Origin of the sequence: Oerskovia turbata, from assembly GCF_000718325.1 — a bacterium.
In the GTDB taxonomy this organism is placed as follows: Bacteria; Actinomycetota; Actinomycetes; order Actinomycetales; family Cellulomonadaceae; genus Oerskovia; species Oerskovia turbata.
The window spans coordinates 1-57,671 of sequence record NZ_JOFV01000016.1 but is presented as its reverse complement, the minus strand read 5'-3'; the positions used below and the strand labels follow the sequence as shown (position 1 = coordinate 57,671).

The window sequence follows — 57,671 nt, the reverse complement described above, 5'->3', positions numbered from 1 at the left end:
CGCGGCGAAGGCCTCGTCCGTGAGGTGCGAGATGAGCTGCTCGACCGCGGCCACAGCCCCCGTCTCGACCAGCAGGCCTCGCAAGGACTCGACCGTGTCCTGGTCCAGGTCGGGGTTCCCGAGGGACTCCAGGAGGAACGCGCTCTGCGACGGGGTCGCGGTGCGCAGCGCCCGTGAGACGAGGACCGTGCGCTTGCCCTCGCGCAGGTCGTCACCCGCAGGCTTGCCCGTGACGGACGGGTCGCCGTAGACCCCCAGCACGTCGTCCCGGAGCTGGAACGCCTCACCGAGCGGCAGCCCGTACGAGGAGACCGCATCGAGCGCTTCCGTGGGGGCCCCGGCGAGCGCCGCACCGAGCGCAAGGGGGTGCTCGACGCTGTACCGGGCGGACTTCGAACGGATCACGGCACGTGCCCTGGCCTCGTCGGCGTCGAGGTCCGTGCCCCACGGGACGGCCTGGGCCAGCACGTCGAGGTACTGGCCGACGGTCACCTCGGTCTGCATGTCGTCGAACAGCGCGCGGGTGCGCAGCGCGACGTCCTCAGGAAGGCCCGTGAGCCCCGCCCGGATCTCGGCCTGGCTCGCGATGAGGCACAGGTCGCCGAGCAGGATCGCGCTCGACGACCCGTACTGAGCGGCGCTGCCCGACCAGCCGGATGCGCGGTGGCGGCCGGCGAACGCCCGGTGCGCCGCCGGGCGGCCGCGCCGCATGTCCGAGTTGTCCATGACGTCGTCGTGGAAGAGCGCCGCGGCCTGGAACAGCTCGAGCGCCGCGCCGGTGCGCACGGCCGCTTCCCGCCGACCGTCGTCGACGCGACCGCCGTGGGCGCGCCAGGACCAGTAGCAGAACGCGGCACGCAGGCGCTTGCCTCCCGTGAGGAGTGCAGCGGTCGCCTCGGACAGCGGCGCTGCGTCCTCGCTGATGGCGGCGAGACGGACGCGTTGGTCCTCGAGGAAGGTGCTGAGCCTGGCGTCGACGTCGGAGCGGAGGTTCTCACGGTCGACCGGCAGGGACGGAGCGGGCGCAGAGGCGTCGGCAGGCATGAGGGCAGCCTAGGTCACGCAGGCGGGATGACCTGGCCACTGACCGTGACCAGGCGGGCGTCGGTCGTGTCGAGGACCCCGACGGACAGCGTCTCGGTCGCCCCGTCGGGCGTCGCCCGGTTGAACGCCACCTGGCCGCTGAGACCTCCGGGGACGCTCCCGGGCAGGGCGGCGAACCCTGCGGCCGTCATCGACGCGGTGTAGAAGTCGAGAACCTCCTGGACGGTCGCGGGGGAGGAGAGGTTGAGCGTCACCTGACGCAAGGGCACCCCCTCGACGTCGGTCGCAGAGCTCGCCAGGACGTCCGCGTCCGGCGGGACGGGGACGACGTCGACCGGGAAGCCCACGACGAGGGACCCGGCGACCGAGGAGTCGTCGAACGTCGGCAGGGACGCCTCGGGGGCGGACGCCCCGTCGACGGGGAGGTCCAACCTGTCCGACGACGGCGCCTCGGCCCCGGGGCCAGGTCCTGCCCCGTCGACAGGGTCCGTGCAGCCCGCGAGCACACCCGCGAGGAGGCAGGCCGAGGCGACGAGGACCGGTACCGGACGGCGGCGACCGGACGGTGTCTCGAAGGAAGGCGAAGAGCGACGCACCCCCACACCGTAGTCAGTGCGCGGCACGGAGCCCGACCACAGTCCATCCGGCCGTCCACAGGCCCGTCGTCCCGACCCGCGCGCGCTGCGACAGCGCTGAGATGACCGCATGACAACGACGATCCGGGCCCGCGGGCCACGAGAGCTCCTCGCCTACATCCCCTTCCGCCTCGGCTACCGCCCGCAGGACAGCGGCGTCCTGGTCAGCCTGCGCACGTCCCGCGGGCGGGTCGGGCTCGTCGCGAGGGTGGACCTCGACGACCTGGCCGACCTCGAGCACGGACCCCAGGTGGCCCGCACGCTCGTGTCGCACCTCTGCTCGGACGGTGCCGCCCGCGCGGTCCTCGTGCTCTACGCCGACGTCGACCTGCGCGCCGGCGGGGCGACGGCCGCCCGCGAGCGAGCCGCCGTCGAGCACTGGACCGATGCCGCCGAGGAGTACCTCGGCGAGCCCGAGGTCTGGGTCGTCTCGGCGACCGGCTACCACGGCGCCGACTGCCAGGACGAGACCTGCTGCCCTCCCGGCGGACGCCCGCTCGCCGACCTCGAGGCGACCGAGGTCGGCGCGCACATGGTCCTCGCCGGTGCCACCGTCGCACCGAGCCGATCCCACGCCACGTCGATCCCCGTGCTCGACACCGTGCTCCGCCGCAAGGCGTCGCGGGCCGCGAACCGTTGGCGGGCCCGGCGGGACGCCGCGATCGCCACGCACGACCACGAGGGGCTCGCAGCGTGGCGACAGGACGGGCTCGCCGCGTGGCGCGCTGCGACCGGGCTGGTCGAGCGGGCGCACCGCGGCCTCGAGCACGGCGCCCGTGAGGCGCTCCCTGCCGCTGTACCGGCCACCGTCCTGGGGCGACTCGAGGTCGCGCTCGAGAGCGTCCCCGTGCGGGACGCGGTGCTGCTCTCGTTCGTCGCCGGCAACGACGAGCTCGCCACGCTCGCCGCCGCGGACGTCGCAGGAGAGCAGGTCGAGACAGGGACCGCGGTGGCGCTCGCGGCCGTCGTCGACCCCGTCGCGGGCCTGCCCCCGGACCCCCTGCGGGCACGGTGCGCCCGCGAGGTCCTCGAGGCCGTCGCAGGGGCCGGGCGGCGCGGGGCGCAGGCGCCCGCACTGACGCTCCTGGCGCTGCTCGCGTGGTGGGACGGTGACGGCGTGCTCGCATCCGACCGGCTCGCGGCAGCACTCGACGCGGACCCGTCCTACCGCCTGGCGCTCCTCGTCGAGAGGGCGCTCGACGCGGGGCTCGCTCCGGGATGGGCTCGGCAGCAGGGACGCCCGTGGCAGGCGACGTGAGGAACAGGGGCCCTTCCGGTACCGTCGCACGTGCCGGGGTGGTCCCGGATCGCGGCCCGAGCGCCACCCGCTCCACGCGCGCCAGCAGGCATGCCCAGGCATGACGGAGGAATCCCATGACAGTCGTTGTCGGTTACCTGTCCACCCCCGAGGGGCGCGAGGCGCTCGCGACCGCGGTCGACGAGTCCCTCGCCCGTCGCAGCGAGCTCCTGGTGGTCGTGAGCGACAAGGGCGGGCACGCGACGCCTGAGCAGGTCGGCGAACGCAGCGAGGACATCGCCCGGATCATCGCCCCTCTCGCCGCCGCGGGGCTCGAGCACCGGGTCGTCGAGGGCACGGGCGAGGTCGCCGAGGATCTCGTCGGCACGGCAGAGACGAACCAGGCCGAGCTCATCGTGATCGGCCTGCGGCGACGCAGCCCCGTCGGCAAGCTCATCCTCGGCTCCAACGCGCAGCGCATCCTGCTCGACGCGCCCTGCCCCGTCCTGGCGGTCAAGCCCGACCGGTCCTGAGGCGAGCGGTCGGCGACGCTGCGGAGCCCGGGGCGCGCCGACGGTGTGACGTGATCCTGGTGGGAGGGAATCTTCGGGGCGGACGAGGCGTTGACCAGGGGACGACATCCAGCGGAGTGGACGTGCGCAGGCCCGTCGGCGGCGACTCACCCGTGTCGGAACTTCTTCCCCGGCGACCGTTGACGGATCGGCCGGTACAATATAGGTGTCCGCTCATGATCCGAGAGTCCTCCGATCTCCCGGGCACGCCCCTCCAGTGATTGCCGAAAGGTCGGTTTGTGGCGCCCTCTTCACAGAACCCCGCTCTCCCGCACGAGTTCGAACACCCCGCCCTGCAGGAGCTCCTGCGCTCGGGGAGCGAGAACGGTCGGGTCGACGCCGAGAGCTTCCGCAACGCCTGCGAGAGCGCGACGATCGGCGACCCCAAGCGACTGAAGGCCGTGCTCCGCGCGCTGGCCGGTGCCGGTGTCGAGGTCGAGATCCCCGTCGCGACGAAGGTCGCCGCGGCCACCTCGTCGCGTTCCACGACGACGTCGCGAGCCGTGAAGCCCGCGACCAAGAAGGCGACGACCCCGCGGGCGAGCGCTGTCACGACGACGCGCACCTCCGCGGCGGCCGAGACGCCCGACGCTCCCGAGCCGGCGTCCGCCGAGGACGCCGCACCTGCCGCCAAGGCTCCCGCGACGCGCAAGCGTGCTGCGACCGCCAAGACCGCTGCGCCCAAGGCCGCCGCCACGCGCAAGAAGCGTGGTGCCAAGGACGACGAGGACACCGACGAGGTCGTGGTCGAGGACCTGGTCGAGGCCGACGAGGAGACCGAGGCTGCGGCCCCCGCGGCCAAGCCGGGCGAGGAGCCCGACGAGTCGCGCGGCTTCGTGTACTCCGACGCCGACGACGACGACGCCCCGGCCCAGCAGGTCGTGACCGCGGGCGCCACCGCGGACCCGGTCAAGGACTACCTCAAGCAGATCGGCAAGGTCGCGCTGCTGAACGCCGAGCAGGAGGTCGAGCTCGCCAAGCGCATCGAGGCCGGCCTGTTCGCCGAGGAGCGCTTGAGCTCGGGCGACACGTTCGAGCCCAAGCTGCGCCGCGAGCTCGAGTGGATCTCCTCGGACGGGCGCAGGGCGAAGAACCACCTGCTCGAGGCCAACCTGCGTCTGGTCGTCTCGCTCGCCAAGCGCTACACGGGCCGCGGCATGCTGTTCCTGGACCTGATCCAGGAGGGCAACCTCGGTCTGATCCGTGCGGTCGAGAAGTTCGACTACACCAAGGGCTACAAGTTCTCGACGTACGCGACGTGGTGGATCCGTCAGGCCATCACGCGCGCCATGGCCGACCAGGCCCGCACCATCCGCATCCCGGTGCACATGGTCGAGGTCATCAACAAGCTGGCCCGCGTGCAGCGCCAGATGCTCCAGGACCTGGGCCGCGAGCCCACCCCGGAGGAGCTCGCCAAGGAGCTCGACATGACGCCCGAGAAGGTCGTCGAGGTCCAGAAGTACGGCCGCGAGCCCATCTCGCTGCACACGCCGCTCGGCGAGGACGGTGACAGCGAGTTCGGTGACCTCATCGAGGACTCCGAGGCCGTCGTCCCGGCCGACGCGGTGAGCTTCACGCTGCTCCAGGAGCAGCTGCACCAGGTCCTCGACACGCTCTCCGAGCGTGAGGCCGGTGTGGTCTCGATGCGCTTCGGCCTGAGCGACGGGCAGCCCAAGACGCTCGACGAGATCGGCAAGGTCTACGGGGTGACGCGTGAGCGCATCCGTCAGATCGAGTCCAAGACCATGTCGAAGCTGCGTCACCCGAGCCGCTCGCAGGTCCTGCGCGACTACCTGGACTGACCGGTCGCCACAGCAGTGCCGAGAGGCCCGCACCCCGTCCGGGGTGCGGGCCTCTTGCGTCGTCGCCCGGGGGGGCTCGGCGCCGGTGCGCCGGGTGCGGGGGGAGTGCGGCGCCGTCGGGCAGGCCTCGCGGGCCCGACGGCGGCGCTCCGGTTCGATGGGCGTCTCGCCGTGTGGCGGGGCCGGGGACGAAAGAACCCCGGCCGGTGGGGTCACCGGTCGGGGTTCAGGAGGGTGGCGCGCTACGAGTGCGCGCCGGTCGTGTCAGCGGGCGCCGTGCTCGGCGAGCAGGCGGTCGGTTTCGTCCTGGACGTGCGTCGCGATGTCGGCGAACGCAGCGGCGTGCGCGCGGGCGTGGTGGGCGCAGAAGAGCAGCTCCCCACTGGGCATGGTCACGCGCACGTAGGCCTGAGCGCCGCAGCGGTCGCAACGGTCGGCCACGGTCAGCGATGGAGTCGTCGTAGCAGTCACGTGACCATGTAATCACCTCGGGGCACGTTCCTCGTACCGAAACGGCCCGGGTTCGCTACCCGCGTAGCCGCGTGGTTCCGGGGAGACGTCGGGATCGTGTGGAGGTCCTGTCCGGTGCGGCCAGGCTGACCGATCCTGTGGGTGGCAGCGTCTAGGCTTTCCCTTCGTGACGACCACTTCTGAGTCCAGCTACACCGCGCGGCACCTCTCCGTCCTCGAAGGGCTGGAGGCCGTCCGCAAGCGACCCGGCATGTACATCGGGTCGACCGACTCGCGCGGACTCATGCACTGCCTGTGGGAGATCATCGACAACTCGGTCGACGAGGCCCTCGCGGGCAACTGCGACGCGATCGAGGTCGTGCTGCACGCCGACACCTCGGTGACCGTCAAGGACAACGGGCGCGGCATCCCCGTGGACATCGAGCCCAAGACGGGGCTCAGCGGCGTCGAGGTCGTCTTCACCAAGCTGCACGCGGGCGGCAAGTTCGGCGGCGGCTCGTACACGGCCTCGGGCGGCCTGCACGGGGTGGGTGCGTCGGTCGTCAACGCCCTGTCCTCGCGCCTGGACGTCGAGGTGGACCGCGGCTCCAAGACCTACCGCATGACGTTCCACCGGGGCGAGCCCGGCATCTTCGCCGACCCGAAGGGCGGGCCGGACCCCGACGCGGCGTTCACGCCGTTCGTCGAGCGCTCCGAGCTGGCCGTGGTCGGCAAGGCGCCCCGTGGAAAGACCGGGACACGCGTGCGCTACTGGGCCGACCGCCAGGTCTTCCCCAAGACCGCGGTGTTCTCGTACGACGAGCTCGTGACGCGGGCCCGCCAGACGACGTTCCTCGTGCCAGGGCTCAAGATCACGCTGCGCGACGAGCGCGGCCTGCCCGGCACGCCCGGCGCGGACGGGCCGGTCGAGGAGAGCTTCCAGCACTCGGGCGGCACGGTCGACTTCGTCGAGTTCCTCGCCCCCGACCCGGCTGTCACCGCGACCTGGCACCTGACGGGCTCGGGCACGTTCAAGGAGACCGTGCCGGTCCTCGACGACCGCGGGCACCTGACGTCGCAGGAGGTCACGCGCGACTGCGAGGTCGACGTGGCGCTGCGCTGGGGCACGGGCTACGACACCGAGCTGCGGACCTTCGTCAACATCATCGCCACGCCCAAGGGCGGCTCGCACCTCGCGGGCTTCGAGGCGGGGCTGCTCAAGATCCTGCGCAAGGGCGTCGAGACCAACGCCCGCCGCCTCAAGGTGTCCACCAAGGACGCGTCGGAGCGCATCGAGAAGGACGACGTGCTCGCGGGCCTCACGGCAGTGCTGACGGTGCGCCTGGCCGAGCCGCAGTTCGAGGGCCAGACCAAGGAGGTCCTCGGCACGGCTCCCGTGCGCGCGATCGTGGCCCGCGTCATCGAGCAGCAGCTCGGCGCCATGCTGACCTCGACCAAGCGCGACGAGAAGACGCAGGCCTCCCTGCTGCTCGACAAGGTCGTCGCCGAGATGCGCGCCCGCATCACCGCGCGCAAGCAGAAGGAGATCTCGCGGCGCAAGAACGCGCTCGAGACCTCGTCGCTGCCGTCCAAGCTCGCGGACTGCCGCAGCGACGACGTCGAGCGCAGCGAGCTCTTCATCGTCGAGGGCGACTCGGCGCTCGGCACCGCGAAGCTCGCGCGCAGCTCCGACTTCCAGGCCCTCCTGCCCATCCGCGGGAAGATCCTCAACGTCCAGAAGGCCTCGGTCACGGACATGCTCCGCAACGCCGAGTGCGCCGCGATCATCCAGGTCATCGGCGCGGGCTCGGGCCGGTCCTTCGACCTCGAGGGTGCGCGCTACGGCAAGGTCGTGCTCATGACGGACGCCGACGTCGACGGCGCGCACATCCGCACGCTCCTGCTCACGCTCTTCTTCCGCTACATGCGCCCCCTCGTGGACGCGGGCCGGGTCTACGCGGCCGTGCCACCGCTGCACCGCGTCGAGGTCATCGGCGCTGGCTCACGCAAGAACGAGTACATCTACACGTACTCCGAGGCCGAGCTCGCAGCGACGCTCAAGAAGCTCGACAAGTCGGGCAAGCGCTACAAGGAGGACATCCAGCGTTACAAGGGCCTCGGGGAGATGGACGCCGATCAGCTCGCGGAGACCACCATGGACCCTCGCCACCGCACGCTGCGCCGCGTCACCGCCGAGCACGCCGAGGCCGCCGAGCGCGTGTTCGAGCTCCTCATGGGCTCGGACGTCGCGCCGCGCAAGGACTTCATCATCGCGGGGGCTGCGGGCCTGGACCGCGCGCGGATCGACGCGTGACGTCCCGGCTGGTGGGCGGCTGCGTCGCTTCGGGCTGCCGGTTCGTAGACTCTGCGGCGTGAACCCCCAGACTCTCCGTGCCACACCGGCACGCTCGCTGACCGCCCTCACGTCGCTCCTGCTCGCCGTCGGCCTCCTGGCCGGTTGCGGTGCGGCCGACGACGCGCCGGCGGACGACACCTCGGCGTCATCGACGGTCGCTGCCGACGACGACGCGTCCGGCGCCTCCGACGACTCGACCGACGGCGCTGACGACGCTGCTGACGACTCCGAGCTCTCGTACGAGGGCGTCACCGGGAAGACGGCGCTCGAGCTGCTGCTCGCGGCCGACCCGAGCGCGACCGTCCAGGGCGAGGGCGACATGGCTTTCGTGACGGGCATCGGCGGCGTCGCCGCGGACCCGGCCGGTGAGTTCTGGGCGCTGTACGTCAACGGCGAGATGGCTCCGGTCGGTGCCGGGTCGTTCGTGACCGAGACGGGAGACGAGATCACGTGGAAGCTCGAGAAGTTCACCTCCTGACGCGATGGTGGCGCCCCGCGATCGCGGTCGCGGTCGTGGCGCTCGCCGTGGTGTTCCGCCTCGTGCGCGAGGAGATCGGTGCCCCGCCGAACCTCGAGCTCGTGACGTCCGCGGCGTTCGCGGCCGCGGTGCTCGTGCGGCACCGCCTGGCGTTCCTGGCCCCGTTGCTCGTCGCCGTCGTGTCCGACCTGCTGCTGGGCAACACGTCGATCGCGCTGTTCACGTGGAGCGCGTGGCTCGTGATCGGGCTCGCGGCGCTGCTCACCCGGGGCACGTCCGGGTGGGGGCGTATCGGAGCTGCGGCCGGGCTGGGCGTGGGCGGGTCGCTGTGGTTCTTCCTCTGGACCAACTTCGGTGTCTGGTTCCAGGGGCGCGGGGTCTGGTACCCGGCAGGCGTCGACGGGCTCGTGGCGAGCTACGTCGCCGGCCTGCCGTTCCTGCGCACCATGCTGATCGGGAACCTCGTGCTGCTGCCGCTCGTGGCGGCGGGCACGCTCCTGGTCGACCGGCTGGAGCGCTCGCACGGACTCGTGGTGGCGCCGCAGACGGTGTGAGGCGTCTCGCGCGAGGGGGCACCCCCGCGGGGCCGTGAGGCAGAGCTCCGGGGTGTCCCCAGCTGCGCCGCCGAGGGTGACGTACCCCGATGCCGAGGGTGACGGAACCGCGCGCCGAGGGTGACGTCGTCGGACAGCGAGGGCGACGAGTGAAGGCTCTGCGGTCACCCGAGCTGCTCGGCCAGTGCGACGATGATCCCTTCCGGTCCGCGGAGGTAGCAGAGCCGGTAGGCGTCCTCGTACCGCACGATCTCTCCGACGAGTGCGGCCCCGTGCCCACGCAGGCGTTCGACCGTGTCGTCGATGTCGTCGACCGCGAACATCACGCGGTGCAGGCCCAGGGTGTTCGACGGTGCACTGCCCAGGCCGACGTCCACGGCCGCAGGGGAGTGGTACGTGCTGAGCTCGAGCCGGCCAGGACCGTCGGGCACGCGCATCATCGCGATCTCCGACCGCATCCCGTCGAGCCCGACGACGTCCCCCGCCCAGGCACCCTCGATCGGTGCCCTGCCGTCGAGCTCCATCCCGAGCTCGACGAAGAACGCCACTGCCGCGTCGAGGTCGTCGACGACGATGCCGACGTTGTCGAGTCGCTGGATCGCCATGTGTGGTCCCGTCTCAGGTGTTCTCGGCCTGCCGGTCGACGCCGCGGTCTGCGGCCGCCATGTCGCCCGTCGAGGGCGTGCCGTCGGCTAGACCGTAACGCAGCAGCACGGTGCCCGCAGGGCTGGCGACGGGCGGTTCGAGGAGGGTGAGGTTGGTGGGCACGGCGCCGCCGTCGAACACCGACTTCCCGACACCGAGGACGATGGGGTGCACCCACAGGTCGAGGCGGTCGAAGAGCTTCTCGCGCAGGAGCGTCTGCACCAGGCCCAGGCTGCCGACGACCTTGACGTGCTCGTGCCGGTCGCGAACCTCGCGGACTGCGCTCGGGAGGTCGGGGCCGAGCTGTGTCGACCCGGCCCACGAGAGATCAGGTGTGCCCCGCGAGGCGACGTACTTGGGGATGCGGTTGAAGAGGGCGGCGAAGTCGTCGTCCTGGCCGCCCTCCTGGTGAGGCCAGTAGGCGGCGAAGATGTCGTAGGTGCGGCGGCCGAGCAGGAGGGCGTCGGTGCCCTCGTAGGCGGCGGCGACCTGCTCCCCGGCGACGTCGTCCAGCAGAGGAGCCTGCCAGCCGCCGAACGGGAACCCGTTCGCCGTGTCCTCCTCGGGACCGCCGGGCGCCTGCCCGACGAGGTCCAGGGTCGTGAACAGCTCGATCTCGATCGATCCCATGATGCGCTCCGGTGGGTCGGTGGCAGGGTCATGGGGTAGACCGGGAGGCGGGGGAGAACTCATCGGAGCGAGACTCTCGACACCAGGGTGCCGCGTACGGCACCGCCCCCCTCTCGCAGGGCGCGAACGAGCCTGTGGAAAACTCCGTGCCGTGGTCGTTGCAAGGCCTAGCATTCGGGGCCAGAAGCCCAAGGCCAGGAGGATCCTCTTGCACGACTTGCCCTGCTCGCAGCCCAATCCCGACACGGCACGCCCCCGCGCCGGCCAGCACCCGATGCGTCGTCGGGCTGTCGGTCACGGGATCGCCGGCCTTGCCGCCGCCGGCATCCTCGCGGTGCTGAGCGGCTGCGCCGTGGCATTCGACAACGCGACCAGCGACGGGTCTGGCCGTGCCGCCACGTCCCGGAGCGAGGGGACCCCGGCGCCGCTCGCACCCTCCGCGGCCGAGGAGATCTCGATCGTCTCGGGTCAGCTGATCGACACACCGTGCTGGTCCTACGAGGGTCCGCAGACCTTTGTGAACAACATCTCGGTCGACGAGGAGCGCCTGTGCGCGGGCGCCCTCGAGCTCTGGGGCGAGGTCAGGGAAGGCACGGTGGTGCCGACGGGCGTCGGTGCGATCTACGGACAGGTGAGCGTCGAACCGGTGCGCGTCTCGACGTCCGACTCCTGGATGGTCGGGACGGACGTCGACGGAGCCGTCGACGCGGTCGCGGATTCGTACTTCGCCCAGAACGGAAAGGTCATCAGCTTGCACGAAGCGGCCACCCTCGACGGTGTCCCGGCGAACATCACCCGGGTCGAAGGGAGCAGTAGCGCGACGCAGACGAAGGCGTTCGTCTCTGCGTTCGCGCCCGCGCCGTTCACACCGGGCACGGAGACGGTCCAGTTCTTCGTGATAGCGATCGTCACCCCCTACGACAACGGCGACGAGCTCATCGCTCAGGTCATCGAGACGTGGCAGTGGCACTGAGCGGCAGATCGCCTGCCACGCCAGCGTTCACCCCTGCGCACCTGTGCCGTTGTCACACGCTGAAGTACTTCGCCTCCGGGTGATGCGTGATAAATGCATCGGTCGACTGCTCCGGGTGCAGCTGCAGCTCGTCGGACAGCACCACCCCGGCCCGCTCCGGCCGCAGCAGTTCGACGACCTTGCGCCGGTCCTCCATGTCGGGGCACGCGGGATAGCCGAGCGAGAACCGGGCCCCGCGGTACTTCAGGTCGAACATCCCTTGGACGTCGTCGGGCTCCTCGCTCGCGAACCCCAGCTCGGAGCGCACGCGGGAGTGCCACATCTCGGCGAGCGCCTCGGTGAGCTGCACGGACAGCCCGTGCAGCTCCATGTACTCCCGGTACCTGTTCGCGGCGAAGAGCCTGGCCGTGTGCACGTCGACGGTGTCGCCCATGGTGACGAGCTGGACGGGCAGGACGTCGAAGCGCCCGGTCTCCTCGACCCACGAGCGGGGCTTGACGAAGTCCGCGAGGCACAGGTGACGGTCGCGGCGTTGCCGGGGGAACGTGAAGCGCAACCGCTCGGTCCCCACCGGGCCGCCCGAGCCGCCGTCGGGCGCCCCGATGCCGGCGAGCCCGGGGCCGTGGTGCCCGACGACCACGTCGTCGCCCTCGGACCAGACGGGGAAGTACCCGTAGATCACGGACGGGTCGACGATGCCGTCGGTCCGGACCTGTTCGAGCCACGCGTTGAGGCGCGGGCGGCCCTCGGTCTCGACGAGCTCCTCGTACGACGCGCCGGCCGTGCCTTCCGCACCGGACGACCGCCCCGGCTTGAGCCCCCACTGCCCCATGAACGTCGCGCGCTCGTCGAGGAACGCGGCGTAGTCGGCGAGCTGGATGCCCTTGACGATGCGCGTGCCCCAGAAGGGCGGGGTGGGCACGGGGTTGTCCGTGGCGACGTCGGAGCGGGCGGGCAGGTCCTCCACGGGGGTCTGCGTCACGGTCACAGTCGCGTGGCGGCGCTTCTTGAGGGGCGGCAGCCCGACGGCGTCGCGCGCCTCTCCCCGCGCGACGCGGACGAGCGGTTCCATGAGTCGCAGGCCTTCGAACGCGTCGCGGGCGTAGCGGACCTCGCCCGGGAAGATGCCGGCGAGGTCGTCCTCGACGTAGGTGCGGGTCAGGGCCGCGCCGCCGAGCAGGATCGGCCAGCGCGAGGCGAGGCCGCGGGTGGTGAGCTCTTCGAGGTTCTCGCGCATGACGACGGTCGATTTCACGAGGAGCCCCGACATGCCGATCACGTCGGCGTCGTGCTCCTCGGCGGCGTCGATCATGGCGCCGATGGACTGCTTGATGCCGATGTTGACGACCGTGTACCCGTTGTTGGTGAGGATGATGTCGACGAGGTTCTTGCCGATGTCGTGGACGTCTCCGCGCACCGTCGCCAGGACGATGGTGCCCTTCGAGGAGTCCTGGCCCTCGACGCGTTCCATGTGCGGTTCGAGCAGCGCGACCGCGGTCTTCATGACCTCGGCGGACTGCAGCACGAACGGGAGCTGCATCTCGCCCTTGCCGAACAGCTCGCCGACGACCTTCATGCCCTCCAGGAGGTGGTCGTTGACGATGTCGAGCGCCTTGATGCCGGAGGCGAGCGCCTCGTCGACGTCGGCCTCGAGGCCCTTGCGCTCGCCGTCGACGATGCGCCGCTCGAGGCGCGGGCCCACGGGCAGCGCGGCCATCTCGGCGGCGCGCGCGTCCTTGAGCGCCGCGGAGTCGACGCCGGAGAAGAGGTCGAGCAGGTGGGCCAGGGGGTCGTGCGTGAGGTTGCCCTCGGCGTCGTACTCGCGCTTGTCCCACACGAGGTCGAGCGCGGCCTGGCGCTGGTCGTCGGGGATCGAGGCGAGCGGCAGGATCTTCGCGGCGTGCACGATCGCGGAGTCGAGCCCGGCCCGCGTGGCCTCGTGCAGGAACACCGAGTTGAGCACGGTGCGTGCGGCCGGGTTGAGGCCGAACGACACGTTGGAGACGCCGAGCGTGGTGTGTACGCCCGGGTAGCGGGCGACGAGCTCGCGGATCGCCTCGATGGTCTCGATCGCGTCGCGCCGTGTCTCCTCCTGGCCCGTCGCGATGGGGAACGTGAGGGTGTCGACGACGATGTCGTCGAGGCGCACAGCCCAGTCGCCCACGAGCGTGTCGATGAGCCGCGACGCGATCTCGACCTTCTTCGACGCCGTGCGCGCCTGCCCCTCCTCGTCGATCGTGAGGGCGATCACGGCGGCGCCGTGCTCCTTGACGAGCGGCATGATGCGCGCGAAGCGGGACGTGGGCCCGTCGCCGTCCTCGAAGTTGACCGAGTTCACGACGGCGCGCCCGCCCACGAGCTCGAGGCCCGCCTGGATGACGGCCGGCTCGGTCGAGTCGATCACGAGGGGGAGCGTGGACGCGCTCGCGAGACGCGAGACGACTTCGCGGGCGTCCGCGACGCCGTCGCGCCCCACGTAGTCGATGCAGACGTCGAGCAGGTGGGCGCCGTCGCGCGTCTGCGCGCGCGCGATCTGGACGCACTCCTCCCAGTTCTCGGCGAGCATCGCGTCGCGGAACGCCTTGGAGCCGTTGGCGTTGGTGCGCTCGCCGATCGCGAGGAACGCCGAGTCCTGGTGGAAGTCGACGTGCGAGTACAGGCTCGCGACGCCGTTCTCACGCTCGGGGCTGCGCGCGGCGACTGGCCGTGCGCGCACTGCCTCGACGACCTGGCGCAGGTGCTCGGGCGTCGTGCCGCAGCACCCACCCACGAGACCCAGGCCGAACTCGGTGACGAACTGGGTGTGTGCCGCCGCGAGCTCGGCGGGCGACAGCGGGTACGAGGCTCCGTTCGCCCCGAGCACGGGCAGTCCGGCGTTGGGCATGCACGTCACGGGGATCTCGGCGTGCTTGGCCAGGTGGCGCAGGTGCTCGCTCATCTCTGCCGGGCCCGTCGCGCAGTTCAGCCCGATCGCGTCGACGCCCAACGACTGGAGCGTCGTGAGGGCCGCACCGATCTCGGAGCCCATGAGCATGGTGCCCGTGGTCTCGACCGTGACCTGCACGATGACCGGCACCGAGCGCCCGACGTCGCGCATCGCGGCGCGCGAGCCGTTGACCGCGGCCTTGGCCTGGAGCAGGTCCTGGCTCGTCTCGACGAGGATCGCGTCGACGCCGCCGTCGAGCAGTCCCGCGGCCTGCTCGGCGAACGTGTCGCGCAGGTTCGCGTACGTCGTGTGCCCCAGGCTGGGGAGCTTGGTCCCCGGGCCCATCGAGCCCAGGACCCACCGCGGCTGCTCGGGGGTCGACCACGCGTCGGCCCGCTCGCGGGCGATGCGTGCACCGGCCGCGGCGAGCTCGCGGATGCGGTCCTCGATGTCGTAGTCCGACAGATTGGACCAGTTGGCGCCGAACGTGTTGGTCTCGACGCAGTCGACGCCGACCGCGAGGTACGCGTCGTGCACGGCCGCGATGATGTCGGGCCGCGAGACGTTGAGGATCTCGTTGCAGCCCTCGAGCTGCTGGTAGTCGTCCAGGCTCGGGTCCTGCTCCTGGATCATGGTGCCCATCGCGCCGTCGGCCACGACGACGCGGGTGCGCAGGGCCTCGGCGAAGGCGGCGGAACGGGCGTCGGCGGCGTCGTGGGACATGGGGGGAACTGTAACGCCGGGGGCTTCCACGCCGTCGGGCTGTCCGGAAAAAACAGGGTGCCGCGTCCGGCGTCCGACCCTAGCGTGGTGCCCATGAGCTCAGCACCCTCCGTCCGTCAGACCCTCGCCCCGATCGTCGAGCGCGTCGCCGCGCCCGACGTCGTGCCCGTCCCGCACGTCGAGGGGCTGACGTGGCGGCCCCTGGTGGTCGAGGACACCCCGGCGCTCTTCGGCCTGATCGCGGCCGTCGAGGAGCACGACAAGCACCCGTACCGCACCTCGCTCGAGGAGACCGGGGAGATCTTCGAGGGAGACTGGCGCGACCTGCCCCGCGACACCCTGGTCGGGATCGACGCCGACGGCGAGCCGCGTGCGTACGCGTCGGTCGACACGCGACCCGGGGACACGACGGTCGTGCGCGCGTTCGTCCAGGGCGCCGTGCACCCGCAGTGGCGGGGGCGGGGCGTCGGCCGTCAGGTCATCGCCTGGTCCACGGGGCGCGCCCGCCAGCTCCTCGCGGCCTCGGGCAAGGAGCTGCCCGCGCGCATCGCGGGCTACGCCCAGGACGACGACGAACTCGAGTGCCGCCTCTTCGAGGCCGCGGGCTTCACCGCGAACCGCTTCTACTCGAACCTGCGGCGCGACCTGTCGCTCCCGGTACCGGAGGTCACGCTGGGCGACGGGCTGCGCGTCGTGCCGTGGTCGCCCGAGCTCGACGAGGCCACACGCCTCGCGCACAACGACGCGTTCCGCGACCACTGGGGCAGCGAGCCCGCGACGCCCGAGTCCTGGGTGCACGGGCGCAGCATGTTCGCCCCCGAGTGGAGCGTCCTCGTCGTGGACGACTCACCCGCAGCCGTGGACGTCTCACCCGCAGCCGCGGACGGGTCGCCGGTCGAGGGCAGCCTGCCCGACGGCGTCGCTCCCGCCGGGAGCAGGGGCGACGGCCCGGTCGTGGCCGGGTACCTGCTGTCGGGACGCTACGAGCACGACTGGCCGGTCCAGGGCTACTCGAGCGGGTACACCGAGACCCTGGGCGTGCGCCGCGCCTACCGTGGGCGCAAGATCGCGGTCGCCCTGCTCAGCGCGGGCATGGCCGCCTACCGGGCGAGCGGCGTCGACTTCGCCGAGCTCGACGTCGACACCGAGAACCCGTCCGGCGCCCACGGGCTCTACGCGAGCCTCGGCTACGAGAAGACCGACGGCTCACGGATGTACTCGATCGAGCTCTGAGGCTCTACCGTGTTCCCAGCTCAGCGCGGCAACGGTGCCGCGCTGCTGGGACACCCGTGACCCGGTGTCCCTCGCCTCGAAAGGGAACACCGTGGTTGCCTCGATCTCGCGCGTCTCGCACGCCCCCGTCCCGTCCACCTTCCTGCGGCGGCGCCCAGCGGCGCTCGCGGCCGCGGCGTTCCTGGTGCTCTCGGCGGTGCACCTCGGGGCGCACCTGGCCGGGGCCGAGCAGCTCGCCGAGGTCACGCAGTGGTTCGTCATGCCGCTGCTCGCGCTGGTCGTGTGGGTGGCGACGTCCGGCGGCCGCCGGACGCTCCTCGTGCGCTGGACGCTCGTCGCGCTGGGCTTCTCGTGGCTCGGTGACAGCGCGCCGGACCTGTCGAGCGGTGACGTCTCCTTCCTGACCATGGTCGGGTTCTTCCTGCTCGCCCAGCTCGCGTACGCGGCCGCGTTCTGGCCCTGCCGGGGACAGAGCCTGCTGCGCCGCCCCCTGGTGCTCGTTCCGTACGGGCTCGCGCTGGGCGTCCTCGTCGCGGTGTGCGCCCCGCACGCCGGTCCGCTGCTCGTCCCGGTCATGGTCTACGGCGTGTGCCTGACGGTCATGGCGGTGCTGTCGACCGGGGTGAACCGGGTCGCGGGCGTCGGCGGTGCGATCTTCCTCGTCTCGGACGCGCTCATCGCGCTCGGGGCGTTCGTGCCGGGGTTCGCGGTGCCGGGCCCCCTGTCGTCCGGGTTCTGGGTCATGCTCACGTACCTCGCGGGGCAGGCGCTGCTCGTCGTGGGGATCCTGCGCCGGGACGTGCGCGACGGTGCGCAGGCTGACCTCTCCGGGACGTCGTCGGCCCCTTCGGACGGGGGCCGGGCCGCGCCGTCGGCCTGATCGTGGGCCCGGCACGGTCGTGCCCGGCACGGTCGCGCCCAGCCCGGCTGCAGGACGGCTGCACGGCTCGGAGGGGCAGGACGGCCGGTGGGTCGGCATGGTCGGGGGAGCGGGAGGGGGTGCGTCGAGTACCACCAACAATTGTTGGAGGTCCTCGAGACACCACTCGCCCGACCGCGGCCCGGCCGCCGACCCCGCCCCCGCTCGGGCCCGCCGACCCGCCCCGGCCGCCGAACGCGACCGCTGCAGACCTCGACGCGGGCTTGCTGCCCCAGGGCTCAGCCGACGCCGATCGCCGTGATCGGGACGTCGAGCGGCGCGCCCGAGCCGTCGCGGCGCTGATCGACGGGCGGCAGCTCGACGGGCTGGCCCGCGGACCCCACGGCCCGGCCGGGACCGCGGCCGACCCACGCGAAGATGAGCGTGTCCTCGCCCTTGAGGAACCGCTGGGCGCGGACGCCACCTGTCGCGCGGCCCTTGCCGGGGTAGAGCTCGTACGGGGTGACCTTGCCGGACCCGGCCTGCGTGCCCGGCAGGGCGTCGGAGGCCCCGGCGATGGTCACGACCGTCATGAGGTCGCGGCTCGCGGCGTCGATCACGCCGAAGAACGTGACCTGCTGGCCCGGGGCGAGCTTGATGCCCGCCATGCCGGCCGCGCTGCGTCCCTGCGGGCGCACGGCCGACGCGTCGAAGTGCAACAGGCTCGCGTCGGAGCTCACGAAGACGAGCTCGTCGGCGTCGGTCACGGGGGCCGCGCCGACGACGCTGTCGCCCTCCTTGAGGGAGATGACCTCCCAGGCGTCCCGGTTGGTCGGCATGTCGCCCGCGATGACGCGCTTGACGACGCCACCCGTGGTGCCGAGCGCGAGCGTGGGGGCGTCGGGGTCGAGGGACACGATCGTCAGCGGCTTCTCACCGGCCTCGAGGCTCACGATCTCGCTCAGGGGCACGCCGCCCGACAGGCTCGGGGCGCCGTCGGTCGGGGGGAGGGCGGGCAGGTCGAGCACCGAGAGCCGCAGGACGCGGCCCGCGCTCGTCACGAGCCCGACGTCGCCGCGCACGCTGGCCGCCACGGCGCCGCTCAGGGCGTCGTGCGAGTGGCGGCGCCCGCCGGTGCCCGGCTCGGTCGCGTCGCCCGTGCGGGCCAGGAGCCCCGTCGCGGACATCAGCGCCCAGCACGGGGTGTCCTCGACCTCGAGCGGGACGGCCGAGATGGTGCCCAGGACGCCTTGCGCGGACGTGGGGGACGCGCCTGCCGACTCGAGCAGGATGGTGCGGCGCGGCGTCCCGTAGACCTTCGCGACCTCCTTCATCTCGGCCGAGACGACCGCGCGGAGCTTGGCGTCGTCGCCGAGGATCTCCTCGAGCTGGGCGATCTCCAGGCGCAGCGCTTCCTGCTCCTTCTCGAGCTCGAGGCGGGAGAACTTGGTCAGGCGGCGCAGGCGCAGCTCGAGGATGTACTCGGCCTGGGGTTCGGACAGGTCGAAGACCTCGCGCAGACGGGTGCGCGCGGTCTCGGCGTCGTCGCTCGACCGGATGACCTGGATGACCTCGTCGATGTCGACGATCGCGAGCAGCAGGCCCTCGACGAGGTGCAGGCGTTCCTTGCGCTTGGCGAGGCGGTAGGAGCTGCGACGGCGGACGACGTCGATGCGGTGGTCGACCCACACCTGGAGGAGCTCGCGCAGACCGAGCGTGCGGGGCTGGCCCTCGACGAGCGCGACGTTGTTGATGCCGAACGAGTCCTCGAGGGGCGTGACCTTGTAGAGCTGCTCGAGCACGGCCTCGGGGTTGAAGCCCGTCTTGATCTCGACGACGAGCCGCAGCCCGTGCGCGCGGTCGGTCAGGTCGGTCGCGTTGGTGATGCCGACGAGCTTCTTCGACTTCACGCCCTCGGCGATCTTCTCGATGACCTTCTCCGGCCCCACGAGGTAGGGGAGCTCGGTGAAGACGATGCCCTTGCGCTTGGCCGTGATGTTCTCGATGCGCGCGGTGGCCCGGGTGCGGAACGAGCCGCGCCCCGTGCGGTAGGCGTCGCGGATGCCGTCGAGGCCGACGATCTTGCCGCCGCCCGGCAGATCAGGACCGGGGACGAAGCGCATGAGCGCGTCGAGGTCCGCGCTCGGGTGCTTGATGAGGTGCTGGGCTGCGGCGACGACCTCGACCAGGTTGTGCGGGGCCATGTTGGTCGCCATGCCGACCGCGATGCCCGCGGCGCCGTTGACGAGCAGGTTGGGGATCGCGGAGGGCAGGACCTCGGGCTGGGTCAGCTTGTTGTCGTAGTTCGGGATGAAGTCGACGACGTCCTCGTCGAGCCCGACCGTCATGGCCATCGCGGCGCTCGCGAGGCGGGCCTCGGTGTAGCGCGGTGCGGCGGGTCCGTCGTCGAGGGACCCGAAGTTCCCGTGGCCGTCGACGAGCGGCAGGCGCAGCGAGAACGGCTGGGCCAGGCGCACCAGGGCGTCGTAGATCGCGGTGTCGCCGTGGGGGTGGAGCTTGCCCATGACCTCGCCGACGACGCGCGCCGACTTCACGTGCCCGCGGTCCGGGCGCAGTCCCATGTCGGACATCTGGAACAGGATGCGGCGCTGCACGGGCTTGAGCCCGTCGCGCGCGTCCGGCAGGGCGCGCGCGTAGATGACCGAGTACGCGTACTCGAGGAAGGACCCCTCCATCTCCGTCGTGACGTCGATGTCGATGATCTTCTCGTGGACCTCGCTCGGGTCGAGCGGGGCTTTCGAGGCGGACGGTCTGCGCGCCATGGGTCGTCGGGCTCCTGCGGGTCGATGGGTCGGGGGCTTCGGTGCGGTCGGCAGTGCGGTCTGCGTTGCGGGCGGCGGGCCGGACGGCCGGGCACCAGTGCTCGTCGGCGAACGGTAGCGCGGCCCACCGACATCCGGGCCCTCATTCTCCCGCGTGCCGGGCGCGCCGCTGACCAGCGTCGCTCCGACCAGTAGCCTAGGGCGGGTGAACGGACACGACGTCCCGGCGGACCCTGACCCGGCGCCGCAGCCGGACCAGTACCCGGTCGAGTGGGAGGCAGACGTCGTGCTGCGCGACGGTACGACGACGCACGTGCGTCCGATCCGGCCCTCCGACGCCGCGGCGCTCCAGCGCTTCCACATGGGCCAGAGCGAGCGCTCGACGTACCTGCGCTTCTTCGCGAACATCGAGCGGCTCTCGGACCGGGACCTCGAGCGCTTCACGGTCGTCGACCACTCCGAGCGCGTGGCCCTGGTCGCGGTCAAGCGTGTGGGGGAGGGTCTGCGCGAGGACATCATCGGCGTCGCGCGCTTCGACAAGGTCGCGCCCCACGAGGCCGAGGTCGCGTTCAACATCGCCGACGCCGAGCAGGGCCGCGGCCTCGGGTCGGTGCTGCTGGAGCACCTGGCGGCCGCTGCCCGCGAGCGTGGCGTGCGCAGGTTCAGCGCCGAGGTGCTGCCGCAGAACGGCAAGATGCTCGCGGTCTTCCAGGAGGCCGGCTACGTCGTGAGCCAGCACGTCGACGACGGGATCGTCGCGGTGAGCGTCGACCTCGACCCGACGGACCGCTCGCGCGAGGTCATGGCGGACCGTGAGCACCGCGCCGAGGCGCGGTCCATGCACGGCCTGCTCACGGCGCGCCGGGTCCTGCTCGTGGGTCCCGGCCCGACGGCGGCGCCCGGCACCGCGGAGCGGCTCCTGGCCGAGCGCGTGCTCGCGGGCGCGCTCCGCGACCCGGGCGACGGGACGTTCGAGGTCGTCGGCCTCGCCGCGCCCGGTGGCCCCGGGCTCACCGCCCCGCCCGAGGAGCTGGTCGAGGAGCCCGACGACGGCGATGCCGCGCCCCCGGTCCGCTTCCGGGACCGCATCGCGGACGTCCCCGGGCCCGTGGACCTCGCGCTGCTGGCGCTGCCCCCGCGCGAGGCGATCGCCGCGACGGCCGAGCTCGAACGCCTCGGCGCGCGCGCCGTCGTCGTGCTCTCCGCGGGCTTCGCCGAGACGGGGCCCGCCGGGCTCGCGCTCCAGCGCGACCTCCTGCGCACCGCTCACACCGCGGGCATGCGCGTGGTCGGCCCCGCGACGTACGGGCTCCTGACGACGCACGCCGGGCACCGGCTCAACGCGAGCCTCGCCGAGGTCGAGCCGGTCGCGGGCAGCATCGGGATCTTCTGCCAGTCGGCACCCACGGCCGTGACCCTCCTGGCGACGGCCCTGCGCCGCGGGATCGGCATCTCCTCGTTCGTGTCGGCGGGGCACCGCGCCGACGTCTCGGGCAACGACCTCATGCAGTTCTGGCAGGACGACCCCGAGACGTCGGTCGTGTGCCTGTACCTCGAGTCGATCGGGAACCCGCGCAAGTTCTCCCGCATCGCCCGACGGCTGGCCTCGGTCAAGCCGGTCGTCGTCGTGACCGCGGGACGCTCGGGGCAGGTCGTGCCGCCGGGCCACGCGGTCCGCTCGACGCGCGCCCCGCGCCGCACGCTCGACGAGATGCTGCGCCAGTCCGGGGTGATCCACGCAGAGAACACCCACCACCTCGTCGACATCGCCCAGCTCCTCGCGCACCAGCCGCTGCCGCCCGGGCGGCGCATCGGGATCCTCACGTCGTCGGCCGCGCTGACCGCGCTCGTCGCGGAGGCCGTGGTCTCGGCGGGGCTCGTGGTCTCCGACTGCTCGACCTTCCTGCCCGAGGACGCCGACGACGAGCGGATCGAGAGCGCGGTCGCCGCGCTCTACGCCCCGGACGCGTGTGACGTCGTCGTCGCGGTGCACGTCCCCACCGTCCGACCCCGCGTCGGCACCGTCTCGCGGGCCGTCGCCCGGGCCGCCGCGGCGAGCGGACGCACCACGGTCGCGAGCGTCCTCGGGCTCCACGGCCTCGCCGCCGAGCTCAGCGCACCGAACCCCGCCGACCCCGACGGCCCCCGCCTGCACGTGCCCGCCTACTCGACGCCCGAGGACGCCGTCGCGGCGGTCGGCGCGGTCGTCGGGTACGCGCGCTGGCGCGACGCCGACCACGGCACGGTCGCCCGTCCAGAGGGCGTCGACTCCGACCGAGCCCGCGCGATCGTCGAAGGGGCCCTGGCGGGCGACTCGGTGGTGGACCTCGACGCGCAGACCACGGCCGGGCTCCTCGCGGCGTACGGTATCGAGCTGTGGCCCTCGCGCCGCGTCCGCACGGCCGACGAGGCCGTGGCCGCGGCGCACCAGATCGGCTGGCCCGTCGCGCTCAAGAGCACGGCGGAGTCGCTCCGCCACCGGGCGGACCTGGGTGGCGTGCGCCTCGACATCGGCGACGAGGACGAGCTGCGCGCCGACGTCGCGCAGATGCGCGCCTCGCTCGCGGCCGTGCTGCCCGCAGAGAGCCCGCGACGCGCCACGCCGGGGGCGCCCGACACCGCCGGCCCTGACCCTGCGGACGACCGCCCCTCGGGCCCCGCACCCTTCGAGGTCCAGCGCATGGCCGACGCGGGCGTCGCGTGCGTCGTGCGCTCGACCGAGGACCAGCTCTTCGGCCCGGTCGTCTCGTTCGGCCTCGCGGGCGACGCCGTCGACCTCCTGGGTGACGTGAGCTACGGCGTGCCCCCGCTCACCGACGTCGACGTCGCCACGATGGTGCGCTCGATCCGGGCAGCGCCGCGCCTGTTCGGCTACATGGGTGCGCCCGTGGCGGACACCGCGGCGCTCGAGGACCTGCTCGCTCGCATGTCGCTCATGGCCGACGAGGTGCCCGAGCTGCGCAGCGTCGAGCTCTACCCGGTCGTGGTCGCCGAGCACGGCGCGGCCGTGCTCGGGGCACGGGTCCAGGTGGCGGGCGCACAGCGGGCGGACACCCTGCGACGCGCGCTCCCGGGCTGAGCCGTCCACAGGCGCGCGGGCGGGGTGGCCTCGCCGCACCGTGCGGTGGGAGAATGCGCGGGTGCCATCTGCTGAATCCCCCTCCCGGACCGACCTGACCTCCCAGCTGCGCCGTGCGGGCTACTACCCGGAGCTCGTGCAGGACGTTCTCGACGTCGCCATCGCCGGGGAGGACCTCGTGTCCCACCTCGTGTACGTCGAGACGACGTTCGACGTCGAGGTGCGCCGCCACCTGACGGTCCTGGTGCTCACGCCGACCCGCCTGATCACCGCGCACGTCGACGACCACCCCGCGGACAGCGAGAACCCGTCCGCGTCGGCCGCGGCGACGACCGAGTCGGTGCCGATCTCCGAGCTGCGCTCGGTCTCGTTGTCGCACGTGGTCGTCGACCCGGAGAAGCACCGCCGCGGCACGCCGCCCATCGAGGTGACGCTCGCGATCGGCTGGGGGGCCGTGTCCCGCGTGGACCTCGAGCCGGCGCAGTGCCCGGACCCGGGGTGCGAGGCGGACCACGGCCTGACGGGACAGATCACGCCCGACGACATCGTGGTGCGCGTGAGCGCCGAGGCGGAAGGGCGCGACGCGGTGCGCAACGCCCTCGCGTTCGCCAAGGCCCTGTCGACCGCGACGGCCCACGGCGTGGGCCCGGCGAGCCGGTGACGGTCCTGCCCGAGGTCCTCCCCGACGGGCTGCTCGCCCCGCGCTACGACGGGCTCGCCCTGAGCTCGGTCCTGCCCGGGGCGGCGGGCGCCCTGGGGCTCGACCTCACGACCTCGACGGGCACGGGCTCCCTCCAGGCTCGCGCAGACCTCGGCCTGCCGGCCGCCGACCGGGTGTGCGTCGTGCTCGTCGACGGCCTGGGCCACGCGAACCTCACCGAGCGGGCAGGCCACGCGCCGTTCCTGCGGTCGCTGCTCGGCACCTCACGCGTCCTCACGTCGAGCTTCCCCAGCACGACCGCCGCAGCGATCGGCACGTTCGGGACGGGGACGTCTCCCGGTCGCACCGGCATGCTCGGGTACACCCAGCGCGACACCGTCTCCGGTCGGCTCGCGAACATGGTCTCGTGGGACGGCGCCGCCGACCCGCGCGACCTGCAGCAGGAACCACCCGTGCTCGAGCGCCTGGCCGAGGCCGGGGTCGAGGTCTCCTCGGTCGGTCCCGCCCGGTTCGCGGGCTCGGGCATGACCGTTGCTGCGCTGCGCGGCGCACGCTACCTCGCGGCCGAGTCCATCGCGGACCGTGTCGACACCGTGGCGTTCGAGCTCACCGCCCCCGGGCTCGTCTACCTCTACTGGGGTGACGTCGACAAGGCCGGTCACCACCACGGCTGGCGTTCGCGGCAGTGGGGCGACGCGCTGTCGGACCTCGACCGCGAGCTCGGGCGTCTCGCCCGGTCGCTGCCGAACGGCACGCTGCTGGTCGTGACGGCCGACCACGGCATGGTCGACGTCGACCGCTCGAAGCGTTGGGACGTCGCGCAGACCCCCGAGCTGGGGCGCGGTGTCGCCCTCGTGGGCGGCGAGCCCCGTGCGGTGCACGTCTACGCCCGCCCGGACCAGGCCCCGGCGGTCGCGGCACGCTGGTCGTCGGTCCTGGGGGACGACGCGATCGTGGCGCTGCGCGAGGACGCGGTCGCGGCGGGCTGGTTCGGCCCGGTCGCGGACCACGTGCTCCCCGCGATCGGGGACGTCGTCGTCGCGATGCGTGGTCGTGCCACCGTCGTCGACTCCCGCACACAGACCGCGGCCTCCCTCCAGCTCGTCGGCGTCCACGGGTCGCTGACGCGCACCGAGATGCAGGTCCCGCTGCTCGTCACGACCACCTGAGCACGCAACCACCCCGACCCGGTCCAGACACGCGACCGGGCGCCCTCAGGGGACCGTCCCCGTACCCGAAAGGCCCACGACCGTGGCAGAGCTGGTCTTCTTCTCCGGCACGATGGACTGCGGCAAGTCCACGCTCGCCCTGCAGCTCGACCACAACCACTCCGCGCGCGGTCGGTCGGGGCTCACGTTCTCCCGCAACGACCGCGCCGGGACGGACCGGCTCTCCTCGCGCCTCGGCCTCGAGGTCGCCGCGCACGAGGTCCGCGACGACACGGACTTCTGGTCGTTCGTGGTGGACGCGCGCCGGCACGGTGAGACCGTCGACTACCTGATCTGCGACGAGGCCCAGTTCTACTCCACGACCCAGGTCGAGCAGCTCGCGCGCCTGGTGGACGAGGTCGAGATCGATGTCTTCGCGTTCGGCATCACGGCGGACTTCCGCTCGCGCCTGTTCCCGGGGTCGGCGCGGCTCATCGAGCTGGCGGACCGGGTCGAGGTGCTCCAGGTGCAGGCGCTGTGCTGGTGCGGCGCCCGTGCGACCCACAACGCGCGCACGGTCGACGGCTGGATGGTCGTCGAGGGCGCGCAGGTCGTGGTCGGCGACACGGGGGACAGCGAGAGCGAGGTCGCGTACGAGGTCCTGTGCCGACGGCACCACATGCGGCGCATGACCTCTGCGTCGGCCCGGCTGCGCTCGGCCTCCGGAGACGAGCTGGCCCTCGATCTGTCGCAGGACCCGACGACGCGCTGACGACGAGCGCCCTGCGGGCGGCCGCGGCCGTCGACGTCGGGACGTCAGTGCTCGGGCCTGGCCCCGAAGACGATCTCGTCCCAGCTGGGAACGCTCGCCCGGGGCTTGCGGCCGCTGCGTCGTGGCTCGGCCGGTTGCGCCGCAGGCTCGGTGCGGTCCCGGGCTTCCTCGCGGTGGGCGCGCGTGGCGCCCACGGGCACGTGCTCCTCGGGGCCGACATCGGTCGGGCGGTCGCCGCCCGTGCGGTGCTCGTGGCCGCCCGACCCGGCAGGGTGGGCGTCCCGAGCGTCCCGAGCGTCCTGGTCAGGAGGCTCCTCGGACGGATCGAGCCCCTCGTCCCGGCCAGCGTCTTGGCGGGCCGACCGCGACGGGTGAGCGCCGTCGTCGGGCCGGTGGTGCGACCCGTGGCGCCCACCCTGGCCCAGGGTGATGACCTTGGCCCCCGCGCGCTCCTCGTCGTCGCGTGCGTCGTCGCGGCGTGCGGAGCGGTCGCCCAGGTCGAACGTCTGGGGAGGGCCGAATCCCTCGAAGATCGCCGTGTCCTCGTCGCGGTGCGCACGCACCCCGCGCCGCTGGCTGAGGTCGTCGAGGATCGAGGTCGTCTCGTCGTGCAGCGGCAGGGGCTCGACGACCTTCGCGCGCGGGGGCTCGTCCGACGCGTCGGCGCCCGCAGACCGGTCCGGCGAGGACGCCGACGGTGCCGAGGGCGCCTGTCCGCCCCCGCGTGCCGCGTGGTCGAAGATCGTGCCGCGCACGCCGCGCACGGGCTCGGCCTCGGGCGAGGCCCCGGACAACCAGCGGGCCTCGTCCTCGAGGGCGTGCAGCGAGCGGGACTGGGGGTCGTACGACCAGCGCGCGCTGCGGGCACGGTCCCCGATCAGGAACAGCGCCGTGACGGTCCACGTCGCCCCGTGGGGTCGTGCCGCGGACCACTCGACGTCCTCGGGCTCGACGCCGCGGGCGGTCAGGCGTTCGGTGACGAGCTCGCCCAGGGTGAGGGAGCCCTCGTCGTGCCCCAACCGGTTCTTGCGGACCTGCTCGACGACGAACTCCTGCTCGGCGAGCACGGGCCCTTCGAAGCGGCGCACCTGCTCGATCGGGATGCCTGCCTTCTCGGCCACCTCGCGGGCGCTGTGCCCCGCGCGCAGCTGGGACTGGATCTCTCGCACGGGCAGGACGCCGGGGGCCTGGGCCCGCAGCTGTTCGAGCTGGGTGCGGTCACGGCGCACCGCAGCGCGCAGCGCGTCGTCGATGGGCAGCGTGAACCGCGCACCGTCCGCTCCGGCGAGGACGAGGGTCTCCCCGTCCTCGTGCAACCTCACCAGCTCGAGCTCGTCCATGAATCCTCCCGCTCCGTGCAGACCGGCTCGTCGCCGGTGGGCCTGCACTCCCGAGAGTGCCATCCCGGATCGCCCACGCCGCGCAGGCGGCTCGGTGTGCCGCGTTCCGGGGTCTGCTGGGATGATTCTCCCCGTGATCGAGTTCCCGATGGACGACGTCCTCGAGCTGGGCGCCGTCTTCTGCGCCGCACTGTCCGGCGGGCTGTCCGCGATCCGCAAGTCGTTCGACATCTTCGGGGTGCTCGTGCTCGCCTGGGCGACGGGCCTGGGCGGCGGGATCCTGCGCGACGTGCTGATCGGCGCGACGCCTCCCGTCGGGATCTCGAGCTGGCGCCTCGTGGTGGCCGCGCTCGCCGCGGGCGTCGTCATCTACTTCTTCCACCCGCGCCTCGAACGGATGCGGCGCGGGATCGTCGTGCTCGATGCCGGCGCGCTCGCGCTGTTCGTGATCGTCGGGACGACCAAGGGTCTCGACCACGGGGTCGGTCTCATGGCCGCGGTGATCGTGGGCACCCTGACGGGGATCGGCGGCGGGATCCTGCGCGACCTGCTCACGAGCGAGGCGCCCCTCATCCTCCAGGACCGTCAGCTCTACGCCGTGCCGGCGATCGTGGGCGCGTTCATCACGGCCGTCCTGTGGCGCGAGGGGTGGCTCACGGGGTGGACGCAGCTCGCGACGATCGCGCTGATCTTCGGCTTCCGGCTGCTCTCGCTGCGCCTGGGCTGGACGGTCCCGGGCCCGTGGTCGGGGCGTCGCGGGGGAGCGGGGTCGGGCAGGATGTGAGGCGTGAGCACCTTCATCGATGATCCCCGCCTGCCCGACGACGTCACGATCGCGGGGCTGCGCGCTCTCGCTGAGCGCATGGCCAGGGAGGCCGGGGCGCTCGTGCGCGACGGCCGACCCGAGCACGTCGAGGTGGCCGCGACCAAGTCGAGCGCGGTCGACGTCGTGACCGCCATGGACGCCGAGTCGGAGGCCCTGCTGCGCCGCGTCATCGCGCGTGAGCGTCCCGACGACGCGATCCTCGGCGAGGAGGAGGGGGCGTCGGCGGGCACCTCCGGGCTGACCTGGGTCATCGACCCGATCGACGGCACGGTCAACTACCTGTACTCGGTCGCCTCGTACGCGATCTCGGTCGCCGTGGTGGCCGGTCCGCCCGACCCCGCCGAGTGGACGGTGCTCGCGGGCGCCGTGCACTCGATCGTCGACGGCCGCACCTGGACGGCCGGGCTCGGCGCGGGCGCGACCCTCGACGGCGAGCCCGTGGCGGTCAACCCGGCGGGTCCGCTCGCGACGTCCCTCGTCGGGACGGGCTTCGGGTACGACGCCGACCGGCGGCGCCACCAGGCGCAGGTGCTCGTGGACGTGCTGCCTCAGGTGCGTGACATCCGCCGGCTCGGCTCGGCGGCGATCGACCTGTGCCTGGTGGCGACCGGCAGCCTGGACCTGTACTACGAGCGTGGCCTCAACCCCTGGGACCTCGCCGCGGGAGCGCTCGTCGCGCAGGAGGCGGGCGCGAGGGTCACGGGCCTGCGCGGGCGTGCGGCGGGGGTCGAGATGACGGTCGCCGGCGCGCCGCAAGCGGTGTCGGACCTGGTCGTGATCCTGGAGGCGGCCGGTGCCGATTCCGACGGCAACCGGTGAGGGAACCCGTCAGGCCTGGTGAGGGGTGACGAGGACCACTCGCGTCGGGGATGCGCGCGCTCGGTAAATGGTGCAGAATCCGTTCGCCCCCGGGAACAATTCCCGGCGGCGGAGCATTACACGCGTACACCAGTCAGGACGTCCAGCAACACGTCCTACGGAGTGCCTGTTCGACGGCCTTCGCCGGACCGAACGACCCCCATGTTCGACCACGACGTTCCGGAGTGTGACCCCACAGATGGCAACTGACTACGACGCCCCCCGCAAGAGCGAAGAGGATCTCAGCGAGGACTCGATCCAAGAGCTGCAGGCTCGTCGCTCCGACAAGAGCTCGGGCGTTGTGGACGAAGACGAGACCGAGGCTGCGGAAGGGTTCGAGCTCCCGGGCGCGGACCTTTCCGGTGAAGAGCTCTCGGTCCGCGTGCTGCCTCGACAGGCTGACGAGTTCACCTGTTCGAGCTGCTTCCTCGTGCACCACCGCAGCCAGCTCGCGTACGAGAAGAACGGGCAGCAGATCTGCTCGGAGTGCGCGGCCTGACGGCCTGAGCCCCACGTCGGACGGCCGCCACCCCACGAGGGGTGGCGGCCGTCCGTGCGTCCAGGGTCAGCGCCGTCCGTGCGCCCGGGGGTCAGCGTGGGGCCGGCCCGGCATCGGTCGTGGCGCCCGACGCCTCTGGGCCGGTCGCCGAAGCCCCTGGGCGGGGCGCGGGGCCACCGCTCGCGGCGAGGGTCGCGGCGAGCTCGGCGGGGCGCCGCGTGGAGACGAGCCAGTACGGGGTCGGGTCGGCCGGGTCGACGATCTCGACACGCACCCCGGTCCGGGCCCACGCCCGCAGGCAGACGTACGCCCGGGCGTCGAGCGAGGGGCCGAGCTCGCGGGTCATGGCGGCGCGGTCGAGCACCGTGGTGGCCCCGAGGAGCGACGTCGGGATCGTGGCTCGGCCCGCGCGCAGCGTCCGGCCGTCCGGGCCGGGCGAGACCGAGACCACGGGGGAGGTCCACCACGCGAGCGCGACGAGGACGACGAGGGCCACGGTGGCGGTGCTGATCGACAGCACGTCGTCGACGGGCCACAGGGCCACACCGAGGACGGCGGCGAAGGCGACGGCGGCGGACCACCCGCCCGGGCCGGGGAGCAGGCGTTCGCTGTAGTCAGGGGCAGGCTGAGGCATGAGCCCATCATCCCAGGTCCGTCCCGAGGTGCCGGCAGCGCGTCCGGCGGGCGCGTCCAGCCGTGCGTCCAGCCGTGCGTCCAGCCGTGCGTCCGGCTGTGCGTCCCGGCGGGCGGGCCCTGCCCGGGCACCCGAGGCGCTCGAGGGTGTTCGCGGGTCCGCCCGCCGCGGACTAGGCTCTGCGGGTGCCCAACGACGAACCGGCGGCCCCGACCGCCCTCGCGCCCGTACCCGCCCGACCGGGCGACGTCGAGGTGCTGGTCCAGCTCCTCGACGACGTGACCCCTGTCCCCGCCTACGCCCACCCGGGCGACGCCGGTGCCGACCTCGTGACGACCGTCGACGTGGAGATCGCACCGCAGGGCCGGGCCGTCGTCCCGACGGGGCTCGCAATCGCGCTGCCCGACGGCTACGCAGCGTTCGTCCACCCCCGTTCGGGCCTCGCGGCCCGGCACGGCCTGACGATCGTGAACGCACCGGGGACCGTCGACGCGGGCTATCGCGGCGAGATCAAGGTGGTCCTGCACAACACGGACCCGCAGACCCCCGTCGTGCTGCACCGGGGGGACCGTGTCGCCCAGCTCGTGATCCAGAAGGTCGAGCACGCGCGCTTCCTGCAGGCCGAGCGGCTGCCCGGCTCGCACCGCGGCGAGGGCGGCTTCGGGTCGAGCGGCGGGTGGGTCGCCGCGCAGTGAGCCCCGCGACGTCGGGGTGTTCGCCCGTGGCCGAGGGCGGTCACGTGGGCGTCGCACCGGTCTAGGGTGGGAGCAGCAGGGGTCGGTACTGCCGTCCCGAACGAGCCGTCGTCGATGGTCGACACGGCGAAGAGCTGAAGGAGAAGGTCCGTGGGTTTGTTCCGGCGTAGTGCGTCGCAGAAGTCGAGCGACGAAGCGGTCGCCGCCGAGGGCTCCGGGACCGAGGAGACCGCAGCAGGCGCGGTCGGCGCCCCGGGGACCCAGGCGCCGGTCGCGCCCGCGGCGGGTGCTCGTGGCCCGTTCGACGCCTCGCAGGTGAGCGAGCTCGGTGCCCGCGCGGACCTCGGGGCCATCTGGCTGCCGGGTGTCCCGGGCATGGAGCTGCGCATGGAGGTCGACAAGAAGACGCAGAAGATCACGGGGGCCGCGGTCGCGGTCAACGGTTCCGCGTTGCAGATCCAGGCCTTCGCAGCGCCCAAGACCATGGGAATCTGGGACGAGATCCGTGAGGAGATCGCCGAGTCCGTCCGTCAGCAGGGCGGGACGGTCGACGACATCCCCGGCACGTTCGGTCGCGAGCTGCTCGCGAAGCTCCCGGCCACGGGGCCGGACGGTCAGAAGGGCTTCCGTGCGGCCCGGTTCGTCGGTGTCGACGGGCCGCGCTGGTTCCTGCGGGGTGTCCTGACGGGCAGGGCCGCCGCGGACCCGGAGGCGGCCCGGCTGCTCGAGTCGGTCTTCGCGAACATCGTCGTCGTCCGTGACCAGAACGCGCGCCCGCCCCGCGACCTCCTCGCGATGCACCTTCCTGGCCAGCCGCAGCGCCCCGCGGTCGCCGCTCCGGAGGGCGCCGCTCCGTCGCTCCCGACCTTCGACCCGCTCACGCGCGGGCCGGAGATCACCGAGAGGCGTTGACCATGACGCTGCGTCAGGTGCTGCACTCCGTGCTGGCCTCCCAGGAGGAGATCGCGGCGGACGAGGAGCGGCACGACTCCGCGAGCCAGGTCGGGTGCTCGGCCGTCTCCGAGCTCGCGAACCGCAAGCGCGCGACCGTCTCGGGCGTGATGCGCTCGGTCATCCTGCGCCCGCGGGAGGGCGCGCCGACGGTCGAGGCCGAGCTGTACGACGGGTCCGGGTCGCTCGACCTGGTCTGGCTCGGCCGTCGTCGTATCGCGGGCGTCGAGCCGGGACGTCGCGTCCGCGTCGAGGGGCTGGTCTGCGAGATCGCGGGCCGGCGCACCATGTTCAACCCCCGCTACGAGCTGCGCCCGCGCGCAGGCGAGTGAGTCCGTGACTTTTCCTGCCGGCGAGAGAGACGACATGACGCACGAGCCCATCCGTGAGCGCGGCCCGGTGGACCCCGCCCAGGAGGTCGAGGTGGTCGCGGACGCGATCGACGACGTCGTCCCTCCGGACGAGGGTGCCGCGCGGGGCGTGCGCGCCCTGGCGGGGGAGTCGTTCTCGCTCGCCGAGACGATCGGTGGGGTGCGCGGTCTCGTGGAGTCCATGGCGCCCGGCCTCGTGTTCGTGGTCGTGTTCATCGCGACGGGCAACACGCTGCAGCCTGCGCTCGTCGCGTCGGTCGCGGTCGCGCTCGTGGCCGTGGCGGCACGCCTCGTGCAGCGCACGCCCGTCACGCAGGCTTTCGGGGGCTTCCTGGGCGTCGCGATCGGCGTCCTGTGGGCCTGGCGCTCGGGCGAGGCGCAGAACTACTACGCGGCGGGTCTGCTCACGAACGCGGCCTACCTGGTGGTGATGGCGGTCTCGGTGCTGGTCCGGTGGCCCGTCGTGGGCCTGGTCGTCGAGGCGCTGCGCAGCGGCTGGACGGACGGGGACAAGGTCAAGCCTGCAGTCGCGTCGAGCGACGTGCCCGACGGCGCCACGACCTCGGGTGCGCGCGTCGCCCCGGGGCAGCGCGTCGAGAGCACGGTGGGTGACGTCGGCGGCAGTGACGGCGACCAGGGCGCGCCGGTTCCTGGCGCGTTCCGGGCGTGGGCCGATCGCTGGCGCGGGGACGCGGTGCTCATGCGCCGCTACGCGCTCGCGACGTGGCTGTGGGTCGGGATGTTCGCGCTGCGGCTCGCCGTGCAGGTCCCGCTGTTCATGGCCGGTGAGGACGCGGTCGCCTGGCTGGGCACGGCCCGCCTCGTCATGGGCATCCCGCTGTGGGCGCTGACGCTCTGGCTGACCTGGCTGCTGGTCCGCCGCCCGCACGGGGCGCAGGCGGTCCCCGAGAAGGGCTGAGACGGCCAGCCGGCCGGCTGCCTGTGGGGACGTCCGAGAGCCGTCTCGGCAGACGGGCAGGACGGTCAGACGGGCAGGACGGTCGACCCGTCGACCGTCCCGGTGTCCTCGTCGGGCGACGGGTCGACCAGGACCCGCAGGAGCTCCGCCTCGTCGACGTCGCGTCCCGTGACGATGAGGAGCTCGTCGCCGATCTCCAGGGTGTCGTCGATGCTCGGCGCGATGGGCTGGGTCCCGCGGACGATCGCCGCGAGCACGGTGTCCTGGGGCCAGTCCACCTGGCCGACGCGCGTGCCGATGAGCGGCGAGTCGGGCGGCAGCGTGAGCTCGAGGATGTCGGCGCCCGACTGGTGGAAGGTGAAGATCCGGACGAGGTCACCGACCGCGACGGCCTCCTCGACCATGGACGTCATGATGCGGGGCGTCGAGACCGCGACGTCGACGCCCCAGGACTCGTCGAACATCCACTCGTTCTTGGGGTTGTTGACGCGCGCCACGGTCCGCGGGACACCGAACTCGGTCTTCGCGAGGAGCGAGACCACGAGGTTGACCTTGTCGTCGCCCGTGGCCGCGACGATGACGTCGCACTCGTCGACCTTCGCCTCGGCGAGGGTCGAGAGCTCGCACGCATCGGCGAGGAGCCAGTCGGCGTCCGCGACCTGCGCGACGCGCATCGCGGCCGGCTGCTTGTCGATGATCATGACCTCGTGGTCGTGGCTGAGCAGCTCACGGGCGATCGAGCGCCCGACGGAACCTGCCCCGACGATGACGACGTGCATCAGTTCTCCTCGATCTTCGGTGCGTGCGTGAGGAGGCGCTCGACCGTGGGAGCGTCCGCGGAGCGCATGAGCACGTGCAGCACGTCGTTCTCCTGCAGGACGGTGCCGGGGGTCGCGAGGACGCCCTCGCCGAACCGTCCCAGGAACGCGACGCGGGAGCCGGTCACGGACTCGATCGTGGCCACGGTGCGTCCGACCCACTCGGGGTGGAAGTCGGTCTGTGCGAGCCGGACCTGCCCGGAGGGGTCTCGGTACTCGTCGGTCGCGCCGAGGGGCAGCATCCTGCGCAGCACCTGGTCGGAGGTCCACCGGACGGTCGCGACGGTCGGGATGCCGAGGCGCTGGTAGATCTCGGCGCGGTGCGGGTCGTAGATCCGGGCCACGACGTTGTCGACGCCGTAGGTCTCGCGGACCACGCGCGCGGCGAGGATGTTGGAGTTGTCGCCGTCGGAGACCGCCGCGAACGCGTAGGCGTCCTCGACCCCCGCCTGGATCAGGGTGTCCCGGTCGAACCCCAGGCCCGTCACCTTCTTGCCGGAGAACTCCGCGGACAGCCGTCGGAAGGCATCGGGGTTCTGGTCGACGACGGCGACCGAGTGGCCGCGGTTCTCGAGAGACTGGGCGAGGGTGGCGCCGACACGGCCACATCCCATGATCACGAAGTGCACGGACGAAACGCTACCGCGCGACCGTCCTGTCCTGGTACGGCGCGCGGTGCGGCGGCGGGTCCGGCGTCGTCGCGGTACGGGTTCGCCGAGATTCGCCGAGGTTCACCGAGAGCTGTCGGGACCGTGGACGGGTCATCCGCTCCCGGAGGGCCTAGCATGGGCCAACGTGTCGGATATCGCTGATGCCGCCAAACGCCTGTTGCTCGGACGCCCCGTCCGCAGCGACGACTTGGGGCACACCCTGCTGCCGAAGCGCATCGCGCTGCCGGTCTTCGCCTCGGACGCGCTCTCGTCGGTGGCGTACGCACCCGACGAGATCCTCCTGACGCTGTCGATCGCGGGCCTCGCGGCCACGACGATCTCGCCGTGGGTCGGGCTCGCGGTCGTCGTGGTCCTGCTGACCGTGGTCGCGTCGTACCGCCAGAACGTGCACGCCTACCCGTCGGGCGGTGGCGACTACGAGGTCGCGACCGTCAACCTCGGCCCCACGGCCGGCGTCGGGGTGGCCTCCGCGCTCATGGTCGACTACGTCCTGACGGTCGCCGTGTCGATCTCCTCGGGAGCCCAGTACGCGGCGGCAGCGATGCCGTTCCTGCGCGGCCACGAGGCGGCGTTCGCCATCACGCTCGTGGCCCTGCTCGCCATGGTCAACCTCAGGGGTGTCAAGGAGTCCGGGTCCTTCTTCGCGATCCCGGTCTACCTGTTCATGTTCGCGATCGGGATGACGGCCGTGGTCGGCTTCGTCCGGTACGCGACGGGGACTCTGCCCATGGCCGAGAGCGCGTCCTACCAGCTCGTCGCGGAGAGCCACTTCGACCAGGGGCTGACCGGGATTGCGGGGGCGTTCCTCGTCGCGCGAGCCTTCGCGTCGGGCTGTGCCGCCCTCACGGGAGTCGAGGCCATCAGCAACGGCGTGCCGGCGTTCAAGAAGCCCAAGTCGCGCAACGCGGCCACGACGCTCGCGCTGCTCGGCACCATCTCGGCCTTCATGATCATGGCGATCCTCTTCCTCGCGCAGAAGACCGGCGTGCACTTCGCCGAGAACCCGGCCGAGCAGCTCACGATCGACGGTCGACCCGTGCCCGACGACTTCGTGCAGGACCCGGTCATCGGCCAGCTCGCCCAGACGATCTTCCAGGGCTTCCCGCTCGCGTTCTACCTGGTGGCGGCGGTGACCGGCCTGATCCTCGTCTTCGCCGCGAACACGGCGTTCAACGGGTTCCCGGTGCTGGGCTCGATCCTGGCCAAGGACGGCTACCTGCCGCGTCAGCTGCACACGCGCGGCGACCGGCTGGCGTTCTCGAACGGGATCGTGACGCTCGCGGTCGCGGCGATCGCCCTGATCTGGGCCTTCGACGCACAGGTCACGCGACTGATCCAGCTCTACATCGTCGGCGTCTTCGTGTCCTTCACGCTCTCGCAGCTCGGCATGATCAAGCACTGGACGCGCGAGCTGCGCACGACCCCGGACCCGCGTTTCCGTACCAAGATGAAGCGGTCCCGAGTCGTGAACGCGATCGGTTTCGGTATGACGGGCACGGTCCTGGTCATCGTGCTGGTGACCAAGTTCACGCACGGTGCGTGGATCGCGATCCTCGCGATGGGTGTCGTCTTCGTGCTCATGCGGGCGATCCGCAAGCACTACGACTCGGTGAGCGAGGAGCTGACGCTGGGTGAGGACCCGGCCGCGGCGCGTGCCCTGCCGAGCCGTGTCCATGCGCTCGTCCTGGTCTCCAAGCTGCACAAGCCGACCATGCGTGCCCTCGCCTATGCCCGCGCGTCGCGGCCTTCGGTCCTGGAGGCCGTGACGGTGGGCGTGGACCCCGAGGAGGTCGCCTCGTTCACCGAGGAGTGGGAGGCGCTCGACCTCCCGGTCCCGCTGCGCGTCCTCGACTCTCCCTACCGCGAGATCACCCGTCCGATCCTGTCCTACGTGCGCTCGATCCGGCGGGAGAGCCCGCGCGACCTGGTCGTGGTCTACATCCCGGAGTACGTGGTGGGGCACTGGTGGGAGCACCTGCTGCACAACCAGAGTGCGCTGCGGCTCAAGGGCCGCCTTCTGTTCACCCCGGGAGTGGTCGTGGCGTCCGTGCCGTGGCAGCTCTCGTCGACCAAGGGGCAGACAGGGCTCGAGAAGGAGAACTTCGCGGCCCAGCAGCGGATCAACCGCCGCTACTGACGGCGCCCTGCACGGGAGCGCGACGCGGCATCCCGGCTCGGGCCCGACACCGGTTCGTCGGCCGGTTCGTCGAGAACGTGTGCCGTCCCACGTCCGGTCGGCCGACGGTCCGGAGCCGCGGACCTCTCGCGTCCGGGATACTGGGGGAGTGTCTGAAACCCTGAACCCCACGTCCACCGCCCCCGAGTCTCAACCTCTGGTCGAGCTCGAGGTCGGACCTGTCGCGCACGGCGGCCACTGCGTCGCGCGACTCGACGGGCGCGTCGTCTTCGTCCGGCACGCGCTGCCGGGTGAGCGGGTGCTGGCCCGGATCACCGACGACGGGGAGGACGCGAAGTTCTGGCGTGCCGACGCGGTCGAGATCCTCGACGCCTCCGACGACCGGGTTCCCGCGGCCTGGCCTGCTGCCGGGCCCGGCGGAGCGGGCGGTGGCGAGCTCTCGCACGTGTCCCTGCCCGCGCAGCGCCGCTGGAAGGCTGCTGTGCTCCAGGAGCAGCTCAAGCGCCTCGCCGGCCTTGACCTTCAGGTAGAGGTTGAAGGTGCGCCCGGGGACGACGAGCGTGGCGGCCTCGGCTACCGCACCCGCATCGACCTGGTCGCCGACGACGCGGGCCGTGCGGGCATGCGCGTGTTCCGATCGCACGACGTCGTCGCGCTCGACGCGATGCCGCTCGCGACACCCGAGGTCGCGGCCCTCGCCGAGGCCGAAGAGGTCTTCACGCGCCGCTGGCGACCCGGGACCCGTCTCGAGCTCGTCGCCCCCGCAGGTGGCGCCGACCCGATCCTGCTCGTCGACGGAATCGTCTGGCACTCGGGGCACATCGACCGTCGGCCGCACGCCCGGCGCGCGGTCACCGAGACCGTGACGGTCGCGGGGACCGAGCACTCCTACCGGGTAGCGGCCGACGGCTTCTGGCAGGTCCACCGTGAGGCGCCCGCGCTCCTCGCGGAGGCCGTGCTGCGGGCCGCAGGACAGCTCGACGAGGCGACCGTGGTCGACCTGTACTCGGGCGCGGGACTCTTCACGCTGCCGCTCGCCGACGCCGTCGGGGAGACGGGGCGGGTCGTCGCGATCGAGGGTGACGAGCGTGCCGTCAAGGACGCCCGCCGCAACGCGTTCGAGAAGCCGCAGGTCGAGCTCCACCACGGCTCGGTCGAAAAGGTGCTCGCGGCCAAGGACCACGCCGCGCCGACGGCCGACGTCGTGGTCCTCGACCCGCCGCGCACGGGCGCAGGCCGCAAGGTCGTCGACGCTGTCGCCGCGCTCCAGGCCCCCCGCGTCGTCTACGTCGCGTGCGACCCCGCAGCCCTGGCCCGCGACATCGCCTACCTCGCGAAGCACGGGTACGGCGTCGAGTCCGTCACCGGGTACGACCTCTTCCCGCACACCCACCACGTCGAGGCGATCGCCGTCCTCACGCGGTGAGCCGTGTGCTGCCGGGAGGGCCCGCCAGGTAGCGTCGTGCCGGTGTCCGCGCTCTCGGTCCGGCCCACCCGGCCACCGTGCGGACGCGTTCGCCTGTCGTCCGCACCGGTCCCGGGGGACGATGGGTGGACGTGCCGGTAGCCGCCGGTCCGACGAGCAGAAGAGGGCACATGCAGGTCACCGTGGTGGTCCCGACGTTCAACGAGGGGCCGAACGTCCGCGAGCTCGTGCGCCGCATCGGTGACGCGACGCGGGGGCTCGACGCGGAGGTGCTGTTCGTCGACGACTCGCGGGACGACACGCCGGACGTGATCCGTCGGGTCGCGGCGTCCTCGGTGGTGCCGGTCCGGTTGCTCCACCGGGACCAGCCCGTCGGCGGTCTGAGCGGGGCGGTGGTCGAAGGCCTTCGGGCTGCGCGGGGCGAGTGGGTCGTCGTGATGGACGGCGACCTGCAGCACCCGCCCGAGATGGTCCCCGTCCTGCTGGAGACCGCCGCGGCGACCGGGGCGGACGTGGTGGTCGCCTCGCGGTACGTGGGCGGCGGCGACCCGGGCGGGCTCGACGGGCGGTGGCGCCGGCTGGTCTCGACGGCGTCCTCGCTGCTCGCACGCTCGATGTTCCCGGTGCGGCTGCGCAACGTGACCGACCCCATGACGGGGTTCTTCGCGGTCCGGACCGGCTCGATCGACCTCGTCGCCCTGCGCCCCAGGGGGTTCAAGATCCTGCTGGAGATCCTGGCGCGCAACAAGGTCGCGGTCGTCGAGGAGCCCTTCGTGTTCGGGGAGCGGTTCGCGGGGCAGTCCAAGGCGACGTTCGCGAACGGTCTGCGGTACCTGCAGCAGCTCACGGCGCTGCGGTTCGGTCGGATGTCGACGTTCGCGCTCGTCGGGGCGTTCGGTGCGGTGCTGAACCTGGCGATCATGTGGGGGCTCGAGCAGGTCGGGGTGCACTACATGCCTGCCGCGGTGGTCTCGGCCGCGGTCACGATCGTCACGAACTTCCTGCTCCTCGAGCACTTCGTGTTCCACGACCTGCGTGCGGAAGGGCGCAGCGTGTGGAAGCGCGCGGCGCAGTCCTTCACGTTCAACGGCATCGAGGCCGCGGTCCGGCTGCCGTTCCTGCACTGGCTCGTGGTCCTGACGGGAATGCCCCCCGTCCTGGCGCAGGCCCTGACCCTGGTCGTCGCGTTCCTGCTGCGCTTCGTCTTCCACGCCCAGGTCGTCTACCGACCGCGCAAGGACGCGCCGGAACGCGTCGTGCCGTGGACCGGAGAACCGTCGATCACGACGCGCGACGAGGAGTAGGCACGCGCGCCACGGCACGTGCGTACAACGGCACGTGCGTCGCGCGCATGTCGGGGGGCCGGGTCGAGGGGAGCGGCGCGCGATCGGGCCTCGACAGGGCGGCGCGCCCGCCAGCGGGCACAATCGAGGGGTGAGCAGCCTCGCCGACGACGAGACGTCCGCGACCGGGCCGGTGGGCCCGGCGGACGCTCCGCCGTCGGGCCGGGGGGCCGAACCCGGGAACGGGACGGCACCTCACGACGTGGGCACCGGGCTGAGCGCCCGGGAGGTCGCCGAGCGCGTCCGGGCCGGGCAGACCAACCGGACGACCCGCTCGACGTCGCGCTCGCTCACCGCGATCCTGCGCTCCAACGTCTTCACGCTCTTCAACCTGATCCTCGCGGTCGCCGTGACGCTCGTGCTCCTCACGGGCCGGTGGCCCGACGCGGTCTTCGGGTTCGTGGTGGTGATCAACGCGGCGATCGGCATCGTCACCGAGTACCGGGCCAAGCGGACGCTCGACCGGCTCTCGATCCTCACCGCGCCCTCCGCCCGGGTCGTGAGGGACGGGGCCGAGCAGCAGGTCGCGCTGGACGACGTGGTGCAGGGCGACGTGCTGCTCGTCGGGACGGGCGACCAGGTCCCGGCCGACGCACGCGTGCTCGAGGTCACGGGGCTCGAGGTCGACGAGTCGATGCTCACCGGGGAGTCGCGTCCCGTGCACAAGATCGTGGGCGACGAGGTGCTGTCGGGCTCGACGGTCGTCGCGGGAACCGCCGTGTGCCGCGTGGTGCGCGTGGGCGAGGAGGGGTACGCCCAGCGCATCACGTCCGAGGCCAAGAAGTTCTCGGTCGTGCGCTCCGAGCTGCGCGAGGGCGTGAACAAGATCCTCAAGGTCGTCTCGTTCGGGATCGTGCCCATCTCGTTGCTGCTGTTCTGGAGCCAGCTCAACTACACGGGCGGCGTGCGCGCGTCGATCGCGGACGGGACCTGGCGCGACGGTGTGGTCGCCGCGGTCGCGGGCGTCGTCGGGATGATCCCCGAAGGTCTGGTCCTGCTGACCTCGCTCAACTTCGCGATCGCGGCCACGCTGCTCGCGCGCCAGAAGGTCCTCGTGCAGGAGCTGCCCGCGGTCGAGATCCTCGCGCGCGTCGACGTCCTGTGCCTCGACAAGACCGGGACGCTCACCGACGGGCACGTCGCCCTGACCGCGCTGAAACCCCTCGCCCCGGCCCGGGGCGCGCGCGAGGCGCTCGCGGCGCTCGCGGCCGACCCGGACGGCAACGCGACGTCCAGGGCGCTCGCCGACGGGCTCGCGGACACATCGCCCGCAGCGGTGACGGGGTCCGTCCCGTTCTCCTCGGCACGCAAGTGGAGCGCGGTGCTGACGGAGGCGGGGGCGTTCGTGCTGGGGGCACCCGAGATCCTGCTCGCCGGGCGCACCGACGGCCCGGCGACGGCCGCGCTCGCCGAGGTCGGCGAGGCCGCGGGCACGGGCGCGCGCGTGGTGCTGCTCGCGCACGCCCCGAGCGGCCTCCCGACGGCGGAGGCGCCCCTCCCGACCGACCTCGCCCCCGCACTGCTCGCCGTCCTGGGGGAGCGCATCCGCCCGGACGCCGCGCAGACGCTCGAGTACTTCCGGCGGCAGGGAACCCGGGCCAAGGTCATCTCGGGCGACAACCCCGCCACCGTCGCGGCGATCGCGACCTCGGTCGCCCTGCACGGCGAGGGGGTCCGGGTCGAGGGTTTCGACGCACGCTCCCTGCCCGCCGACCCGGAGCGCCTCGCCGAGGTCGTCGACGCGCACGACGTGTACGGCCGCGTGACGCCCGAGCAGAAGCGCGCGATCGTGCATGCCCTCCAGTCCCGCGGCCACGTGGTCGGCATGACGGGCGACGGCGTCAACGACGCCCTGGCGCTCAAGGACGCTGACCTCGGGATCGCGATGGGCAACGGCGCGCCCGCGACCAAGGCCGTGGCACGCGTCGTGCTCGTCGACGGCCGGTTCGCGACGCTGCCCGGGGTCCTGGCGCATGGGCGGCGGGTCATGGCGAACATGGAGCGCGTCGCGAGCCTGTTCCTCGCCAAGACGACGTACGCCGCGATCCTCGCCGTGTCCGTCGTGCTGCTCGTGTGGCCGTACCCGTTCCTGCCCCGGCACATGACGCTCGCGGGTTCGCTCACGATCGGCATCCCGGCGTTCTTCCTCGCGCTGCCGCCCAACGACCGCCGCTACCTCGCGGGCTTCCTGCGGCGCGTGCTGGGCTTCGCCGTCCCGGCCGGCGTGGTCGTCGGGGCCGTGATCCTGACCGTGTACGGGTACCTGCGCCCGCTCGTGGGCACCGACGACGCCCGCTCGGCCGCGACGCTCGTGCTCGTCGGGGTGTCGTTGTGGATCGTGGGCGTCCAGGCGCGCCCGCTCAACGGGTGGAAGGTCGCGCTGATCGTGGCGCTCGCGGCTTGCGCGGGGCTGGCGGTCGCGATCCCGTGGGTGCGTGACTTCTTCGCGCTCCAGGTCCCGACGGCGTCCGAGGCGCTGGTCATCGCCGTCGCGGTGCTCGTGGGCTGGGCCGCGATCGAGGCCGTGTACCGCGTGCTCACGCCGAGGCTCGCGGGGGGCCCGGGCCGGTTCGCTCCGCGGCCGATATCTTGACGTCAAGATAAATGCGCTATGCTGTGCGTCGGTGACATTTCGGAGCGTCGCCGGGCCCGGCGTAGGCTGGGCAAAGCCCCCAGAACCATCTTGATCGTCATTCGACGACCTGCCGTGCCGGGCGCACGGCGCGGGCCGTAGAGCCCGCGCGGTGCCCCGCCCGCGGTGGTCGTCATCACCCTCGCCAGGTAGAAGGAGCAACCGTGAGCAGCGTCGACACGTTCGGGTCGAAGGGAACACTGGAGGTCGGTGAGAACTCGTACGAGATCTTCCGTCTCTCCGCGGTCGAAGGCGCGCAGCGCCTCCCGTACAGCTTGAAGATCCTCGCGGAGAACCTCCTGCGCACCGAGGACGGCGCCAACATCACCGCCGACCACGTGCGCGCCATCGCCGCCTGGGACCCGGACGCGCAGCCCGACACCGAGATCCAGTTCACGCCGGGTCGCGTCATCATGCAGGACTTCACGGGCGTGCCCTGCGTCGTCGACCTCGCGACCATGCGCGAGGCCGTCGCGGACCTCGGCGGCGACCCGTCGCGCATCAACCCGCTCGCGCCCGCCGAGATGGTCATCGACCACTCGGTGCAGATCGACGTCGCGGGCCGCCGCGACGCGTTCGAGCGCAACGTCGAGTTCGAGTACCAGCGCAACCACGAGCGCTACCAGTTCCTGCGCTGGGGCCAGACGGCGTTCGACGACTTCAAGGTCGTCCCCCCGGGCACGGGCATCGTCCACCAGGTCAACATCGAGTACCTGGCGCGCACGGTCATGACGCGTACCGTGAGCACTGCGGACGGCGACGTCTTGAGGGCCTACCCCGACACCTGCGTCGGCACCGACTCGCACACGACCATGGTCAACGGCCTGGGCGTGCTCGGCTGGGGCGTGGGCGGCATCGAGGCCGAGGCCGCGATGCTGGGCCAGCCCGTCTCGATGCTCATCCCGCGCGTCGTCGGCTTCAAGCTGAGCGGCCAGATCCCCTCGGGCGTGACCGCGACCGACGTCGTCCTCACGATCACGCAGATGCTTCGCCAGCACGGCGTCGTCGGCAAGTTCGTCGAGTTCTACGGCGCGGGTGTCGCGGCCGTGCCGCTGGCCAACCGCGCCACGATCGGCAACATGAGCCCCGAGTTCGGCTCGACCGCCGCCATCTTCCCGATCGACTCGGTCACGGTCGACTACCTGCGCCTGACGGGCCGCTCCGAGGAGCAGCTCGCGCTCGTCGAGGCCTACGCCAAGGAGCAGGGCCTCTGGCTCGACCCGACCGACCCGAGCTACGTCGAGCCGGTCTTCTCCGAGTACCTCGAGCTCGACCTCTCGACGGTCGTCCCCTCGATCGCCGGCCCCAAGCGTCCCCAGGACCGCATCGAGCTGTCGAACGCCAAGTCGGCGTTCGCCCGCGACCTGCCGACCTACGCCCCCGAGGTCGTCGACATGGTCGACGAGGCCGAGAAGGAGTCCTTCCCCGCCTCCGACTCGCCCGCGATCCACGCCAACGGGCGCCGGACCGTCCCGGTCACGGACACCAACGGCAAGCAGTTCGACCTGTTCCACGGTGCGGTCGCGATCGCGTCGATCACGTCGTGCACCAACACGTCGAACCCGTCCGTGATGCTCGCCGCGGCGCTGCTCGCGAAGAAGGCCGTCGAGAAGGGCCTGGAGGCCAAGCCGTGGGTCAAGACCTCTATGGCCCCGGGCTCGCAGGTCGTCACGAACTACTACGAGAAGGCGGGCCTGTGGCCCTACCTCGAGAAGCTCGGCTTCCACCTCGTGGGCTACGGCTGCGCCACGTGCATCGGTAACTCGGGCCCGCTCGACGAGAAGGTCTCCGAGGCCGTCAACGAGCACGACCTGTCGGTCGTCTCGGTGCTCTCGGGCAACCGCAACTTCGAGGGGCGCATCAACCCCGACGTCAAGATGAACTACCTGGCCTCCCCGCCGCTGGTCATCGCGTACGCCCTCGCGGGCACCATGGAGTTCGACTTCGAGCACGACCCGCTGGGGCGCAACGAGGACGGCTCGCCGATCTTCCTGCGCGACATCTGGCCCACGCCCGAAGAGGTCCAGGCGACGATCGACTCCTCGATCGACCGCGCGATGTTCACCAAGGACTACGCGGACGTCTTCACGGGTGACGAGCGCTGGCGCGCCCTGTCCACCCCCGAGGGCAACACGTTCGAGTGGGACCAGCAGTCCACCTACGTCCGCAAGCCCCCGTACTTCGAGGGCATGTCGGCGCAGCCGTCGCCGGTCACCGACATCTCGGGCGCCCGCGTGCTGGCCAAGCTGGGCGACTCGGTCACGACCGACCACATCAGCCCTGCCGGGTCCATCAAGGCGGACTCGCCGGCCGGTGTGTACCTCGCCGAGCACGGTGTCGAGCGTCGCGACTTCAACTCCTACGGCTCGCGCCGCGGGAACCACGAGGTCATGATCCGCGGCACGTTCGCGAACATCCGCCTGCGCAACCAGCTCCTCGACAACGTCGAGGGCGGCTTCACGTTCAACTTCGTGAAGAACGCTCAGGACACCATCTACGACGCCGCGCAGGACTACGCCGCGGCCGGCACGCCCCTCGTCATCCTGGGTGGCAAGGAGTACGGCTCCGGCTCGTCGCGTGACTGGGCCGCCAAGGGCACCGCGCTCCTGGGCGTCAAGGCCGTCATCACCGAGAGCTTCGAGCGCATCCACCGCTCGAACCTGATCGGCATGGGCGTCCTGCCGCTGCAGTTCCCGGCCGGCGAGTCGGCGGGGTCGCTGGGCCTGGACGGCACCGAGACGTTCGACATCTCGGGCGTCACGGCGCTCAACGAGGGCACGACGCCCCGGGCGGTCAAGGTCACCGCGACCAAGACCGACGGCACCTCCGTCGAGTTCGACGCCGTCGTGCGCATCGACACCCCCGGAGAGGCCGACTACTACCGCAACGGCGGCATCCTGCAGTACGTGCTGCGCTCGCTCGTCAACGACTGAGACGCGCTCACCGCGTGGGGTGAGCGGCGTCGTCGGGCCGGGATCTCCCAGCTGCCCGACGGCGCCGCGCACCCCGCCCAGGACGTACGACGACGGGGCGTCCCACCTTCGGGTGGGGCGCCCCGTCGTCGTTCCGGGTCAGGACGAGGAGTCGCGCGCCCGTTGCGTGAAAGTGCCTGCGGTCACGGCTGTGTACGAGCGCCGCACGATCTCCTCCAGGACGTCGAGGTCGTTCGTCGACAGGTCCTTGAGGTACACGCACACGAGACCGGTGGTGTGCGGGCCGAGGCGCGCGAGCAGGTCCTCGTGGGCTCGCGTGCCGTCCGGCAGGTACACCGTGGACGCGGCCTTGCGCGGCGAGAACCCCGCCGCTCCCGCGTCGCCCTGGCGCCCGCTCGCGTACTCGTAGTGGTACTGGCCGAACCCGATGATCGACGGCCCCCACATCACGGGCGGTTCCCCCGTGACTCGCTGCATGAGGGCGAGGAGCGTGTCCGCGTCGCGACGGCGGACCGTGTGGGTCACGGTCGCGAGGAAAGCGTCCACGTCACCGTCGTGCGGGCGGGTCTTGTTGTCCGAGGCCATGTGCCAGTATCTCGAAGTGAGTGGCCATGTGCCCAGGTCGGGCGGCTCAGTCGTCGCCCAGCACCTGCGCGAGCGTCTCGGCGCCCAGTCGGGCGAACGCCGGGTTGTCGTCCGAGTGGGCCGCGAACGCCGTGCCGAGGACCAGGGCCCAGGCGCGGGCCCGCTCCCAGGTCGCGTCGTCGGTCCCGCAGCGGGCCGTCACGGTCTCACGGAAGATCCGGCGTCCCGCTGCGTCGAACGTGATCCAGGCGGTCGCGAGGTCGGTGGCCGGGTCCCCGCTCGTCATGTCCCCGAAGTCGACCACGGCCCCCAACCGGCGGTCGCCGGGCGCGAGCACGAGGTTCGCCGGGTGCAGGTCGCCGTGCAGCCACAGCGCCGGCCCGTCCCACGCGGGGACCTCCACGAGGCGGGACCACAGGTCGAGGAGAGCGCCGTCGTCGGGCACGTGGCCCAGCTGGAGGCGCTCCCGGACCGACTCGTCGCGTGCGGCCAGAGGGACGCCGCGGAACGGGTTGACGGGCGCCTCGGGCGGGGCCGGGACGTGCAGGGCGGCGAGGAAGGCGGCGAGGTCGGGCGCGAACGCGCGGCGCAGCGCACGGTCGACCGCGAGGGCGCTCAGGCCGTCGAACCACGGGACGACGCTCCACGACCAGGGGTAGGACGGGCCGGCCGTCCCGTCCGAGGGGAGCCCGACCCGCACGGGAGCGGGGACCGGCACGGGAAGGCGCGCTGCCAGGCCCGGCAGCCACTCCTGCTCGTGGCGCACGAGGCCGGACGCGGCCTCGCGCCGAGGGACCCGGACCGCCAGGTCGTCGCCCAGGCGCAGCACGACGTTGTCCCAGCCGTTCGCGACGACGACCAGGGGGCGGTCGGCCAGGTCGGGATGCTGGGCGGCGAGCAGGGCGTGGACGAGCTCGACCGTCACGTCGACGTCGGCGGAGGGCATGTCGGGCACGGAGGAACCCTAGCGGGCAGGTGGCGACCGGTCACCCCTGCTCGGCCGATCGTCAGATCGGCACCTCGACCGTGCGCGCCGCGTCCCACGGCTCGGCCCAGCCCAGCCGGTCCAGGAGCGCGTCGAGGATCGCGCCCGTGAACCCCCACACGAGGTGCTCGCGCCCCTCGGCGGACACCAGGAACGCGGGGCTCTTGTGCGTGTCCCGCCCACGGTGCACGACGGCGGTGCGCCGGTTCGCGGGGTCCGTCAGGTCCGCGACGGGTACCCGGAAGACGTGCGCCGACTCGGCCGAGTCGACCACCGCGACGGGGGTGGGCCGCGCCCACCACCCCAGGACGGGTGTCACGAGATGGTTGCTCACGGGCAGGGGGAGCGGGGACAGCGTCCCCAGGACCTCGACCCCGTCGCGGTCCAGACCGGTCTCCTCGACGGCCTCGCGCAGGGCCGCGTCGACCAGGTCCGCGTCCGTGTCGTCGAGGCGGCCACCGGGGAACGAGACCTGCCCCGGGTGATGGCTCAGCGTCGAGGCCCGGGCGAGCAGCAGCACGTCGAGGTCGGCCGCGACCGGGAGAGGCGCCGCGCCGGTCCTGGAAGCGTCACGGGCCGCCGCGACGTCGTCGAGCACGCCGAACAGGACCAGGACCGCGGCCTGACGCACGCGCGACTCGTCGAGCGTGCCGATCGCGTACCGCCACGGGCGCGGCCACGGTGCACCGTCCTGGGCGAGGGCCGCGAGGTCGGCGCGGGCCGACCTCGCGGACGGGGAGACCGTCACCAGCCCGCGGGCAGCGGGCGCCCCTCCTCGTACCCGGCGGCCGACTGGATGCCGACCACGGCGCGCTCGGCGAACGCTTCGAGCGAGTCCGCGCCCGCGTACGTGCACGAGCTGCGCAGTCCCGCGGTGATCTCGTCGATCAGGTCCTCGACGCCCGGACGGGCCGGGTCGAGGTACATGCGCGACGAGGAGATGCCCTCCTCGTACAGCCCCTTGCGGGCCTGCTCGAACGGCGAGCCGCCTGCGGTGCGGGCCGCGACCGCGCGGGCCGAGGCCATGCCGAACGACTCCTTGTAGAGGCGGCCCGTGCCGTCGTCGTGCAGGTCGCCCGGGGACTCGTGCGTCCCGGCGAACCAGGACCCGATCATGACCTGGGACGCGCCCGCCGCGAGGGCCAGGGCGACGTCGCGCGGGTGGCGCACACCGCCGTCGGCCCACACGTGCTTGCCCAGCTCGCGTGCCGCCTCGGCGCACTCGAGGACCGCGGAGAACTGCGGGCGGCCCACGGCCGTCATCATGCGCGTGGTGCACATGGCGCCCGGTCCGACGCCGACCTTGACGATGTCCGCGCCCGCGGCGACGAGGTCGCGCACGCCGTCGGCCGTGACGACGTTGCCCGCGACGATCGGCACCTGCGGGTCGAGCGAGCGCACGGCCTCCAGGGCCTGGAGCATCTTGACCTGATGGCCGTGGGCCGTGTCGACCACGAGCACGTCGGCGCCCGCCGCCAGGAGCTCGGCAGCCTTGGCCTTGACGTCACCGTTGATGCCGACGGCCGCGGCGACGCGCAGCCGGCCCACGCCGTCCAGAGCGGGGGAGTAGACGCTCGAGCGCAGCGCGCCGCGACGCGTCAGGACGCCCACGAGCCGGCCGTCGCGCACGACCGGTGCGACCTTGCGGCGCGAACGGTGCAGCTCGTCGAACGCGGCCTCCAGACCGCCGGGGCCGCCGACCATGGCGGCCTCGACGACCTGCGGCTGGGCGGACATGACCTGGCGGACCTGCGTGAAACGGTCCACGCCCAGGCAGTCGGCCTCGGTGACCACGCCCACGGGGCGGTCTCCCTCGATCACCACGGCCGCACCGTGCGACCGCTTGCCGATGAGCGTCAGGGCGGTGTGCACGGTGTCGGTGGGGGAGACCACGACCGGGGTCTCGATGACGGGGTCCTTGCTCTTGACGTCCGCGATCACGTCCGCGACGACGTCGGTCGGAACGTCCTGCGGGATGACGACGATCCCGCCGCGCCGTGCGACGGTCTCGGCCATGCGCCGGCCCGCGACCGCCGTCATGTTCGCCACGACCAGCGGGATCGTCGTGCCCGTGCCGTCGTCGGACGACAGGTCCACGTCGAAGCGCGACGTGATCTCGGAACGGGACGGGACGAGGAACACGTCGCCGTAGGTCAGGTCTGTGGTGGGCCGCTGGCCCGGCAGGAAGCGCACCACAGCAGTCTACGGAGGGATGCCAGAGGGGGAGGGGGGATGGGGTGACCAGCACGTGCAGACGTCGTGACCAGTCCTTTGAGGGCGCGAGCACCCTCCCTGACGGCCTAGAGTTGTCGGGCTAGTCGAATGGCAGGCGGAACGGAGCGGTGATGACCCTGTTGAGCAGCATCATGTCCCCGGAGGACCTCCGGCGGCTGACCCCCCAGCAGGTGGAGACCCTCGCCGCGGAGATCCGCGAGTTCCTCGTCTCCGCCGTCTCCCGCACGGGCGGGCACCTCGGGCCGAACCTCGGCGTCGTCGAGCTGACCCTCGCGATGCACCGCGTCTTCGACTCGCCCAAGGACTCGTTCGTGTTCGACACGGGTCACCAGTCGTACGTGCACAAGCTGCTCACGGGCCGCCAGGACTTCTCCGCGCTGCGCAAGCGCGACGGCATGTCCGGGTACCCGAGCCGCGCCGAGTCGCCCCACGACATCGTCGAGAACTCGCACGCGTCGACCGCGCTGAGCTGGGGCGACGGGATCGCCAAGGCCAACGTGGTGCGCGGCCTGCGGGACCGGCACGTCGTCTCGGTCATCGGCGACGGCGCGCTCACGGGCGGCATGGCCTGGGAGGCGCTGAACAACATCGCCGAGAGCCAGGACCGCCGCCTGGTCATCGTCGTCAACGACAACGGCCGCTCCTACTCGCCGACAGTCGGCGGCATGGCGCACCACCTGTCGACCCTGCGCACCACGCGTGGTTACGAGAACTTCCTCGACTGGGGCAAGCGCACGCTCTCGCGCTCGGGCGCCCCGGGACGCTTCGCGTACGAGTGGCTGCACGGTCTCAAGAAAGGCCTCAAGGACGTCGTCGCGCCCCAGGGCATGTTCGAGGACCTGGGCATCAAGTACATCGGCCCGGTCGACGGCCACGACATCGAGGCCCTCGAGCACGCGTTCGTGCGGGCCCGCGCCTACGGTGCGCCCGTGATCGTGCACGTCATCACCGAGAAGGGCCGCGGGTACACCCCGGCCGAGCAGGACGTCGCCGACCGCTTCCACGCGGTGGGCCAGATCCACCCCGAGACGGGCCTGCCCGTCGCGCCCTCGCGCTTCGGCTGGACCTCGGTCTTCGCCGACGAGATCGTCAGGATCGGCCGACGCCGCCCCGACGTCGTCGCGATCACCGCGGCCATGCTGCACCCCGTGGGGCTCGCGCCGTTCGCCGAGGCGTTCCCCGAGCGCACGTTCGACGTCGGCATCGCCGAGCAGCACGCCGCGACCTCGGCCGCGGGCATGGCCTTCGCGGGCCTGCACCCGGTCGTCGCGGTCTACGCGACCTTCCTCAACCGCGCGTTCGACCAGGTCCTCATGGACGTCGCGCTGCACAGGGCGGGCGTCACGTTCGTGCTCGACCGTGCGGGCATCACGGGTGAGGACGGAGCGAGCCACAACGGCATGTGGGACATGGCCATGCTGCGCATCGTGCCGGGCCTGCACCTGGCCGCGCCGCGCGACGAGCCGACGCTGCGCGACGCCCTGCGCCACGCGGTCGACATCGACGACGCGCCGTCGGTGGTGCGTTACCCCAAGGGGGCGGTCGTCGAGCCGATCCCCGCGATCGAGACGCTCGACGGTGTCGACGTCGTCGCACGTCACGACGCCGTCCCGGCCAGGAAGACCGCCACGACCTCGACCGCGCCGACCCGCAGGCTGCTCCTGGTCGGTGTCGGGTCCATGACGGGCACCGCGATGGCGGCCGGTGAGGCGCTGGCGTCCCACGGGCTCGACGTCACGGTCGTCTCGCCCACCTGGGTCCTGCCCATGCCGTCTGCGCTCGTGAAGCTCGCGGGCGAGCACGACCTCGTGGTCACGATCGAGGACGGCCTGGCAGACGGCGGCGTGGGCTCGCTCCTGGGGCAGCGTGCGGTCGAGGCCGGGGTCACGGTCCCGGTCGTCCCCCTGGGTCTGCCGACGGTCTTCCTCGACCACATGTCGATCGATCAGATCAAGGCCACACACCGCCTCACGGCGCAGGACGTGACTCGCGACGCGTTGACGGCGCTCGCGCTGCTCTGATCCCCGCTGGTCGGGGAGGCGTACGACCGTGCGCCCGGGCCTCAGGCCAGCGTCGCCTCTGCCGCTCGCTCGATCACGGCGCGCAGGTCGCCCGAGCCTGCGAACCACGTCCGCTGGCGTCCCGCGCCGCCGCCGGTCGACCACAGCCGGCCCAGCAGCTCGGTCACGGCGTCGAGGTCGCCCGCGTCGACGAGCGCCTCGCGCACGTGCGCGACGAGCTGGCCGACGACGTCGTGCGCGGTCGCGGGCTTCCAGGTGAGCGGCGAGACGAGGTCGCCCGAGATCCCGGAGCGCCCGGCCCTCCAGGACGCGGTGCGCAGGAGCTCGGGGTGGAGCATGGGTGCGGCGGCGCCCGCCGCGGCCTCGCGTGCGGCGGTCTCGACGAGCCCGCGGGCCAGGGCGGCGAGGAGGGTCGCGGTGTCGGCGTCGAGGCACACGTCGGCGACGCGGATCTCGACGGTCGGGTACGACGCGGACAGCCGGGCGTCGAAGTAGATCATCGCTGTGTCGAGGATCGTGCCCGTGGCGACCAGGGCGTCGACCGTGGCGCGGTACGCCTCGGGCGTGCCGAACGACGGGGCGGGGCCCGCCGTCGGCCACCGCGACCACACCTGGGAGCGGAAGCTCGCGTAGCCGCTGTCCTCGCCCTGCCAGTACGGCGAGTTGGCGCTCAGCGCGAGGAGCGGGGCGAGCCAGGGGCCGATCCTGTCGAGGACCGCGACGCCCTCGGCGTCGGAGGAGACCGCGACATGCACGTGGCATCCTCCGGTGAGCTGTTCGCGCGCCGTGAGCCCGAACGCGGCGCGGGCCTCGAGGTAGCGGAGCTTTCCCACGGTCGTGGGGGACACGGGCACGGGCGAGGTGCCGAGCGCCACGATGCGTGCGCCGCGCTGCTCGGCGGCCGCGCCGGCCCGGGTGCGCCCGTCGCGGATCTCCTGGGCGAGGTCGGTCAGGTCTGCGCACGGACGGGTGCCGGTCTCGAGCTGCTCCTCCATGAGCTCGAGCTCGAGGTCGCCGCCGGGTGCGTCGTCGGGCCGGTCGGGGCGTGAGCCGCCCGACGCCCCGAGCCCTCCCTCGGTGGCCTCGGTGGTGCCGGACGACTCGATGACCTCGGTCGCGACGGCGGTGGGGATGCCGTCGGGCCCGACGAGGAGGAACTCCTCCTCGACTCCCATGGTTCGCATCGAGGCAGTCTCACACGCCCGGGGTGCGCTTCGCACGCAGGGGGGCGTCCGGTGTGCGGCCTGCGCCCGCGCGCGCGGGGAGCCCGACGGCGGAGCGTGGCCCGGGCGACCGGGGTGCGCGGTGACGTGGCCGCCTCGTGCATAGGGGCGTCGAGGCGTGTCGGACAGCTCGCCTGAGGATGCCGCTCGTCGCCGGCCCGGACCCAGTTCCGGGTGGTGGCGGGCGGCATCTCGATGTGTACTGCGGATCGAGCGACGATCCGCAAGGGACCTTGGTCCCGAGTGCCGGGTCTAAAGACTCCCACGAAAAGGTCATGTGAAGACCGTCACAAGGTGGAATGAAGTCGCTTAGATGCATGTTGAAGGTCGTAGAAGGGTTGGAATTCCGCCGTTCGTCCGACGTCGATCCTCCTTTTGGAGCCACGGCCTGTGAGCCAGGTGACAGCGTCTTTGCCACGCCGACACCCTCTGCAGGTCGTAGCCTGAAAGGGCGAAGGAGAACGGCAGGACGGCACGGATTTCCCGCGTCGACCAAGGTCTTTACCCCCGCCGCGCAGGCAGCGCGGCGTGGACGTCGAGGAGAGTGATATGACCAGCATTTCCGAGGCTCGCAGCACCACTGGCGGCCAGGACGACGCGACCGTCCCCGCATGGGCCGGCTTCACCGCAGGTCCCTGGCAGGACACGGTCGACGTGCGCGACTTCATCCAGCGCAACTACACCCCGTACGAGGGTGACGACTCCTTCCTCGCCGGAGCGACGGAGCGCACGACCGGCATCTGGGCCAAGCTCTCCGAGATGTTCCCCGCCGAGCGCGAGAAGGGCATCTACGACGTCGACCCGCACACGCCCGCCGGCATCACGGCGCACGCACCCGGGTACATCGACAAGGACTCCGAGGTCATCGTCGGCCTCCAGACCGACGCCCCGCTCAAGCGCGCGATCATGCCGAACGGCGGATGGCGAATGGTCGAGGGCGCGCTCGAGACCTACGGCTACCCGGTCGACCAGGAGCTCAAGAAGGTCTTCAGCGAGTACCGCAAGACCCACAACCAGGGCGTCTTCGACATCTACCCGCCGAACGTCCGCGCCGCGCGCAGCTCGCACATCATCACGGGCCTGCCCGACGCCTACGGCCGCGGCCGCATCATCGGCGACTACCGCCGTGTCGCGCTCTACGGTGTCGACCAGCTCGTCGCCGCCAAGAAGCTCGACAAGCTCGACCTCGACACCCAGCCGTTCAGCGAGAAGATCGTGCGCGAGCGCGAGGAGCACGCGGAGCAGATCCGTGCGCTCGGCGAGCTCAAGGCGATGGCGGCCTCCTACGGCTACGACATCTCGGGCCCGGCCACCAACGCCCGCGAGGCCGTCCAGTGGCTGTACTTCGGCTACCTCGCCGCGGTCAAGGAGCAGAACGGCGCCGCGATGTCGCTGGGCCGCACCTCGACGTTCCTCGACGTGTACCTCGAGCGCGACCTGGCGAACGGTGTGATCACCGAGGAGCAGGCGCAGGAGATCATCGACGACTTCGTCATCAAGCTGCGGATCGTGCGCTTCCTGCGCACCCCGGAGTACGACTCCCTCTTCTCGGGCGACCCGACGTGGGTCACCGAGACGATCGGTGGCATGGGCGACGACGGTCGTCCGCTCGTCACGAAGAACTCGTTCCGCTTCCTGCAGACGTTGTACAACCTGGGCCCGGCCCCCGAGCCCAACATGACGGTCTTCTGGAGCCCGCGCCTGCCGCAGGGGTTCAAGGACTTCTGCGCCAAGGTCTCGATCGACACCTCGGCCGTCCAGTACGAGTCGGACGAGCAGATCCGTCCTGCCTGGGGTGACGACGCCGCGATCGCGTGCTGCGTCTCGCCCATGGCGGTCGGCAAGCAGATGCAGTTCTTCGGTGCCCGCGTGAACCTCGCCAAGACCCTCCTGTACGCCATCAACGGCGGCAAGGACGAGGTCACGGGCAAGCAGGTCTCCCCGGTCGTCGCCCCCGTGGCCGAGGGTCAGCCCCTCGACTACGACGACGTCCGCGCCCGCTTCGACAAGACCATGGACTGGCTCGCCGAGACCTATGTCGAGGCGCTCAACTGCATCCACTGGTCGCACGACAAGTACGCGTACGAGCGTCTCGAGATGGCCCTCCACGACAAGGAGGTCCTGCGGACCATGGCCTGCGGTATCGCGGGTCTCGCGGTCGCGGCGGACTCCCTGTCGGCCATCAGGTACGCCAAGGTCACGCCCGTGTTCGACGAGCGCGGCATCGTGGTCGACTACCAGACCGAGGGCGACTACCCCGCGTTCGGCAACGACGACGACCGCGTCGACTCGATCGCGGTCGAGCTCGTCGAGTCGTTCATGGCGAAGATCCGCTCGCACAAGATGTACCGCGACGCCCTGCCGACGCAGTCCGTCCTGACGATCACGTCGAACGTCGTCTACGGCAAGGCCACGGGCAACACGCCCGACGGCCGCCGTGCGGGCGAGCCCTTCTCGCCGGGTGCCAACCCGATGAACGGGCGCGACACGCACGGCATGCTCGCCTCGGCCCTGTCGGTCGCGAAGCTGCCGTACAACGAGGCGCAGGACGGCATCTCGCTGACCAACACGGTCGTCCCGAGCGGCCTGGGCCGCACCCGGGACGAGCAGGTCGCGAACCTTGCCGGTCTGCTCGACGCGTCGGTCGGTGGCGACGGCTACCACATGAACGTCAACGTGCTGGTGAAGGAGACCCTCGAGGACGCCATGGAGCACCCCGAGAACTACCCGCAGCTCACCATCCGCGTCTCCGGGTACGCCGTGAACTTCGTGCGGCTCACCCGCGAGCAGCAGCTCGACGTCCTCTCGCGGACCTTCCACGGCGCTCTCTGAGCGCAGAACGGCGGAACCATCATGACGACTCTCTCGACGCCCGCAGCAGGCCAGGTGCCCGCGCGTGCCGCGGCCCGCTACGGGGTCGACGGGGTCGCCTCGGCTCCGCTGCCGTGGCGGACCTCCGGTGACGGCCTGGGTCACGACAGCGACCTGGACGCACCGGAGGCCCCCCGCCGCCGGACGGGGGCCGGTGTCTCGGGCCTCTCGACGGCAGAGGACCTCGACCGGCACGACAAGCTCGCGATGATGCGCTCGGGCGAGCTGGGCTCCGTCCACTCGTGGGAGCTCGTGACTGCGGTGGACGGCCCGGGCACGCGCCTGACGGTGTTCCTCAACGGGTGCCCCCTGCGGTGCCTGTACTGCCACAACCCCGACACCCTGCAGATGAAGGACGGGGAGCCGGTCACGGCCGACGAGCTCCTCGCCCGGGTCAAGCGGTACCTGCCGGTCTTCCGTGCCACCAAGGGCGGGCTGACCCTCTCGGGTGGCGAGGTGCTCATGCAGCCCGCGTTCGCCGCGCGCATCCTGGCGGGAGCCAAGGAGATGGGCGTGCACACCACGCTCGACACCTCGGGCTTCCTCGGGGCGAACCTGAGCGACGAGATGCTCGCGGACACCGACCTGGTGCTCCTCGACGTCAAGTCGGGCGACCCCGCGACGTACGAGAAGGTCACGGGCCGCGCTCTCGAGCCGACCCTGACGTTCGGTCGGCGCCTGGCCGAGTCCGGCCTGCCCGGCGGCGTCACGGCCGAGCGCCCGGTCGAGGTCTGGATCCGGTACGTGCTGGTCCCGGGCCTGACCGACCAGGCCGAGCACGTCGACGTCGTCGCGGACTACGCGGCCTCGCTCAACGAGATCCGGCCCGGTACGGTCACGCGCGTCGAGGTCCTGCCCTTCCACCAGATGGGCCGGGACAAGTGGGAGACGCTCGGGCGCGAGTACGAGCTCACTGACACCCCCGCACCCGACGTCGAGCTGGTCGAGCGCGTGCGCGACCAGTTCCGGGCGAAGGGCCTCACGGTCTACTGACCGGTCGCCCGACCTCGAGACGTGAGCTGTGGCCCCTGGATCGCCCGATCCAGGGGCCACAGCTCCTTTCTCGGCGAGCGCGGACGCGAGGCGCGGGCAGGGCACCGCGGTCAGCGCCGCCCGTCGCCTGCGCGCGCTCCTCCTGCCCGACGACGTCGCTCGCCTCGCGCTGCGCCGTCGGGCCGTCCGTGGGCTCGGCCGGGGCCTCGGACGTCCTGGCGTGCGTCGCGCGCGTGACCGCGAGCATCCCCGCGTACGGCCCGCCCCGCGGAGGGAAGCCACCCATGACGAGCGCGCTCAGGCGCGTCGTGCGCAGCGCGAGCTGCAGGCCGCTCAGCGCGAGCCACGAGTACCCGTAGTACGCGAAGGTCTCGGCGCCTGCGGCGTCGGCGATCGCGCGCAGGTCGGCCGCGACGTTCTCCGGGGTCAGCGTGTCCGGGGCCGGGTGAGCCATGCGGTGCCCCTCGTCGTCGGACGCGACCACGCAGAACGTGGGGGAGAGGGCGTCGACCAAGGTGCGGCCGAGCGCGGGGTCGAGGCCCCACGCCCGGAGCTCGTCGGCCTGCGGCCCCGTGGCCGGGACCGGGTTGGCCGGGAGCACGACGGCAGGGCCCGTCCCCGTGACCTCGACGGGGATGGTGCTCCCGTCGTGGAGGGTCGCCGTGGTGTGGTGCGTGACCGGAGAACCGTTCGACGTCGTGCGAGCCACGCCATCGCGCACCCCCGGGCCGACGCCGAGCCCGAAATGCCTGGATCCCCGCGCCCGGATGACGGAGGATCGAGGAACACCCCATCGACCCCGAGGAGAACCCGTGCCTTCTGCCCCCGCTGCACCGTCGACCACCGAGCCGTCGACCCCCGTCGCACGGCTCGTGCGCAGCCCCCGCCTGTCCGACGTCGCCGAGTACGCCTACGCGACTGTCGTCCCGTCCGGCGCCCGTCTCGTGTACGCCGCAGGCGCGTGCCCGCTCGACGCCGCCGGAGCGACCGTGGGCGTCGGGGACGTGCGGGCCCAGGCCGCGCAGACCATGTCCAACCTGCGGGTCTCGCTCGAGGACGCGGGCGCGACCTTCGCGGACCTCGTCAAGACGACCGTGTACGTCGCCTCGACGTCGCAGGACGACCTCGTCGCCGCGTGGGAGGTCGTGCGAGACACGCTCGCCCCGCACGACCCGCCGAGCACGCTGCTCGGCGTCGCCGCGCTCGGGTACGACGACCAGCTCGTCGAGGTCGAGGCGGTCGCGGCGATCCGCTGACCCCACTACGCGAGGGCGCCCGGGCATACCGTGGGAGGCATGGACCTCCCACCTCAGACACCCCTGACCCCGCTGACAGAGGACTGGACCCGGGCGCTCGCGGTCGTGGCCCACCCGGACGACATGGAGTTCGGCGCGGCCGCGGCCGTCGCGCGCTGGACCGGGCAGGGCAAGACCGTGGTCTACGCCATGGTCACGAGCGGCGAGGCGGGGATCGACGGCCTCGCGCCCGCCGAGGCGCGCGCCGTGCGCGAGGCCGAGCAGGTCGCGTCGGCCGCGATCGTGGGCGTGGACGAGGTCGAGTTCCTCGGCCTGCCCGACGGCGTGCTCGAGTACGGGCTGCCGCTGCGGTCGGCCGTCGCGGCGGCGATCCGGCGTCACCGCCCCGAGGTCGTCATCACGGGCAACTACCGTGAGACGTTCCCGGGCGGGATGCTCAACCAGGCCGACCACATCGCGACAGGCCGTGCCGTCGTCGACGCCGTGCGGGACGCGGGCAACCGCTGGGTCTTCCACGACCAGGTCGGGGCGGGCCTGGAACCGTGGGGCGGAGTGCGGCAGGTCTGGGTCGCCGGCTCCCCGGACGCGGCCCACGGCGTCGACGTGACGGGGACGTTCGACGCGGGCGTGGCCTCGCTCAAAGCCCATGCCGCCTATATCGCCGGCCTCGGGTGGGAGCACTTCGACCCGGCGGAGTTCCTCGCGACCATGTCCCGGGCGGACGGCGCTCGCATGGGCGTCGAGCATGCGACGGCGTTCGAGGTGCTGAGGATGGGCTGGGAGGACTAGCTGTACTGACCAGGATCGTTGTTGACGTGAAGAGAGACCTCCGTGTCGAGTGGGAGCTGTCTAGGAACCCGGCTCTGACCAACGGAGGTCTCTCGTGTCC

General features: G+C 72.3%; 47 protein-coding genes (1 of these 47 running past the window's edge). 30 read left to right on the top strand and 17 right to left on the bottom strand.

All coding sequences use genetic code 11. The features are described 5' to 3' along the window. Both IE95_RS0115565 and IE95_RS0115560 read right to left on the bottom strand, forming a co-directional pair. Positions 1 to 1,044: the 5' portion of a polyprenyl synthetase family protein gene (locus IE95_RS0115565; protein WP_030152539.1), read on the bottom strand. 81 nt of this gene lie to the left of the window's left edge; the window shows 1,044 of its 1,125 coding nt (coding positions 1-1,044); it begins with the start codon at positions 1,042 to 1,044; its stop codon lies beyond the left edge, outside the window. Positions 1,045 to 1,058: 14 nt separating this feature from the next. Beyond that, positions 1,059 to 1,640, bottom strand: a complete 582-nt coding sequence (locus tag IE95_RS0115560) for a hypothetical protein (RefSeq protein ID WP_129429613.1) — start codon at positions 1,638 to 1,640, stop codon at positions 1,059 to 1,061. A gap of 109 nt (positions 1,641 to 1,749) precedes the next feature. On the opposite strand from IE95_RS0115560, the gene IE95_RS0115555 reads away from it, so the two are divergent. From IE95_RS0115555 to IE95_RS0115545, 3 genes are all read left to right on the top strand, one after another. Next, positions 1,750 to 2,937: a DUF4192 domain-containing protein gene (locus IE95_RS0115555; RefSeq protein WP_030152537.1), complete on the top strand. Its 1,188-nt coding sequence runs from the start codon at positions 1,750 to 1,752 to the stop codon at positions 2,935 to 2,937. A 116-nt stretch (positions 2,938 to 3,053) separates the two neighbouring features. Next, on the top strand, positions 3,054 to 3,449 hold the full coding sequence (locus IE95_RS0115550; protein WP_030152536.1) for a universal stress protein: 396 nt from the start codon (positions 3,054 to 3,056) through the stop codon (positions 3,447 to 3,449). Positions 3,450 to 3,727: 278 nt separating this feature from the next. After that, complete coding sequence (locus tag IE95_RS0115545; RefSeq protein WP_030152535.1) at positions 3,728 to 5,290, top strand: RNA polymerase sigma factor; 1,563 nt, start codon at positions 3,728 to 3,730, stop codon at positions 5,288 to 5,290. A gap of 264 nt (positions 5,291 to 5,554) precedes the next feature. Here IE95_RS0115545 and IE95_RS0115540 read toward each other — a convergent pair whose 3' ends face one another. Then, complete coding sequence (locus IE95_RS0115540; protein WP_030152534.1) at positions 5,555 to 5,761, bottom strand: DUF7455 domain-containing protein; 207 nt, start codon at positions 5,759 to 5,761, stop codon at positions 5,555 to 5,557. A gap of 166 nt (positions 5,762 to 5,927) precedes the next feature. On the opposite strand from IE95_RS0115540, the gene IE95_RS0115535 reads away from it, so the two are divergent. From IE95_RS0115535 to IE95_RS0115525, 3 genes are read left to right on the top strand one after another with little or no spacing between them, the layout of a single operon-like run. Beyond that, positions 5,928 to 8,054 carry a DNA gyrase/topoisomerase IV subunit B gene (locus IE95_RS0115535; RefSeq protein ID WP_030152533.1) on the top strand — a complete coding sequence of 709 codons (2,127 nt, stop codon included), beginning with the start codon at positions 5,928 to 5,930 and terminating at the stop codon, positions 8,052 to 8,054. Positions 8,055 to 8,112: 58 nt separating this feature from the next. After that, on the top strand, positions 8,113 to 8,574 hold the full coding sequence (locus IE95_RS0115530; protein ID WP_030152532.1) for a DUF4430 domain-containing protein: 462 nt from the start codon (positions 8,113 to 8,115) through the stop codon (positions 8,572 to 8,574). Further along, on the top strand, positions 8,547 to 9,128 hold the full coding sequence (locus IE95_RS0115525) for a DUF6580 family putative transport protein (protein WP_036572262.1): 582 nt from the start codon (positions 8,547 to 8,549) through the stop codon (positions 9,126 to 9,128). Before IE95_RS0115530 ends, IE95_RS0115525 begins: the two co-directional genes overlap by 28 nt. A 164-nt stretch (positions 9,129 to 9,292) precedes the next feature. Here the strand turns inward: IE95_RS0115525 and IE95_RS0115520 are convergent, their stop codons facing one another. Both IE95_RS0115520 and IE95_RS0115515 read right to left on the bottom strand, forming a co-directional pair. Next, a complete protein-coding gene (locus IE95_RS0115520) occupies positions 9,293 to 9,733 on the bottom strand; it encodes a VOC family protein (RefSeq protein WP_030152530.1) in 441 nt (146 codons plus the stop codon). A gap of 13 nt (positions 9,734 to 9,746) precedes the next feature. Continuing rightward, complete coding sequence (locus IE95_RS0115515; protein WP_030152529.1) at positions 9,747 to 10,403, bottom strand: dihydrofolate reductase family protein; 657 nt, start codon at positions 10,401 to 10,403, stop codon at positions 9,747 to 9,749. Between the two features lie 352 nt (positions 10,404 to 10,755). On the opposite strand from IE95_RS0115515, the gene IE95_RS0115510 reads away from it, so the two are divergent. Next, complete coding sequence (locus IE95_RS0115510; protein ID WP_129429614.1) at positions 10,756 to 11,376, top strand: hypothetical protein; 621 nt, start codon at positions 10,756 to 10,758, stop codon at positions 11,374 to 11,376. A gap of 52 nt (positions 11,377 to 11,428) precedes the next feature. Here IE95_RS0115510 and metH read toward each other — a convergent pair whose 3' ends face one another. Next, positions 11,429 to 15,025 carry a methionine synthase gene (gene metH / locus IE95_RS0115505; protein ID WP_030152527.1) on the bottom strand — a complete coding sequence of 1,199 codons (3,597 nt, stop codon included), beginning with the start codon at positions 15,023 to 15,025 and terminating at the stop codon, positions 11,429 to 11,431. A 93-nt stretch (positions 15,026 to 15,118) separates the two neighbouring features. Between metH and IE95_RS0115500 the strand changes: the two genes are divergently transcribed. Beyond that, positions 15,119 to 16,258, top strand: coding sequence for a GNAT family N-acetyltransferase (locus IE95_RS0115500; protein WP_030152526.1), 1,140 nt, complete (start codon positions 15,119 to 15,121; stop codon positions 16,256 to 16,258). A gap of 91 nt (positions 16,259 to 16,349) precedes the next feature. Then, positions 16,350 to 17,138: a lysoplasmalogenase family protein gene (locus tag IE95_RS0115495; RefSeq protein WP_084690340.1), complete on the top strand. Its 789-nt coding sequence runs from the start codon at positions 16,350 to 16,352 to the stop codon at positions 17,136 to 17,138. Between the two features lie 278 nt (positions 17,139 to 17,416). On the opposite strand, the gene IE95_RS0115490 is transcribed toward IE95_RS0115495, so the two are convergent. Then, complete coding sequence (locus IE95_RS0115490) at positions 17,417 to 19,900, bottom strand: DNA gyrase/topoisomerase IV subunit A (protein ID WP_030152524.1); 2,484 nt, start codon at positions 19,898 to 19,900, stop codon at positions 17,417 to 17,419. A 205-nt stretch (positions 19,901 to 20,105) separates the two neighbouring features. Here IE95_RS0115490 and IE95_RS0115485 point away from each other — a divergent pair, with 205 nt between their 5' ends. From IE95_RS0115485 to IE95_RS0115470, 4 genes are all read left to right on the top strand, one after another. Continuing rightward, complete coding sequence (locus IE95_RS0115485; RefSeq protein WP_030152523.1) at positions 20,106 to 22,979, top strand: bifunctional acetate--CoA ligase family protein/GNAT family N-acetyltransferase; 2,874 nt, start codon at positions 20,106 to 20,108, stop codon at positions 22,977 to 22,979. A 61-nt stretch (positions 22,980 to 23,040) separates the two neighbouring features. Then, entirely contained in the window at positions 23,041 to 23,640 is a 600-nt protein-coding gene (locus IE95_RS0115480) for a DUF5998 family protein (protein ID WP_030152522.1), read from the top strand. Then, on the top strand, positions 23,637 to 24,809 hold the full coding sequence (locus IE95_RS0115475; protein WP_036572260.1) for an alkaline phosphatase family protein: 1,173 nt from the start codon (positions 23,637 to 23,639) through the stop codon (positions 24,807 to 24,809). Before IE95_RS0115480 ends, IE95_RS0115475 begins: the two co-directional genes overlap by 4 nt. Before the next feature lie 82 nt (positions 24,810 to 24,891). Continuing rightward, complete coding sequence (locus IE95_RS0115470; RefSeq protein WP_030152520.1) at positions 24,892 to 25,560, top strand: thymidine kinase; 669 nt, start codon at positions 24,892 to 24,894, stop codon at positions 25,558 to 25,560. 44 nt (positions 25,561 to 25,604) lie between these two features. Here the strand turns inward: IE95_RS0115470 and sepH are convergent, their stop codons facing one another. Further along, the gene (gene sepH, locus IE95_RS0115465) at positions 25,605 to 26,900 is read right to left on the bottom strand and encodes a septation protein SepH (protein ID WP_030152519.1); all 1,296 of its coding nucleotides are present in this window, start codon (positions 26,898 to 26,900) and stop codon (positions 25,605 to 25,607) included. Positions 26,901 to 27,033: 133 nt separating this feature from the next. On the opposite strand from sepH, the gene IE95_RS0115460 reads away from it, so the two are divergent. The 3 genes from IE95_RS0115460 to IE95_RS0115450 all read left to right on the top strand — a co-directional run bounded on the left by IE95_RS0115460 (position 27,034) and on the right by IE95_RS0115450 (position 29,083). Continuing rightward, a complete protein-coding gene (locus IE95_RS0115460; protein WP_338068465.1) occupies positions 27,034 to 27,684 on the top strand; it encodes a trimeric intracellular cation channel family protein in 651 nt (216 codons plus the stop codon). Positions 27,685 to 27,687: 3 nt separating this feature from the next. Next, positions 27,688 to 28,545 carry an inositol monophosphatase family protein gene (locus IE95_RS0115455; protein WP_338068466.1) on the top strand — a complete coding sequence of 286 codons (858 nt, stop codon included), beginning with the start codon at positions 27,688 to 27,690 and terminating at the stop codon, positions 28,543 to 28,545. A gap of 238 nt (positions 28,546 to 28,783) precedes the next feature. Continuing rightward, on the top strand, positions 28,784 to 29,083 hold the full coding sequence (locus IE95_RS0115450) for a DUF4193 domain-containing protein (RefSeq protein WP_030152516.1): 300 nt from the start codon (positions 28,784 to 28,786) through the stop codon (positions 29,081 to 29,083). A gap of 91 nt (positions 29,084 to 29,174) precedes the next feature. On the opposite strand, the gene IE95_RS0115445 is transcribed toward IE95_RS0115450, so the two are convergent. After that, positions 29,175 to 29,717, bottom strand: a complete 543-nt coding sequence (locus tag IE95_RS0115445; RefSeq protein ID WP_084690339.1) for a DUF3093 domain-containing protein — start codon at positions 29,715 to 29,717, stop codon at positions 29,175 to 29,177. Positions 29,718 to 29,971: 254 nt separating this feature from the next. On the opposite strand from IE95_RS0115445, the gene dut reads away from it, so the two are divergent. From dut to IE95_RS0115425, 4 genes are all read left to right on the top strand, one after another. Continuing rightward, on the top strand, positions 29,972 to 30,412 hold the full coding sequence (gene dut, locus IE95_RS0115440; protein WP_030152514.1) for a dUTP diphosphatase: 441 nt from the start codon (positions 29,972 to 29,974) through the stop codon (positions 30,410 to 30,412). Between the two features lie 150 nt (positions 30,413 to 30,562). Further along, positions 30,563 to 31,324: a DUF3710 domain-containing protein gene (locus IE95_RS0115435; protein ID WP_030152513.1), complete on the top strand. Its 762-nt coding sequence runs from the start codon at positions 30,563 to 30,565 to the stop codon at positions 31,322 to 31,324. Positions 31,325 to 31,326: 2 nt separating this feature from the next. Then, entirely contained in the window at positions 31,327 to 31,695 is a 369-nt protein-coding gene (locus IE95_RS0115430) for an OB-fold nucleic acid binding domain-containing protein (RefSeq protein ID WP_030152512.1), read from the top strand. 34 nt (positions 31,696 to 31,729) lie between these two features. After that, positions 31,730 to 32,653 carry a DUF3159 domain-containing protein gene (locus tag IE95_RS0115425; RefSeq protein WP_084690338.1) on the top strand — a complete coding sequence of 308 codons (924 nt, stop codon included), beginning with the start codon at positions 31,730 to 31,732 and terminating at the stop codon, positions 32,651 to 32,653. A gap of 65 nt (positions 32,654 to 32,718) precedes the next feature. Here the strand turns inward: IE95_RS0115425 and IE95_RS0115420 are convergent, their stop codons facing one another. Further along, on the bottom strand, positions 32,719 to 33,432 hold the full coding sequence (locus IE95_RS0115420; RefSeq protein WP_051703186.1) for a potassium channel family protein: 714 nt from the start codon (positions 33,430 to 33,432) through the stop codon (positions 32,719 to 32,721). Beyond that, positions 33,432 to 34,085, bottom strand: coding sequence for a potassium channel family protein (locus IE95_RS0115415; protein ID WP_030152509.1), 654 nt, complete (start codon positions 34,083 to 34,085; stop codon positions 33,432 to 33,434). The genes IE95_RS0115420 and IE95_RS0115415 overlap by 1 nt, the downstream gene beginning before the upstream one ends. 181 nt (positions 34,086 to 34,266) lie before the next feature. On the opposite strand from IE95_RS0115415, the gene IE95_RS0115410 reads away from it, so the two are divergent. The 5 genes from IE95_RS0115410 to acnA all read left to right on the top strand — a co-directional run bounded on the left by IE95_RS0115410 (position 34,267) and on the right by acnA (position 44,613). Then, positions 34,267 to 36,279 (top strand): APC family permease, encoded by a 2,013-nt coding sequence (locus IE95_RS0115410; RefSeq protein WP_030152508.1) that lies wholly within the window; start codon positions 34,267 to 34,269, stop codon positions 36,277 to 36,279. A gap of 148 nt (positions 36,280 to 36,427) precedes the next feature. Then, a complete protein-coding gene (locus IE95_RS0115405; RefSeq protein WP_084690337.1) occupies positions 36,428 to 37,705 on the top strand; it encodes a class I SAM-dependent RNA methyltransferase in 1,278 nt (425 codons plus the stop codon). A 170-nt stretch (positions 37,706 to 37,875) separates the two neighbouring features. Next, a complete protein-coding gene (locus IE95_RS0115400) occupies positions 37,876 to 39,009 on the top strand; it encodes a glycosyltransferase (RefSeq protein WP_051703185.1) in 1,134 nt (377 codons plus the stop codon). 130 nt (positions 39,010 to 39,139) lie between these two features. Continuing rightward, positions 39,140 to 41,641, top strand: a complete 2,502-nt coding sequence (locus IE95_RS0115395; RefSeq protein ID WP_240666412.1) for an HAD-IC family P-type ATPase — start codon at positions 39,140 to 39,142, stop codon at positions 41,639 to 41,641. A 203-nt stretch (positions 41,642 to 41,844) separates the two neighbouring features. After that, on the top strand, positions 41,845 to 44,613 hold the full coding sequence (gene acnA / locus IE95_RS0115390; protein WP_030152504.1) for an aconitate hydratase AcnA: 2,769 nt from the start codon (positions 41,845 to 41,847) through the stop codon (positions 44,611 to 44,613). A 138-nt stretch (positions 44,614 to 44,751) separates the two neighbouring features. On the opposite strand, the gene IE95_RS0115385 is transcribed toward acnA, so the two are convergent. The 4 genes from IE95_RS0115385 to guaB1 all read right to left on the bottom strand — a co-directional run bounded on the left by IE95_RS0115385 (position 44,752) and on the right by guaB1 (position 48,376). Next, a complete protein-coding gene (locus IE95_RS0115385; protein ID WP_030152503.1) occupies positions 44,752 to 45,198 on the bottom strand; it encodes a DUF1801 domain-containing protein in 447 nt (148 codons plus the stop codon). 46 nt (positions 45,199 to 45,244) lie between these two features. After that, the gene (locus IE95_RS0115380) at positions 45,245 to 46,144 is read right to left on the bottom strand and encodes an aminoglycoside phosphotransferase family protein (RefSeq protein WP_030152502.1); all 900 of its coding nucleotides are present in this window, start codon (positions 46,142 to 46,144) and stop codon (positions 45,245 to 45,247) included. Between the two features lie 61 nt (positions 46,145 to 46,205). Next, positions 46,206 to 46,931, bottom strand: a complete 726-nt coding sequence (locus tag IE95_RS0115375; protein ID WP_030152501.1) for an NUDIX hydrolase — start codon at positions 46,929 to 46,931, stop codon at positions 46,206 to 46,208. Further along, positions 46,928 to 48,376 carry a GMP reductase gene (gene guaB1 / locus IE95_RS0115370; RefSeq protein WP_030152500.1) on the bottom strand — a complete coding sequence of 483 codons (1,449 nt, stop codon included), beginning with the start codon at positions 48,374 to 48,376 and terminating at the stop codon, positions 46,928 to 46,930. Before guaB1 ends, IE95_RS0115375 begins: the two co-directional genes overlap by 4 nt. A 152-nt stretch (positions 48,377 to 48,528) precedes the next feature. On the opposite strand from guaB1, the gene dxs reads away from it, so the two are divergent. Beyond that, positions 48,529 to 50,439: a 1-deoxy-D-xylulose-5-phosphate synthase gene (gene dxs, locus IE95_RS0115365; RefSeq protein ID WP_030152499.1), complete on the top strand. Its 1,911-nt coding sequence runs from the start codon at positions 48,529 to 48,531 to the stop codon at positions 50,437 to 50,439. A 41-nt stretch (positions 50,440 to 50,480) separates the two neighbouring features. On the opposite strand, the gene IE95_RS0115360 is transcribed toward dxs, so the two are convergent. Next, positions 50,481 to 51,623: a carboxylate-amine ligase gene (locus tag IE95_RS0115360; RefSeq protein WP_276319056.1), complete on the bottom strand. Its 1,143-nt coding sequence runs from the start codon at positions 51,621 to 51,623 to the stop codon at positions 50,481 to 50,483. Between the two features lie 588 nt (positions 51,624 to 52,211). Here IE95_RS0115360 and pflB point away from each other — a divergent pair. Continuing rightward, positions 52,212 to 54,494 carry a formate C-acetyltransferase gene (gene pflB, locus IE95_RS0115355; RefSeq protein ID WP_030152497.1) on the top strand — a complete coding sequence of 761 codons (2,283 nt, stop codon included), beginning with the start codon at positions 52,212 to 52,214 and terminating at the stop codon, positions 54,492 to 54,494. Positions 54,495 to 54,515: 21 nt separating this feature from the next. Continuing rightward, positions 54,516 to 55,526 (top strand): pyruvate formate-lyase-activating protein, encoded by a 1,011-nt coding sequence (gene pflA / locus IE95_RS0115350; RefSeq protein WP_084690336.1) that lies wholly within the window; start codon positions 54,516 to 54,518, stop codon positions 55,524 to 55,526. On the opposite strand, the gene IE95_RS19130 is transcribed toward pflA, so the two are convergent. After that, positions 55,513 to 56,235, bottom strand: coding sequence for an alpha/beta fold hydrolase (locus tag IE95_RS19130; RefSeq protein ID WP_206053354.1), 723 nt, complete (start codon positions 56,233 to 56,235; stop codon positions 55,513 to 55,515). The two genes, pflA and IE95_RS19130, sit on opposite strands and share 14 nt — an antisense overlap. Before the next feature lie 103 nt (positions 56,236 to 56,338). Here IE95_RS19130 and IE95_RS0115340 point away from each other — a divergent pair, with 103 nt between their 5' ends. Continuing rightward, complete coding sequence (locus IE95_RS0115340; RefSeq protein ID WP_051703184.1) at positions 56,339 to 56,782, top strand: RidA family protein; 444 nt, start codon at positions 56,339 to 56,341, stop codon at positions 56,780 to 56,782. 39 nt (positions 56,783 to 56,821) lie between these two features. Then, positions 56,822 to 57,571, top strand: coding sequence for a PIG-L deacetylase family protein (locus IE95_RS0115335; RefSeq protein ID WP_030152493.1), 750 nt, complete (start codon positions 56,822 to 56,824; stop codon positions 57,569 to 57,571). The last annotated feature ends 100 nt before the right edge of the window (positions 57,572 to 57,671 follow it).

Coding starts and splice junctions, on each gene's coding strand:
- IE95_RS0115520 (WP_030152530.1), bottom strand. CDS start 9,733: ATGGCGATCCAGCGACTCGACAACGTCGGCATCGTCGTCGACGACCTC.
- IE95_RS0115450 (WP_030152516.1), top strand. CDS start 28,784: ATGGCAACTGACTACGACGCCCCCCGCAAGAGCGAAGAGGATCTCAGC.
- IE95_RS0115445 (WP_084690339.1), bottom strand. CDS start 29,717: ATGCCTCAGCCTGCCCCTGACTACAGCGAACGCCTGCTCCCCGGCCCG.
- IE95_RS0115425 (WP_084690338.1), top strand. CDS start 31,730: ATGACGCACGAGCCCATCCGTGAGCGCGGCCCGGTGGACCCCGCCCAG.
- IE95_RS0115420 (WP_051703186.1), bottom strand. CDS start 33,432: ATGCACGTCGTCATCGTCGGGGCAGGTTCCGTCGGGCGCTCGATCGCC.
- IE95_RS0115430 (WP_030152512.1), top strand. CDS start 31,327: ATGACGCTGCGTCAGGTGCTGCACTCCGTGCTGGCCTCCCAGGAGGAG.
- IE95_RS0115385 (WP_030152503.1), bottom strand. CDS start 45,198: ATGGCCTCGGACAACAAGACCCGCCCGCACGACGGTGACGTGGACGCT.
- IE95_RS0115400 (WP_051703185.1), top strand. CDS start 37,876: ATGCAGGTCACCGTGGTGGTCCCGACGTTCAACGAGGGGCCGAACGTC.
- IE95_RS0115500 (WP_030152526.1), top strand. CDS start 15,119: ATGAGCTCAGCACCCTCCGTCCGTCAGACCCTCGCCCCGATCGTCGAG.
- IE95_RS0115555 (WP_030152537.1), top strand. CDS start 1,750: ATGACAACGACGATCCGGGCCCGCGGGCCACGAGAGCTCCTCGCCTAC.
- IE95_RS0115515 (WP_030152529.1), bottom strand. CDS start 10,403: ATGGGATCGATCGAGATCGAGCTGTTCACGACCCTGGACCTCGTCGGG.
- IE95_RS0115550 (WP_030152536.1), top strand. CDS start 3,054: ATGACAGTCGTTGTCGGTTACCTGTCCACCCCCGAGGGGCGCGAGGCG.
- IE95_RS0115380 (WP_030152502.1), bottom strand. CDS start 46,144: ATGCCCTCCGCCGACGTCGACGTGACGGTCGAGCTCGTCCACGCCCTG.
- IE95_RS0115490 (WP_030152524.1), bottom strand. CDS start 19,900: ATGGCGCGCAGACCGTCCGCCTCGAAAGCCCCGCTCGACCCGAGCGAG.
- IE95_RS0115415 (WP_030152509.1), bottom strand. CDS start 34,085: ATGGGATGTGGCCGTGTCGGCGCCACCCTCGCCCAGTCTCTCGAGAAC.
- IE95_RS0115360 (WP_276319056.1), bottom strand. CDS start 51,623: ATGCGAACCATGGGAGTCGAGGAGGAGTTCCTCCTCGTCGGGCCCGAC.
- IE95_RS0115335 (WP_030152493.1), top strand. CDS start 56,822: ATGGACCTCCCACCTCAGACACCCCTGACCCCGCTGACAGAGGACTGG.
- pflB (WP_030152497.1), top strand. CDS start 52,212: ATGACCAGCATTTCCGAGGCTCGCAGCACCACTGGCGGCCAGGACGAC.
- sepH (WP_030152519.1), bottom strand. CDS start 26,900: ATGGACGAGCTCGAGCTGGTGAGGTTGCACGAGGACGGGGAGACCCTC.
- pflA (WP_084690336.1), top strand. CDS start 54,516: ATGACGACTCTCTCGACGCCCGCAGCAGGCCAGGTGCCCGCGCGTGCC.
- metH (WP_030152527.1), bottom strand. CDS start 15,025: ATGTCCCACGACGCCGCCGACGCCCGTTCCGCCGCCTTCGCCGAGGCC.
- dxs (WP_030152499.1), top strand. CDS start 48,529: ATGACCCTGTTGAGCAGCATCATGTCCCCGGAGGACCTCCGGCGGCTG.